Raw genomic sequence first — 54,261 nt, forward strand, 5'->3', positions numbered from 1 at the left:
CCGCACCGCCCTGGCGGATGCTGCCGAGGCCGCCCGCGTCGACTGCACGCCTGAGGAGGAGGTGATCGACGAGGTCTTCTCCTGCACGCCCCACGACATGCGACGGACCATCCTGTCCGACCTCGATCGCCTCAAGGTGAAGGGCACCCACACGCGGCGATTCGCCGGCCACCTCGCCGGCACCGCCGTCCTCCACCGCAGCTACCTCCTCGACGACCCGAAGCTCCGCCCCGCGCGGAAGATCGCCGTCCTCATCCAGAAGGAGCTCACCACCAACCTCCCGGTCGGACTCGTCATCCCCACCACCGTCCGCTGCACCACCGGCAACCAGAAGTTCCTCGCGTTGGACGGTCCGCGCATCGACGCCGAGCTCGCCGAGCGTGGCTCCCTCGTCCTCACGACGGACGAGGGCGGGGAGCCGCTCCTCGGGACCGTCGAGGCTGCCGATCTCTGGGACGTCACGCCCAAGACGGCGCGTCTCTGGATGGCCGAGGGTCGAGTGCCGTCAGTCCCGTGCGGCGGTCGTGGCAAGGGGCAGGAGCGGCGGGTGCGTCTCTGCGACGCCATGGCACTGCGCCAGCGGCTCAGCACCCAGATCACGCTCGTCCGGCTCGCCGATGAGGTCCAGACGACCTACCACACCGTGTACCAGTTCGTCCGCGCGAAGGGGCTCGAGCTCGAGGCCTGGGGCGAGCGCGACTTCATCGTCCCGCCCGCAACTGCCGCCCTCCTGCGCGAGCACTACGCACACCAGGCAGAACTGCACCGCCGTGCCGTGCCCTACTCCAAGGCAGCGAAGGAGCTCGGTACGACGGTGGCTGCGGTCGAGCACCTCGTGGAGGACGGGAGGTTGGACAAGGACGAGCGCGCCTACGACGGTCGTCGCATGGTCACCCGCGAGAGCCTCGCCGGGGCCACCCAGCAGCCGGTTCGCCGTCCCACTCCGACGGTCCGCGACGACCTCATGACGTGGGCCGAGGTGTCGGCCGCAACCGGACTGGCGAGCGCGGACATCGACGCACTCGTTGCTGACGGAATGCTGGTGCGCGTGCAGCACCAGCGGCGACGCCACGTGACTCGGGTCAGCGTGCTGAGGTATCTCGCCGAGCACGACCCGTCACGCCTCGCGCTGGCGGTCTGACGGGTCCAAGCTCGATACCCCTCCCTCCACGCGACCGATGAGGCGGTCCGGCTCGCGTGGAGGTCGTGGGTGCCGCCGTCAGCGTGACTCTTTGCTGCGCAGGGCGTGGCCAACGGCACCCGGAACAAGGTGCCTACGACCCTTGACCGCATACCCCCTAGGGGTATGGTGGAGACATGAACGCGCACATGCACGAGTCGGACACGGCCACGACGCACCAGGTCACGGACCCGGTGTGCGGAATGAGCGTCGACCCGACCGCGACCGAGCACACGCTCACCCACGAGGGGCAGGAGTTCTACTTCTGCTCGGCCAGCTGCAAGGACAAGTTCCAGGCCACGCCCGACCGGTACGCAAGCCACGACCAGCACGACCAGCACGACCAGCACGACCAGGCCGGGAACGCTCACGCGCACGCCGGACACGCTGCGACGGCCAGTGGCATTGCCCCGCCCACGCCCGGCGAGGGGGAGGCAATGGAGTACACGTGCCCGATGCACCCCGAGATCCGCCGACCCGGCCCCGGAGCGTGCCCGATCTGCGGCATGGCGCTGGAGCCGGTGATGGTCACGGTCGACTCGGGCCCGTCGCCGGAGCTGCGCGACATGACCCGCCGCTTCTGGTTCGGCGTGGCCCTGTCCATCCCCGTCGTCATCCTCGGCATGGGCCGCGACCTCATCGAACCGCTGCACGACGCCGTATCCGCCACCACGTCCGCGTGGATCCAACTCGCGTTGGCCACACCGGTGGTCCTATGGGCCGGATGGCCCTTCTTCACCCGCGGCTGGGCGTCGATACGCACCATGAAGCTGAACATGTTCACGCTCATCGCAATGGGCACCGGCGTCGCCTGGCTGTTCTCCGTCGTCGCAACGGTGGCCCCGGGCATCTTCCCCGCCGCGTTCCGCGAAGACGGCGCCGTCGACGTCTACTTCGAGGCCGCCGCCGTCATCACCACCCTCGTCCTGCTCGGCCAGGTCCTCGAGCTCCGCGCCCGCGAGGCCACCTCAGGCGCCATCAAGGCGCTTCTCGACCTGTCCCCGAAGACCGCCAGGCGGGTGCGTGACGACGGCACCGAGGAAGAGGTCACCCTCGACCAGGTCCAGCTCGGCGACCTGCTCCGCGTCCGCCCCGGCGAGAAGGTCCCCGTCGATGGTGTCGTCGAGGAGGGGAAGTCGGCCGTCGACGAGTCCCTGGTCACTGGCGAGTCCATGCCGGTGACGAAGGAACCGGGCGACAACGCCATCGGCGGCACCCTCAACTCCACCGGCGCGCTCCTCGTACGCGCCAGCGCGGTCGGTCGCGACACCATGCTCGCCCGCATCGTGCAGATGGTCGCCGAAGCCCAACGCTCCCGCGCGCCCATCCAGCGCACCGTCGACAAGGTGTCCGCGGTGTTCGTGCCCGCCGTCATCGGCATCGCCGTGCTCGCGTTCATCATCTGGGCCCTCGTGGGCCCCGACCCGAAGCTCGCCCACGCGCTGGTCGTCGCGGTCAGCGTCCTCATCATCGCCTGTCCGTGTGCGCTCGGCCTGGCCACGCCCATGTCCATCATGGTCGGCGTCGGCCGGGGCGCCCAGATGGGTGTCCTCATCAAGAACGCCGAAGCACTCGAACGGATGGAGAAGGTCGACACCGTTGTCGTCGACAAGACAGGCACGCTCACCGAGGGCAAGCCGGCCGTCGTCGCCGTCGAGCCGGCCACCGGTCACGACGCACGTGAGCTGCTTCGGCTCGCGGCTGCCGTGGAGAACGCCTCCGAGCACCCGCTCGCCCGCGCCATCGTCGACAAGGCCCAAGCCGACATGGTCAACCGGGGCGAGGACTCCACGCGGTTGCCCGAGGTGGCTGACTTCGACGCCCCGGCCGGCAAGGGCGTCCTCGGGACCGTCGACGGCCGCAAGGTGCTCGTCGGCACCGCAGGGTTCCTCACCAGCCAGAACATCGACCCGTCGGTCCTGGCCGAAACGGCTGACCGGCTGCGACGTACGGGCGCGACCGCCGTCCTCGTCGCCGTCGACGGCACCCCCGCGGGTGTGATCGGGATCGCCGACCAGGTCAAGACCACCACCCCCGCCGCGCTGGCCGCGCTGCGCACGGAGGGCATCAAGGTCATCATGCTCACCGGTGACAACGAGGTCACCGCTCAGGCTGTCGCCACCGAGCTCGGCATCGACCGGGTCGAGGCCGAGGTGCTGCCCGACCACAAGGCCGACGTCGTCAACCGGCTCCGTGCTGAGGGCTGCGTGGTCGCGTTCGCCGGCGATGGCGTGAACGACGCTCCGGCGCTGGCCGCGGCTGATGTGGGTCTGGCGATGGGCACCGGCACGGACGTCGCGATGGAGTCCGCCGGTGTGACGCTGCTGCGCGGCGACCTCAACGGCATCGCCCACGCGCGCCAGCTCTCCCACGCCGTGATGAGCAACGTACGCAGGGGTCTCGTCCTCGCGTTCGGTTACAACACCCTAGGCATCCCCATCGCCGCAGGTGTGCTCTACCCGGCCTTCGGGTGGCTCCTGTCGCCGGTCATCGCCGCGGCCGCGATGGCGTTGTCCTCGGTCAGCGTCATTCTCAACGCGCTGCGGTTGCGGACCCAGAAGCTGGGGTGAGACCAGCGACTCCGTACGATCGAGAACGATGAAGCTCGAGCCTTCCAACGCCGTCAGCGCCCGCAGGCGAGTCCTGCGGGCGCTGACGACGCCTGGGCGAGGCGCCGGCAACTCCTGGCTGGCCGCGCTCGTGGCGGCCTTGGTCGTCGGCATCCTCGGCATGCACGCGCTCGCGAGCCACGGCACTCCCGCTGCACCAGCGGCCGCGTCGAGCGCGATGAGCATGCCGGGCATGACGGTGGCCGACGACACGGCCATGACCTCGAGCAACCCGCACGCGTCGCAAGCCAACGAGGTGCCAGCCGCTCAGCTGACGGACGAAGCCGGCGTCGGCTCTGACTCTGGCTCGGGACACGTCATGGCCGGCATGGTCATGCTGTGCGTCGTCATGCTCGCCGCAGCCGGGCTCACGCTCCTGGCGGTGCTCGCCACGGGACTCTTCCGGCCGCTGATGCCGGCCGCATTCATGCCGGCCGCCGTACGCGCGCGGACGTTGCAGTGGGTGCGTGGCACCGGTCCTCCCCACGAATGGCAGTTCTCCGTCATCAGGTGCTGACAGGCCCTGCGACCACCCGCCACCGCTGATCTCGATCGTCGAGTTCGAGTTTCGACCGCAGCGTCCGGCCGGGTGTCGCCTCTGCCTGCCCGCACAACCCACCTGACTTCCGGAGAACCTCCATGCATGCCAAGAACAAGACCCGCACGCGCGCTCTCAGCGCGTTCGCGCTCACCCTCGCCCTCGGCGCCGGCCTCACCGCCTGCGGCGACGACACCTCCGACGCGGCCGGCACGGCCGAGGTCAGCACCACCGAGCACAACGACGCCGACGTCGCCTTCGCCAGCGACATGATCACCCACCACGCCCAGGCACTCTCGATGGTCGACCTGACCCTGAAGCGAGAGCTCGACCCCGAGGTCCAGGCGCTCGCCGAGGACATCCGCGACGCCCAGGGCCCCGAGATCGAGACCATGGCCGACTGGCTCACGAAGTGGGGTGAGGACGTCCCGGCGACCATGCGCGACCACGTCAACTCCGGTCATGACATGGGCGACATGTCCGACACCATGGACGACATGGGCCATGACGACATGCCCGGCATGATGACGGCCGAGGAGATGAACGAGCTCGAGGACGCTCCGGACTCCGACTTCCAGGACATGTGGCTCGAGATGATGGTCGAGCACCACGAAGGCGCCATCGAGATGGCCGAGACCGAGCAGGCCGACGGCCAGTTCAAGGACGCCGTCGACCTCGCCGGTCAGATCATCGACGCCCAGAAGCAAGAGATCGAGACCATGAAGGACCTGCTCGGCTCCTGAGTCGCGGCGCGCGCGGACGCGGACGCCACCCTCACTGGTGGCGTCCGCTCGTCGATTCCACCGCCGCTCCCCCCAATCCCGCGTCCCGGCCCTGGGCCGACCAGCCTCACGCCCGGACGCCTCGGACACCCACATGCAGAAAAAGGCCTCATGAAGACACCCCTCGCGGCCGTTGCCGTCACAGCAGCCCTCGCCCTCACCCTGACCGGCTGCAGCAAAGCCGCCGCCCCGACCAGCTCGTCCGGTTCGAGCTCCTCGGATGCGGCCGAGGTCACGCCTGACGCCACGTCCCTCCCGCCGTGGCCCGCACCCGGCGACGTTCCCGCCCGGGTCGCCGCCGCCGGCCTCGACCTCGGCCCGATGGGCACCGCCGAGCACTACCACCCCCACCTGGCCATCACCGTCGGCGGAGAACCGGTCCCCGTCGCGCTCAACATCGGCGTCGACCCCGCCACCGGCGCGATGTCCGCGGTCCACACCCACGAGGGCGACGGCACCATCCACATCGAAGCCGACACCGTCGGCGAGAAGTTCACCCTCGGCCAGCTGTTCACCCAGTGGGGCGTCGCGCTCACGCCCACCCAGATCGGTGGAGCCCAGGCGAAGCCCGGGGAGAAGATGACGGTGACCAGCAACGGCACACCCGTGAGCGGCGACCCCGCCGACCTGCGGCTCGAACCGGACCAGCAGATCGAGCTGACCCTGCCATGACCGACACGTCACACCCGCAGACCTCACCCCCGGGACGTCCCTCCCGGCCGGCCCGCATCGCCCTCGTCGCGGTGCTCGTCGTAGCCGTCGTGCTCCTTGGGCTGTGGTTGGTCCGCACGACACCCTGGACCGCCGACGCCTCCGGTCGTGGCAGCGACCGCGGTATCGCGGGGCCGGGCCTCACTGTCTACCCGGCCGGTGACCGCGCCGCCGCGCCCCCGCTCGAGGGGCGCACCCTCGACGACAGCGACTTCAACCTCGACGACCTCTCGGGCCAGATCGTCGTCATCAACGTGTGGGGCTCGTGGTGCGGGCCGTGCCGCGCCGAAACGCCCGGTCTCGTCCGCATCGCCAACGCGACCGCCAGCCAAGGCGTCCAGTTCGTCGGTATCGACACGCGCGACAGCCTCGCCTCCGCCAGGGCGTTCGTGAAGAACTACGACGTGCCCTACCCGAGCGTGTTCGACCCCGCCGGCAAGGCGCTGTTGCCGTTCGGGTCCGTCATCCCCAGCGCCGCCATCCCTAGCAGCCTTGTCGTCGACCGCGACGGCAACGTCGCAGCCCGCGTCATCGGCGCCGTCGACGAAAGCACCCTCCGGGGCGTCCTCGACGACCTCCTCGCCGAAGACGACGACTCGACTTCGACCGGCGCCGACGATCCGGAAGGAGACGCGTCGTGAGCCCGCTGGCCACCAACCCGGGCGACCTCGTCACCTACGGCCCCATGCTCGTCGCCATCCCCATCGCGATGGCCGCCGGACTCGTGTCCTTCCTCAGCCCCTGCTGCCTCCCACTCGTACCCGGCTACCTCGCGTACGTCACCGGAACCAGCGGCGCAGACGCCTCCGTCCAGGCGGCCTCTGGCGCCGCGACTCGGACGGCGGGCACGTCCGACACCTTGACGCTGACACGGCCACGGCCCCGCTTGCTGCCCAGCCGCACCGTCACCGGAACCCTGCTCTTCGTCCTCGGGTTCGCCGCCGTGTTCACCAGCTACGGCGCGCTCTTCGGCACCGCCGGCGCGTTCCTCATCACCTACCAAGAGCCCATCACCCAGGTCCTCGGCGTCCTCACCATCGTCCTCGGCGTCGTCTTCACCGGTGCCCTGACCCGCGTACCGTTCCTCAACCGCACCGTCCGCCTCGACGCCAACCCCCGCGTCGGAGTCGCCGGCGCCCCCCTGCTCGGCGTCATGTTCGGCATCGGCTGGACCCCCTGCATGGGGCCGACTCTGGCCGCCGTACTCACCCTGTCCGTCACCGCGGGAGGCGCCGGCCGCGGAGCTGTGCTGTCCTTCGCCTACAGCCTGGGTCTCGGCATCCCGTTTCTCCTCGCTGCCCTCGGCGTCCAACGCGCGTTCCGCGTGTTCGCCTACGCGCGTCGGCATGCCCGCGCCGTCACTCGCATCGGGGGAGTACTCCTCATCATCGTCGGCGTCCTCCAGGTCACCGGAGCCTGGACGCTGCTAATGGCCCAGTTGCAGGGCTGGGTTGCGAACTGGCAGGTCCCCCTGTGAACACCACGCCGAGCCGTGCGCGACCGAACCCCCGAACCCGTCGCCGTCGCCTGGCGCGGCTGGGACTGGCCGCGGCCCTCACCCTCACCGCCGCCACGGCCTGCAGTTCCCGAGAAGCCAACCCTGGGAGCGGCAACGCTGTCACCAGCCGCGACACTGACGACTTCCACGGCACCCTCGTCGACCCGCCCCTCGCCCCCGCGCCCATCACGCTCCGCGACACCGACGGCAGCCCCTACCGGATGGACGAGCCGACCCCGAACACGGCCACGGCGATCTTCTTCGGCTTCACCAACTGCCACGACATCTGCCCGACCACCATGGCCGACCTCGCCGCCGCACGCAGGTCCCTACCCACTTCCGCAGCGAGCAAGGTCAACCTGGTCTTCGTCACCGTCGACCCCAAACGCGACACCCCGCCCGTTCTCCGCAGGTGGCTCGACCAGTTCGACCCCGACATCGTCGGACTGCGCGGACCCGTCAGGCGCGTACACCGTGCAGAGGACTCCCTGTACGCCTCCAACAGCAGCAAGTCCTCGCCGACACCCGAGGGAACCGACGCCGGCGCACACGAGCATCAGTCGACGGAGGAAGGGCACACCCACCCCGACGGCGACCCCGATGGGTACGCCGTGGACCACTCCAGCGTCGTCTACCTGTTCGGCCCCGACGGCAGCACCGTCATCTACACCGGCGGCGCCACCCCACCCGACTACGCCGCAGACCTGACGCGCCTTCTCTACCCCTGACCTCAGCCCCTCACCTCCAGTCGGCGCGAGCAGGCCGCGTCCGCCGCGGCAAGGCAGCCTCACAGGGGCCGAAAGACCCTACCCCCCGGGGGTATGCCCGCGCACCATGGAACAAGAGCAGAACCCACGAGGAGCCCGCCATGGATGCCACCGAAAGCACCCCCGACACAACCCGCCAAGCTGCGGCCGGAGCGCACGAGTGCCACCGCCCCGCCACCGACAGCTCCCTCCCTGCCGCCCGCGGCTACACCGGTCGACAGCACAACTACCTGAACCGGTTGCGCCGCATCGAGGGCCAGGTCCGCGGCGTGCAGAAGATGGTCGCCGACGACCGCTGGTGCCCCGACGTGGTCAACCAGCTCGCCGCCGTGACCCGGGCAACCGAAGAGGTCGCCGCGGCGCTTCTCGAAGACCACGTGCGCCACTGCGTCCTCGAAGCCGCCCGCGACTCCAGCGGAGCCGGACAGGCCCTGATGGACGAAGTCGCCGCCACCATCCGGCAGGTCATCCGCCTCTGAACCCACGCGCTCACCCACGAACCACCCGTCCACCACCCACGACAAGGAGCAGAACGATGAACACCAACATGACCCGCGGCCCGAACCTTGGGCTGTTCGCGGTCGCAGCCGCCATCGCCATCGTCGGCGCACTCTGGGTCGGCGTCCCCGCCGGCACCCTCGCCTTCGTCGGCATCGCCCTCATCTGCCCGCTGATGATGATGGTGATGATGGGCGGAATGATGGGGATGCACGGCGGCGGCAGCAATGACAGCAGCACGACGTCGCACGACCGCTCCGACGACCAGCACCCTCAGGACCGCTGAGGTCGTCATGACCGCCCAGGCCACACCCCGCCCCGCCGGCCACGCCGCATCTACGGCGGCTGGTCGGCCGCTGATGACCGCGTCCGGTGTCGAGAAGTCGTACCGGCGCGGCATCTGGCCGGCCCGTCACGCTCAGGCGGTCCTCAAAGGCGCGAACCTCGAGCTGCTCCCGGGTGAGGTCGTCGGTCTGGTCGGGGAGAACGGGTCGGGGAAGTCAACGCTGATGAAGGTCCTCGTCGGCGAGCTCGCCCCGGACGCAGGCACCGTGGAGCACGTCGGACGGCTCGGCTACTGCCCGCAGGAGCCGGTCGTGTACGAGCGCCTGACGTGCGATGAGCACTTCGAGCTGTTCGGGCACGCCTACCGGATGAACCCGGCCGACGAGCACACGTCGCGTCGCCGGCTCTACGAGACCCTCGGGTTCACCCGGTACGCCCGCACGCGCGCCGACCAGCTCTCCGGCGGCACCCTGTCCAAGCTCAACCTCGGGCTGGCGCTGCTCGCCGACCCCGAAGTGCTGCTCCTCGACGAGCCGTACGCCGGGTTCGACTTCGACACCTACCTGAGGTTCTGGGACCTCGTCGCCGAACGCCGGGCCGCGGGTCGCAGCGTGCTCATCATCAGCCACTTCGTCGTCGATGAACACCGCTTCGACCGCATCGTCCAGCTGCGCGACGGCACCACCCACGGCCGACCACCGCACGACCGTCCGCCTGAGTGAGCACCCGATGAGCACCGTCGACACCTCCGTTCGCGTCCCCATCGGTGGCGGACTGCTGGTGCGTCGCTTCCTCGTCGAGGCAGCCCGCAACCGGGTCACCCTCGGCCTGCTCGTCGTCGTCCCGGTCGTGTTCGTCGCCATCGTGGGCGGTGTCATCACCGATGCCGGCGAGCTCCTGGGCGGCCAGGGTGGACCTCAGGCCGAGACGACCACGGCCGGCTGGACGGCCGGGTTCGTTGCCGCGGTCGCGATGTACTTCCAGGTCCGCGCCGCCCGCGCTGCCGACCAGCGCCTCGTCCTGGCGGGACTACCCGCAGCACGGCTGGTCTTGGCACGCATGACGACCGGAGCCGCGCTCGCGGTGGTGGCGGCCACCACGTCCTACCTGACTCTCGTGGTCCGCGTCGGTGGGCTCGACCACCCCGTCCGGGTCGCCGCGGCCACCGTGATGTTCGCGGTCATCTACCTGGCGCTCGGCGCCCTCATCGGCGCCCTGGTGGCCAACCCGGTCAACGGCACGGTGCTCGTCCTGTTCGTCTGGCTCGTCGACGTCGTCTTCGGGCCCGCGTTCCGGCCCGCCGACACCCTCGTGTCCAAGGTCTTCCCGACCCACTACCTGAGCCTGTGGATGATGGACGAGCCGTCCGGTCACGCCGGCCGGCCCGGCGACCTTGGTTGGGCGCTCATCTGGACCCTCGTCGCCGTCGCACTCAGCTGGCTGGTCGTCGCGACCACCAGCCGGACCGCGCGGACCCGCGCCCGCACCAGCTCGGGCTCGGCCCTCGGCCAGCTCGCGGTCGGCACCCGGATGGGCCTGCGGGAAGTCGGCAGAAACCGGGTGCTCTGGGCGCTCCTGGTCGCTGTCCCGGGCTTGTTCGTCGCCCTTTCTGCCTTCACCACGCCCGAGGGCTACGAGACGATGATGGTCCGCGAAGCCGGCCGGACCGTGGCCGCGACGTTCTGGTTCCCCGACACCCATCCAGGTCTGATGGCGCCGATCTCGGTCGGAGCGCTGGCCGCCGTCGTGGGGCTGTTCACCGCTCTCGGGGCGCGCGCCGCGGACCGACGGCTCGCCCTCGCGGGGTTCCGCCCGGTCAGCCTGCTCACGTCCCGGCTCCTCGTCGTGGCCGTGCTGGCCGTCGTCGTCACCGCCGCCTCGCTGACGGTCACCGCGCTGTTCTTCGAGCCCGGTCAGTGGGGCCCGTACGTGCTGGCCAACCTGCTCATCGCGTTCACGTACGCCCTCGTCGGCGTCCTGGTCGGCTGGCTTTTCGGCCGCGTCGGCGGCGTGCTCGTCGCGTTCCTTCTCCCGTTCCTCGACCTCGCCATCGAGCAGAGCCCGATGCTCAACCCCGACCTCTCCACCCTCGCGCACCTGCTACCGGGGTACGGAGCCAGCAGGGTCCTCTACGACGCAGCCCTGACCAGCAGCTTCGACGAGACCGCCTCTCTCCTCTTCGCGCTGGGCTGGCTCGCGGTGCTTGCCGGTCTCGTCGCCGGCCTGCTGCAGCGACTTGCCCGCACCTCGCGTCGGCCGCGCCGGTCTGGGGGCGGCCGCCCGCGCCTTCGCCGTCACCGCAGGCGTCAGAGTCGGCTGGAGCCGCCCCTTCCCCTGACCTAGAGCGTCACGGGAAGCGCGTACTTGTCTGCCCCACCGTCCTACGAGGCGGTGTGTTGGCACCGGGATGGGGAGACGCGAGGGCACCTTCTCGGGCGAGGCATGGGTTCGAGGCGTCGCGCACCCCGCTCACGGCGCCGCTGATCTGCGCGGCACCAGGCCGCTGCCCTGCGACCACGAATGTCCACGCCGAACACCAGCGCCGACCATCCTGGGCGGGCGCGGTGAGGCTGTTGGGCGTGTCGACCTCACAGACCGAAGGCGCCGCCCTCGACCAAGATGACGAGACCGAGCAGGATCAGGACGAGAGGGAACAAGATGTGCTCCCAGCGCTCGAGCGCCGCTGCCACCGGCTTGCGAGTGGCCACGAACCTGGCCGCCGCGACCAGAACGACAACCAACCCCAAGAACACGACGCAGAAGGCCGCCACGGCCCCGGTGCCGACGGCGAGGAACACCGGCACGTACACCCCGATGTTGTCCCCGCCGTTCGCAAACGTGACGGCCGCCACGAGGAGGACGCTCAACGGCTTGTCCGCCACCTCATCTTCGTCGTCGCCGCGACGCCACGTGCGCCAGGCCGCGTAGAGGCCCAGCAGCAGTGGGATGAGGCCGAAGTACGGGATGGCGGAGTCTGGAAGGAACAAACCCGCACCGAAGGTCACGACTACCGAGGCCAGCAGGATGCCACCGAACCCGAGGTACTGCCCGGCAAGGATGCGCGTCGTCGTACCTCGACGACCGGCGCCACGAGCAAAGAAGAGCGACAACACGATGATGTCGTCGACGTTGGTGGCGAAGAACAGGCCAGCCGCCTGCAGGATGGAGGTCACGTTCACGGCGTTCCTTCGGGTGCGACGTTCGTCGTCGCGGGTTCGATCGGGGTGGATGCCTGACTGGGCCGGAGTGCGGCCGAGCACGTGCTTGTCCCCACGCGGGGAGCTGGCGCAGTCACAGGCCGGCTGGTCAGGGCGGTCGGTGCCGGGGCGGCGAGCTCGCGGCGCGCCCTAGAGAGTCCTGGATGTGTCCGCGGTGCGGTCGGTGCGAGTGTGCGCCAGCGCAAGCACGAGGAAGCCGGTGACCAGGAAGGTGTCGGCGAGGTTGAATGTCGGCCACCAGCCGGTGTGGAGGTAGTCGGTGACCACGCCGTCGCGAGCCCGGTCGACCACGTTCGCGACAGCGCCACCAATGACCGCGCCGGCGGCGACACGTTCCACCCACCCCGCGCGCGGAGCCTGGTGCCACGCGTAAGCGGTGAGGATCAACGCGATGACCAAGGTGATGGTCACGATGACCCCGACCGGGAGCCGGTTGCCCAGGCTGAACGCCACACCCGAGTTGTACGCCAGCTGGAGCTGCAGCAGTCCCAAGTCCACAGACGTGCCGGGCAGGCGTGCTTCGGAGACGGCCTTGGCTGCCAGATCGGCCGCGGTGCCTACGACCGCCACGAGCAGGACCGCGAGACGCCCGGTACCCCTCACGGCGCCAACGGCGCCAAGAGCGCCGCTCGATCCGTTCGAGCCACCGGCGTCGCGGCTCACCGGGCCTCGACCCCCGCGCGCTCCGCCGCAAGCATGGCTGCCGACGCGGGTGCCGGAGGAAGGGGACGGACCCGCCCGGCGCGCACACCGTTGCCGATGACGAAGATCTCCGCCACCTCGTGGACCAGCACCACCGCAGCCAGCCCGAGCACCCCGAACGCGGCGAGCGGGATGAGGACTGCGATGAGGGCGATCGACAAGCCGACGTTCTGCAGCATGATGGACCGGGCCCTCCGTGCGTGCGACAACGTGTGCGGCAGATGGCGCAGGTCCTCACCCATGAGGGCCACGTCAGCAGTCTCGATGGCCACGTCGCTGCCCATCGCTCCCATCGCAATGCCGACATCAGCTGTGGCCAAGGCCGGTGCGTCGTTGACGCCGTCGCCGACCATTGCGGTCGGCCGGTCCTCACGGAGCCGGTGAACGATGGTCGACTTGTCCTCCGGCCGAAGGTCTGCGTACACCTCGGTGATACCGGCCCGGGCGGCCAGCGCGGCGGCAGTCCGCTCGTTGTCGCCGGTCAGCATCGCCACCTGGTAGCCGCCGGCCTGTAGCCGGGCGACCACCTCTGCCGCCTCGGCACGCAGGTCATCACGAACCGCCACTGCCCCGATGACGACCCCGTCATACTCGATCAGCACCGCGGTGGCGCCGGACTCCTGCATCTGGGCCACCGGTGCGGCTAGATCGCCAGCCGAAATCCATCCAGGTCGACCAAGCCGAGCCGGCCGCCCGTCAACGGTTCCGGTCAGCCCCGCACCCGTCACCGCCTCGACCCCGACGGCGTCGCGATGGTCCGCGACCGCGGCCAAGATGGCGCGAGCCAACGGGTGCTCGCTGCGCGCCTCCAAGGCGGCCGCGATGTCGAGGACGTGCTCACGCGTCTGCCCTGCCGCAGTGGCCACCTCGACCACCGCCGGTTCATTGCGAGTCAGGGTGCCCGTCTTGTCCAAAGCAACGGCCCGGATCCGCCCGAGCGCCTCCAACGCGGCGCCACCCTTGACCAGCGCGCCGATCCGGCTACTGGCACCGATGGCAGCGACCACCGTGACCGGGACGGAGATGGCGAGCGCACACGGGGAAGCGGCGACCAGGACGACCAGGGCTCGCTCGACCCACGTAGCCGGGTCGCCCAGCAGGCTGCCCGTGACCGCGATGACAGCGGCCAGGACCATGATGCCGGGCACCAGCGGCTTGGCGATGCGGTCGGCCAGCCGCTGCGCGTCGCCCTTGCGGGACTGCTCGGCCTCGACGATGTTCACGATGCGAGCCAGGGAGTTGTCCTCGGCGGTGGTGGTGACCTCGACCTCGAGGACACCGGTGCCGTTGATGGAACCGGCGTAGACAGTGTCGCCGGGCCCGGCCTCGACCGGGACGGATTCCCCGGTGAGAGCCGAGACGTCCAACGCCGTACGACCGGAACGGATGACGCCGTCGGTCGCGACGCGCTCGCCGGGGCGGACCAGGAGCACGTCCCTGACCGCCAGCTCTTCAGGCGCCACCGTGACCTGAGCTCCGTCACGCAGCACCGTTGCCTCGGCTGGAACCAGGGACAGCAGCGCGCGGAGACCACGCCGCGTGCGAGCCACGGCGTACTCCTCCAAGCCCTCACTGATGGAGTACAGGAACGCCAACGTCGCGGCCTCCGCGACCTCGCCCAAGACGACCGCACCGACGGCGGCAATCGTCATCAGCGTGCCGACGCCGATCTTGCCCTTGCCCAGCCGCCGCAGCGTGTTCGGCACGAACGTCCACGCACCCAACACCAGTGCGACCGCGTTCAAGCCGACGACGACGGACCCAGCAGCGTCGTTCAGCCCAGCGATGAACCCGGCGACCAGGAACACACCAGAGGCCGCGGCGAACCGCAGCTCGCTGACCTCCCAGAGCCGCTCAGGCTCATGCTCCTCGGACTCGCCGGACTCGGTTTCGGGCTCGTCGCGGCCGCAGCCGCACGCATCAGTCACGGTGCTTCTTCCTTCGTCGTGGTCGTCGAGGTCGTCGAGGTGGGCGTGACTTCGACGCCCTCGGAGGGTGGCGCGGCGCGCATGGAGCTCGTGATGCCGTAGTTCGGGCAGATCTCCACCGCCTCGCCGGTCAGGGCAAGGAGCTGCTCGGCCGCACTCAGCAACTCCATCAGCTCCGGATGGGCGATGGAGTAGAACATCTGCCTGCCCTCGGCGCGCCCGCGGACCAGGCCGCAATCACGCAGGCAGGCCAAGTGCCCCGACACGGTGCCCTGAGGCATCCCCAGCGCCACAGTCAGGTCGACCACGCGCCGTTCACCGTCAGCGAGCTCACGCACGATGGCGAGCCGATTTCGCTCCGCGAGGCCATGGAACAAGGACGCCCCACGCGTCAACGCCAGATCTGCGGTAACAGTTGTCAGCGGCATCCGCCGATGATAGCGCTCGTTGTGGACAGCCGTCACCTGCAGGCCGATCGATTCACACGGTCCACAGGAAGCACAGTCCTCGTGATCCGGCTGGGGTCGCTACGGGGTGCTTGCTTCCGAAGTGCGAAATGGGCAGCTAGGCGGGTTCGGACAACGCAGCCAGGCGGCGCCGGAACTCATCCTCGTCGATTTCTCCAGCTGCGAACCGTCGCCGCAGGATGAGGGCCGCCTCCGATGAACCGGCATGCGCGGTGGGGGACAGGTCAGGACCACCGCGGCCAAGAACGCGTCCGGGACTGCGCAGCATCACCACGAGCAGCGTGACTGCAAGGCCGACGAGCACCACGAGCAACACGATCAGCGCAAACCACCCGACGCCGTACCCGTCGTGCATCCTGTCGTAGTCGTCCCACATCGCACTCACCTCACTCATGGCCTTTTCGCCTCACCGCTACTTCATCAGGCGTAGGGCCTCTTGCGCCTGTGCCGGATGGGTCCCGCTCGTGGGGTCGAAAGGCCCCACTTCGGCAGCGAACCGGCACACGCTGGACGACCCTCAACCAAGGCCTTGCATCTTGTACCCGGGTACAGGCTTACCGTGGGCTCATGGACCAAGACACCAGCGGCGACGCCCCCGGCACCCGGTTGGCATGGGCCGACGTCGAGGCATGCACCCTCCCGACCGCCGATCGGCCCCTACGCGTCGCTGAGTTCGACGACCTGTTCACCACGTCGCTGCGCTCGATCGACCAGTCCAGCGACACTCACGCGCACCTGGTGTTGACCGGCGACCATGAGCTCGCGCACCGCGCCCGTCGGCTCTCCGAAGCCGAGACCGCCTGCTGCTCGTTCTTCACCTTCACCATCAGCGAGCCCCAACCGGGCCACGTGAGCCTCGACATCGACGTCCCGCCCGCACACGCAGACGTACTCACCGCGCTTCTCGACCGCGCCCGCGCCGCCTTGGCCGCAGCATCATGAGCGGCCTCATCGCCGCCCAGGAAGCCGGGGGAGCGGTCGCCGACGCGGCAGGGATGCGCCGCGGCCAGGTCGCAGCCGCCGCCGGCCTCAACATCGAGACGCTGCGCTACTACGAGCGCCGCGGTCTCCTCGCCGCCCCCGACCGCAGCCCGGGAGGACACCGGCTCTACCCACCCGAGACCGTCACCGTCCTCAGGGTCATCAAGGCCGCCCAACGCCTCGGATTCACCCTCGACGAGATCTCCGACCTGCTCGAGCTCGGCCGCCACCGCCACGGACGGCGTATCGACGCCGGACTCCAGCAACGCGCGAACGTCAAGCTCGTCGAGGTCGAGGAACGCATCGCCGACCTCACCGCCATCCGCGAAAACCTCACCGCCGCACTCGACGCCGGCTGCGACGACCTCCTGGCGTGCGCGTCATCGCAGTGCTGCCCCATCCCGTTCGAGGCCATCACCCTCCACCCCGACAGCCAGCACGCACCCGCGACGAACACCCCGACGAGCTCGAGGATGCCGCGATGACCGAGACGCCCGAGGCCGACACCACAGGCGACCGGCCCGGCAACCGTCACCTCATCGGCGGCGCAGCAGCCGCATGTGCCGTGTGCTGCGCAGCCCCCATCGTCGGATTTCTTGGCGTGGCCGGCTTCGCCGCGACAGCGGTCACCCTCGCGTTCGCTGGCGTCGTGTTCGCCCTCGTCGTTGGCCTCCTCGCCGTCGCCGCCGTGCTCACCCGCCGTGCACGCGCGCGCCGCATGTCCTGCGCGCCAGCCGACCCAACCGCCAGCGGCCCTGAGCTCGTCGAGCTCGGACCGACGCGCGCCGCTGACGGCACCTGACCTCTAGCTCGAAGAGCTCCAGGCTCGGCCACAGCGCGGCCGTCGCCACGAGGCCGCAGCCTGGTTGGGAGACTGCACGCATGACCGTCGCCAAGTCTCTGCTCCTGTTCGCCCTCGCAGCCGTCGCCGAAATCGGCGGCGCCTGGCTCGTGTGGCAGGGCGTCCGCGAACACCGCGGCTGGGTGTGGGTCGGCGCGGGCGTCATCGCACTCGGCCTGTACGGCTTCGTCGCCACGCTCCAGCCCGACGCGAACTTCGGTCGCATCCTCGCCGCCTACGGCGGCGTGTTCGTCGCCGGTTCCCTCGCGTGGGGGATGGTAGTGGACGGCTTCCGACCCGACCGCTACGACGTCGTCGGAGCGCTCGTGTGCTTGGTTGGCGTCGCGGTCATCATGTACGCGCCCCGACCCGCCTGACCGGTTCGCAGGACCCAAGGCAGCGCCGGATCTACCGGCGGCTGCCAGCGGCGCCGTACTCGACCTCACCTCGGGTTTCGGGCTCTGCGAGCTTGTGACGCCACGGGAACACCCAACGGAACAGGCTCAAGCCCGGACGACGACACCAGCAGCCCCTTGGGCATCCGCAGCACCGCGCACCCAGCGCCTCGGCAACGCGCGAACCTGCGGCCACCGCGACGTACGCCCCGAGCACGGCCAGCAGACCCTTCTTCACGACAACGCCTCGACGAGCTGCTCGACCTCTGGTGAGCCCCTCAGGCCAGCTGCCGTGGGGTACATCCGGCACGACAGTCCCACCTGTTCGCCACCCACGGCGAACGGGTCCCGTCCGTCGACGCGGATGCTCGGTGAGCCGATGAACCCCAGCTCGTCAGCCTCCTCGGGCGTCTCAACGCGCCGTCGGTGCACGGGGACCTCACCTCGGCCCGCGAGAGCGAGCGCCTCGAGGAGGCGCTGGTCGGCGACCTGCCAGCTCGGGCATCCGTCGAAGTACAACAGCTCGACCTGCACGTGGTCCTCCTCGGGCGACTCGTCGAGACGACCCGCGGTGTGTCTCGCAGTTCTACTGTGCCACCTCGTGTTCATGTCGACACCCCACGCCGACGAGAGCGCGTGGCTCCCGCTCTCGACGCGCCCTCACGCGAGAGACTGCCTCATGGGCACGCAGGAGCCGCAGGACCGGGCGAGCATCCATGCCGAGCTGGAGCGGGTGCGCACCGACCTGCACCAGCTCGTCTCTCGCGCCACCGTGGACGACCTGCGCCGACGCACGAACGGAACTCGGTGGACGAACGGTCAGATGCTGTGGCACATGGCGTTCGGGTACCTGCTCGTCCGTCGGCTGCTTCCGCTGGTGCGACTTCTCGGGCGGTTGCCGGAACCGCTCAGCCGCACGTTCGCCGCCGTCTTGAACGCGGGCACGCGGCCCTTCCATCACGTCAACTACGCGGGTGCTGTCGGCGGCGCCCTGGTGTTCCACGGTCCCCGGCTGACCCGGCAGCTCGACCGCACCATCGACCGGCTTCATCAACGCCTGGATGCCGAGTCCGACGCGGCGCTGGCCCGTGGGATGCACTTCCCTGTCGACTGGGACCCGTTCTTCCAGGAGACGATGAAGCTCGAGCAGGTCTACCGCTACGCGACTCTGCACTACGACTTCCACCGCGCGCAGCTCACGATCGAGTAGAGCTTGCCTCTCCTCACTGGCAGGGGAAGGACCTGGACAGGTGGAGCGGGTGCGTCAGGCGTGACGCCAGACCTTCACGGCCGAGAACAGCAGAAGGGCCGCGAGCATCGGGACCAGCACCGCCTCGGGCACGACGCCCAGCAGAAGGCCGCCCAGGACGGACCCCGTCACCGACCCGGCAGCCATGACGACGACGAAGCGCTGGTTCTCCCCGAGCACGCTGAACGCCTGGTGGCGGCTGTAGCGCAGGAAGGCCACCAGCATCGTCGGGAGCGAGACGAGCAGCGACAACGACCCGGCGAGCTTGGTGTCGGTGGCGTACAGCAGGACGAACGTCGGGATGAGGAGCTCGCCGCCGGCGACGCCCATCAACGCCGCCACCAGCCCGATGCCGAACCCGAGGACGACGCCACCCACCAGTTGCACGCCGATCGGGAGGTTGGCGGTCGGCAGGGTCCCGACCCGCTCGGCGGTGAAGACGAGGGCGATGAGGACCAGCAGCACGGCCAGCACGCGGTAGAGGGTCGCCGTGGCCATCCGGGTCGCCCAGGACGCGCCAACCCACGCGCCCACCAGGCTGCCAGCGAGCAGGTTCACGACCGCGGGCCACTCGGCCGCTACCTCGGCGAGGGGGACGGCGGTGAGCCGCGACGGGATGGCGGCCACGACCACGACCAGGCTCATCGCCTTGTTGACGATGACCGCGGACAGCGCGGCGAACCCGAACACGCCGAGCAGGAGTGGCAGCCGGAACTCCGCTCCGCCCAGGCCGACCAGGCCGCCGAGCAGCCCGACCAGGGCACCGCCGGCGAAGGCCACCGGGGTCGACCTCGACCATGACCGCGATGCCGGACCGGGAGCGTGGACGTCGGTCACGACCGGCACTCTAGGCCGGGCGAGACCCCAGCGTGCCTCAGGCGAGGACCGAGGGCGGCAGCTCGATGTCCGGGACGAGCTCGACGAGGAGCGTCCGGACGCGGCTGTCGACGTCGGCGATGATGCCGCGCACCGTCTCCTGGTCCTGGCCGCCCGGGTCGGCGACGGGCCAGTCGACGTACTTCACGCCGGGCACGTAGGGGCACTCCTCGCCGCAGCCGAGGGTGATGGCCATGACGGACGCCTCGATGGTCTCGCGGGTGAGCTTGGTCGGCACCTCGGCCGACGTGTCCAGGCCGAGCTTCTGCAGCGCGTCCGCGACCTCAGGGTGGATGTGCTCGCCGGGTTGGGTGCCGGCCGACAGCGCGACGACGCGTCCGCCGGCGTAGTGCTCGGTCAGCACGCGGGAGATGACCGAGCGGCCACCGTTGCGGATGCAAGCGAACACGACCTGAGGCACGTCGGTGGTGGTCTCTGGGGTCGTGGGGGTGGCGGTGCTCATCGGGTGCTCCTGGTGTCGGCTGTTTCGGGAGGGGACGGGTGGGTGGTGGCGTGGGGGACGACGACGTCGTCGGCGACCGAGGCGATGTCGGGGAACAGGTAGCGGACCAGCGCGAGGCCGAGGAGGCCGCCGACGACCTGGGCGGCGATGAACCCGGGTACGGAGGAGGGGTCGATGCCGGCGAACGTGTCGGAGAACATTCGGCCGACCGTGACGGCCGGGTTCGCGAAGGAGGTGGACGAGGTGAACCAGTAGGCCGCGCCGATGTAGGCGCCGACCGCCGGTGCTGCCAGGGCGCCGCGGCCGGTGCGGGCGAGCGCGAAGATGAGCGCGACCAAGCCCGCGGTGGCGACGACCTCGGCGACGAGCAGGTTCGAGCCGGTGCGGTCCTTGCCGGACAGCTCGGCGATGTCGATGTCGAACATGACGTTCGCCAGCACCGCGCCGACGATGGCGCCCAGGGTCTGCGCGATCGCGTAGGCACCGACGTCCCCGCCGGTGAGGCCGGTGCCGGCCTTGCGGCCGAGGAGCCAGTCGGCGGCAGACACGACGGGGTTGAAGTGGGCCCCGGAGACGGGGCCGAACAGCAGGATCAGGATGGTGAGCCCGAAGACGGTCGCGGTCGAGTTCTCCAGCAGCTGGAGGCCGACGTCGTTCGGGGAGAGCTGCTCGGCGGCGATGCCGGATCCGACGACGACCGCGACCAGCACGGCGGTGCCGAGGAACTCGGCGACCAGCCGGCGGTGCATGGGAACGGGCAGGGGCGCACTACTCACGCGCGGTCTCCGGTCTGTACGGGGGTGAGGCCGAGCTCGGACATCAGGGTCAGGACCCGGCGTTCGACCTCGTCGCGGATGGGCCGGACATCGACGAGCGTCTCGCCGGCCGGGTCGGCGATGTCCCAGTCCTCGTAACGCTTGCCGGGAAACACCGGGCAGGCGTCGCCGCAGCCCATCGAAATCACGACGTCGGCGGCGCGGACGACCTCGTCGGTCCACGGCTTGGGGAACTCGGAGGTGATGTCGATGCCGCGCTCGGCCATCGCCTCGACGGCGGCGGGGTTCACCTCGATGCCCGGCTCGGAGCCGCCGGACCAAGCGATGGCGTTCTCGCCGGCGTGGTGGTTGAAGAACCCGAGCGCCATCTGCGAGCGTCCGGCGTTGTGCGTGCAGAGGAACAGCACGGTCGGGGCGCCCGTGTGTGCCAGCCCCTCAACCTTCGCCAGCGCGTGGAGGCGCTGGCGGGCCCACCGCTCGGCGAGCAGCGGCAAGAACCGGGTCACCGACGCCCGGTCCGCGAACTGGTCGAACGACGACTCGATGAACCGGCCGATGGTCTCGGGACCGTAGATGCCCTTGAACTCCTCGCCCAGGCGGTTCGCGGCCGTCCTCACGGCGAGCTGCTGGTCGAGCGTGAGCCAGTCCGGCTTCTCCATCCGGTTGGAGCCCGGTGCGGGGTGCTGTTCCGTGGTCATGGGGTCTCCTACGAGGCGGTGGCGCTGGTCTGAGGGGCGAGGCGGGGGGCAAGGTCGGCGACGCGACCGGCGATGTCTTCGTAGGCGGCATCGAACGCCGTGCCGGTCCCGGCCGCGACCGGGTCAGGCACCGACCAGTGACTGATCCCCGCGAGGCGAGGCCCAGTGCTCTCATCTGGGTCGGTCGGGCCGAGCTCCTCGTGCGCCGCGTCGCACACGGTGACGACGTAGTCGCCATCACGCAGCAGGCCCTCCAAGGACTGGGGTCGTTCCTGGACGAGCTTCAGTCCGTGCCGCCGAGCCGCCGCGATGGCGCCGGGCGCGATGGCGGTGCCGGGGTGGGTTCCGCCCGAAGCGACCGGGATGGCGCTGGACTGCTGCCACAGCGCTGCGGCGAGCTGGGAGCGTGCCGAGTTCGCCGTGCACACGAACACCACCCGCTGTGCCGTTCCGCCCTGAGCTGGGACCGCCGCGGGCAGCAAACCGTCGAGACCGTCTCGGTGCAGCCGAAGGTACGTGCGCCGCTTGTCCGCATGCGACCGGTGGCGAGACACGATGCCAGCCTCCTCCAGGACCTTGAGGTGGTGGGCCAGGAGGTTCGATGGCAGGTGGAGCTGAGCGCGCAGCTCGCCGGGGGAAGCGTCACCCTCGCCGAGAAGGTCGACGATGCGCAGACGAGCCGGATCGGCCAGGGCGGACAAGCCCGCCAGACGTAGGTCGAAGTCCATCACCCGTCCTGTCGCTCAACTGTTGTTGAGTCAATCTTGGCTGACCGAATCTGCGCGCGCAAGTCCAAGTCCGAAACTGGAGGACTACCGGCCGGTGAGCTCGCGTGCGACGGCCCGGGCAGAAGGTCCGACCCCCGCCAGCGTCGCCGACGCCGGACCGGTCCAATCCCCGTAACCGACCAGGTGCAGCCGCGGCTCCTCGAGCGACTGTGTACTGGAAGCGCCTCCCACGGGGATGTGACCGCCACGGGTGCGAAGTCCCAGCGGGCGCAGGTGACGCAGCGCGGGCCGGAAACCGGTGCACCAGATGACGGCATCGCACGCCAGCGTTGTGCCGTCGGCCCAAGCGACTCCGTCGGCGGTGAGCCGGGTGAACTTCGGCTGCGCGTGCAGGACACCGCGCTCCCGGGCGTCCTTCACGCTGGCGACCATCACGATGTCACCCAGCCCGGCCACGCCAGCGTGTTCGCGGCCCTGCTCGAGCGCCTCGATGCGAGCCCGTGCGGTAGCAAACAGGACCCGACCATCGACGTCATCGGGCAGGAAGCGGGGCGGCCGGGTCGTGACCCACGTCGTCTCAGCAACCGTTGAGACCTCCGCGAGGATCTGCGCCGCGGAGTTCCCGCCGCCCACGACGACGACTCGCTGCCCGGCGAACTCCCCAGGGGCCCGATAGCCGCTCGCATGCAGCTGCCGTCCCCTGAAAGCGCGCATCCCGGGGTACGTCGGCCAGAACGGCCTGTCCCACGTTCCCGTCGCCGAAACGACCGCACGAGCCGATAGGGCGAGCCCGTCAGCTTCAACGAGAAGTGGACCGCCTGGGTCGTCGTCGACCCGACACACCGACTCGACCCGATACGGCCGCGACACCTTCAGGTCGTACCGCTCCTCGTAGCGCGTCAGGTACTCCACCACGTGGTCGCGCGGCGGGAATCCTCGGGTCGCGTCGTCCCAGGGCGGCATCATCCAGCCCGGCAACGACGAGTACCCGGCCGGTGAGAACAGCCGCAACCCGTCCCACATGCGTCGCCACGCCCCGCCCGGTCGGTCTGCCGCGTCCAGGACGACGAGCTCGCTGCCGGGAACGAGCCCGGCACGCCTCAGGTAGAACGCGGTAGCCAGACCAGCCTGGCCTCCGCCGATGACCACGACGTCGACGTCGAGCTCCTGCCTTGCTTCGGAGTACCTAGAGGGGACTGGGGCCGCTTGCTCGTCGCTCACCGGCTACTCCTTCCTGGTTTACGGCTACGACATCACACTGCTGAGATGCAGTTGGCTGCGCCCAGTCAGGCGGGTCTCAGCGAAACGCGCAACCTGCGTCGACCCCGATGCGGCGGAACACCGCGGCGGCAGGACAGATGCCGGTGACGGAGGACTGGAGGAGGTTGGCGCCGACGAAGCCGGTGAGGAGGAGCCACCACGGCGACACGACGGCCGCGAGAAGGGCGCTGATGAGGGTCATGGTGCCAGCGAGGGCGAGCACGGCGCGGTCGAGGTTCATGGGTGCGCTTGTCCGTTCGGGGTGAGGGGTGGGTGGGGAAACGCAACGCCGGGGGTGTGCGTTCCCCACCCGGTCAGGGGTCAGCGGCCGAAGAGCCGCGAGAGGAAGCCACTACTGCTTCCGGCTTTGTCAGCGTTGGCCGCAGCCTTCTCGGCGGCGGTGTGCTGCCCGTTGCACCACTGGTTGCTGGGGACCGTCGCCTTCACGTCGGCGATGTGTTGGCCGCATCCGGCCCAAGTGGTCTTGCGGCAGGTCTTGCAGGTGGTCGGTCGGCACATGGTGTGACTCCGTTCTGGTCGAGCAGTTGGTGGGTGGTGGGCGGGGTGGGTCAGCCGTGGGAGAAGGTGATGTTGGGCAGGACTCGGGTGAGCCAGCGGGGGGCCCACCAGGCTGCGTTGCCGGTGAGGCGGAGCATCACGGGAAGCAGGACGAGGCGGACGAGGAACGCGTCGAGGAGAACAGCGACGCCGAGGACGATGCCCATTTCCTTCGGGGGCAGCGGTCCGGAGAGCGCGAAGGTGAAGAACACCGCGACCATGACGGCGCCGGCGGCGAAGATGACGCGCCCGGAGTGGGCCAGCGAGCCGACCATGGCCTCCCTGGGGTCCCCGGACTTCTCGTAGTGCTCCTTGGCGGACGCGAGGAGGAAGACGGTGTAGTCCATGGCGATGGCGAAGATCATCGCGAAGAAGAACACCGGCGCCCAGGCGTCGAGGAAGCCTTGATGCTCGAAGCCCATGAGGTCGGCGCCGACGCCTTCCTGGAAGACGAGGCGCGCGACGCCGAACGCGGCGGCGGTCGAGAGCAGGCTGGCGAGCGTGCCGAGCAGGGAGATGAGGGGGGCCTGCAACGCGATGAGGAGGAGCAGGAACCCGAGGGCGAGGACGACGCCGATGACGAGCGGGGTGGAGTCGTCGAGCTGGGTCTTGAGGTCGAGGTTCTCGACCGCGGCCCCGCCGACGAGGGCGGAGTCGGGCAGGTCGGCGCGGAGCCGGTCGACGGTGTTGGCGAGCTCGGGGTAGGACGGGTCGACGGTGGGGACGGCCTGGATGAGCACTCGGTCGCTGGCGTCGGCGGCCGGCTGGGCGGGCATGGCGCCGGCGATGCCGGGGTCGCTGGCGAGGGCCTTGGCGGTGGCGTCGGCGTCGGCGGCGTCGGTGATGACCTGGAGGGTGCCGGGGGCTCCGTCGCCGAAGGCGTCCTTGACTTGGTTGTAGCCGATGCGGGCGCTGGCGTCGTCGGGGAGGACCTGGATGGACGGCATGGCGGTCTTCAGGCCCAGGACGGGTGCGGCGAGCGCGAGGAGCACGACGAGGGACGCGAGGCCGAACACGATGGGGCGCTTCCAGAGGCGCTCACCCCAGGCGGCGAACTTCGCGGAGCGGTGCTCACCGGTGTGGACCCACTTCAGTGCGCCCTTGTTGATGCGGCCGTCGAGCTTGAACAGCACGGGCGGCAGCAGCGTGAGGGTGGCCAGGAGGACGAAGACGACGGCGAGCATGATGCCGCCGGCCATGGACCGGAATGCGGGTGAGGGCACGAGCATGACGGCGGTCAGGGAGACGAGGACGGTGGCGCCGGAGAGGAGGACGGCCTTGCCGGCGGTGTCCATGGTCTCCGCGATGGCCTGGCGTGGGGTTTCGTGGTGGCCCATGCGGGCGGCCCGGAACCGGACGACGAGGAACAGCGCGTAGTCGATGCCGAGCGCGAGGGCGAACATCATGGCGAAGTTCATCGCCCAGATGGACACCGGGATGAGCTCGTTGATCAGCACCAGCGAACCGGCAGAAGCAACCAGGCCGGCCAGGGTCAGGATGAGCGGCAGCCCGGCGGCGACGAGGGCACCGAACGCGAGCACAAGGATGGCCAGCGTGACCGGCCACGAGAACATCTCGGACTTCAGCATGGCGTCGAGGTTGGCTTCGTTGAAGTCCGACCACAGCAGCGAGGCACCGGTCGGGTTGACCTCGACACCGTCACCGGCGAGGGCCTTGAGCTCGCCCTTGAGGTCGTCGGCGACGCGGACCATCTCGTTCGGGTCCGCACCGGCTCCGGCAAGGAGCACGGCTGTCTGATCGTCCTGGCTCAGCGTGGCGCCGGGCTGGGGGGCGATGACGTCGGCGATGCGGGGTTCGGCCTCGAGGATGCGGGTGGCTTCGTCGATGACGTCAGCGCCGGTGCCCTTGGTGACGGGCCCGTCGGTTGAGTGGATGACGACCTGGATGGCGGAGCTGGCGTTGCCGCCGAAGGACTTGGTGGCGAGCTCGCGTACGGCGACGGACTCGGAGCCGTCGGCCTGCCACCCGGCGCCGGAGAGGTTGGCTTCGACCTTGGGGGCGAAGGCGCCGAGGCCGATGACGAGGAGCAGCCACACGAGGGCGGTGGCCTTGCGGTGGTGGGTGACCCACAGGCCGAGACGGCCGAGCGGGCCGGGGCGGTAGCCGATGCCGTACGGGTCCGCATGGGAGGGGCCGTGGGGCGGGGTGTGGGCGTGGCGGCGGGTGGCCGTCGACGTCATGAGCGGAACTCGTTTCTGTGTCGGGGGTGCGAGGTCGGACGGGGGTCAGGTGAGGGCTGGGACGGCCGTCGCGGCGGTGTACGCAGCGACGAGGAGGACCAGGCCGGTGAAGGCGGTCGAGATCCGGGCGGTGTCGGTGCGCGCGGCGACGCGCGCGCCTGCGATGGAGCCGGCGACGGCAGTGACGGTGAGGGCGGCGACTAGCCACCAGTCGGGTGCGATGCCAGTGCCGGCACGGGTGGCGAGGGCCGCGGTGCTGGTGATGGTGATGACTACCAGCGAGGTCCCCGCGGCGTAGCCCATCGGCAGCGCGAGGGCGAGGACGAGGGCGGGGACGACGAGGAACCCACCGCCGACGCCGAGGAACCCGGTGAGCAGCCCGACGGTGGTGGCGGTGACGAGCACCTTGAGGGCTCGCGGGCACTGGCACATGAAGGTGGGGCTGAACGTGATGATGGGCTCGTCGAGCCGCGGCCGGTCAGCGTGCGCTCCGGCGGACCTACCGCGGCGGCTGCGCAGCTGCCGGGCGGTCATCAGGCCGGCCACGACCAGCATCAGGGCGGAGAACGCAGCCAGCAGCACCGGCTCGGGCACGGCCGCGGACGCATGCGCCCCGAGGACCGCGCCGCCGATGGCGACCGCGCCGAACGTGACACCGCGCGCGAGGAGGACGTTCCCTGCTCGGTGGGCGGTCACAGCGCCCGCCAGAGAGGTGACGCCCACGACGACCAGGGACCCGGTGGTGGCCTGCGTCGCGGACTGCCCGAGCGCGAGGAGCACGGGGACCGCGAGGATGGACCCGCCGCCGCCGAGCGCTCCCAGGCTGAGCCCGATGAACGCGCCGGCGACGACGGCGGCCAGGAGTGCGAAGATCACGTCGGTGACCCTGCGTCGGACCCTGCGTCGGGTCCCACCAGGTGGAGTCCGGCCTGCTCTGCGTTGTCGAAGCTGTCGTCCACCGCGACGAGGTTCCGCCCAGCGGCCGAGAGAAACGACGCCGCGACCGAGGCTCGGTAGCCGCCTGCGCAGTGGACCCACACCTCTCCGGCCGGAACGTCGGCCAGACGCTGGGGGAGCTCGTGGATAGGCACGTTGACGGCGCCGGCGATCCGCGCGCCCTCGTACTCATCCGCGCGGCGGACGTCGAGGATGACGACCTCGCGGTGGTGGCGCACCTGTGCCAGGTCGGCGAACGTGGCAGTCGGGAACGAACTCAGCTCACGGTCGGACCAGTTCTCGGGCTTCCCGGTGGCGTGCGCGGCGGGGCGGTCGATGCCGATGCGGACCAGTTCACGCTGTGCCTCGGCGACGTCGTCGGGTGTCTCGCCGAGGAGGGTGACGGGGGTGCCCCACGGGATGAGCCAGCCGAGGTAGGTGACGAACCCGCCGTCGAGGCCGAAGTTCAGCGACCCGGGCGCGTGACCGGCAGCGAACGCGGTGCGGTTGCGGAGGTCCACGACCCACTCGCCGGCCTCGATGCGGCGACGCAGCTCGTCTGCGTCGGCCTTCGCGGGCGGGGACAGATCGGGCGCGGACGGGCCGGCAGCGTTGGCTGGCGCCATGTGGGCGTAGTACGCCGGGTACGGGCCGAGGCCGGCCAGCAGCTCGTCGACGTACGTCTGCTCATCCTGCGTCAGGACGGGATTGGCGGTCTTCTCCCGGCCGATGGTCGAGGAGGTGGCATCCGACTGGGTGGCGGAGCAGAACGACCCGAACCCGTGGGTCGGGAGCACCTCGGCGTCGTCGGGGAGGAGGTCTGCGAGCTTGTGCGCTGAGGCGTGTTGGTGGTGGACCAGGTCCTGGGTGTGCTCGGCGCCGAGGAGGTCCGGTCGGCCGGTGGCTCCGAAGAGCAGGGACCCGCCGGTGAACACGGCCAGCTGCTTGCCGGTGGGTTCATCGTGGGCGAGGTCGGTCAACGCGTAGGAGAGGTGGGTGAACGTGTGGCCGGGGGTTGCCAGCGCCGTGAGGCGCATACGTCCACCCACCTCGATGACGTCTCCGTCCGCTACGGGGGTACGGGAGAAGGAGACGTCGTCCTCGCCGTTGACGAGGTACTGGGCACCGGTGGCCTGCGCGAGCGCGTAGCCGCCGGTGAGGAAATCGTTGTGCAGGTGGCTTTCCGCGACGTGGGTGAGCCGCACGTTGTGCTCGTCGAGAAGCGCCGTGACGCGGTCGAAGTCACGGGGCGCATCCACTACGAACGCGACCTCGCCGTCGTGGACCAGGTAGCCGCGGTTGCCGAGGGTGGGGGTCTCGATGGTGAGGATGGTCAGGTCCGAGGCCGGGTCCGAGGTGATGTCAGTAGTCACGGGTTCTCCTTCGACGAGCGGTGCGGTTGCCTGTGCGGGCGGCGGGTTCGCGGTGGGGGTGTGGGTCGGGGCGGGGCGGGCCCTACAGGCCGACGCCGACGGCTCGGCCGGACGCGACCCAGGCCTGGGTGCCTCCGGTGACGGAGTAGGCGTCGAGTCCGTTGGCGCGCAGCAGGTCCGTCATGGCGCTCGAGCGGTTCCCGCTGGCGCAGATGACGTAGACGGGTGCGGTCTTGTCGAGCTCGGTCATGCGGGCCGTGAGGTGTCCCATCGGGATGAGCACGGCGCCGGGCACGTGCACCTGGGCGTACTCGCCGCGTTCGCGAACGTCCACGAGGGCGGCGCCGCTGTCGAGGGCTGCGGCGAGCTGGTCGACGTCGACCTCAGGTGTCTGGTTGGTCATGGCGGTCGTCCTTCCGTGGTGCTCTCGGGTGATACCCGGTGGGGTATCGACACGAGGAACATACACACACCCCCGGGGGTATCCAAAACCACGGTCGCACAGCACCATCGAGGCTCGCCGGCGGCCCGCCCATGGCCTGCTGCATGGGCCGGCCTGACGCTCGGGAAGTGGGGGCGACGCCGCGCGTGATGGCGTTCACGGCTGCTGCGGGCATACGGAGGGGGGTATCGTGGTTGCACTGGTTGCCAGCAACCGCCGCGACGACAAGGAGAGGTTCCTTGACCACGCAGGACCTGACCGCCAGGACCTTCGAGGCGACCGTGACCGAGCACGACATCGTGCTCGTCGACTTCTGGGCCGCCTGGTGCGGCCCGTGCCGCCAGTTCGCGCCCGTCTACGACGCCGCAGCCGCCGCCAACCCCGACATCGTGTTCGGCAAGGTCGACACCGAGGCCGAGCAGCAGCTCGCCGCGGCCGCTCACATCACCTCCATCCCGACGCTCATGGCGTTCAAGGACGGCGTGCTCGTGTTCTCCCAGCCCGGCGCACTCCCGGCCGCGGCGCTGAACGAGCTCACCGCGTCCGTGCGCGACCTCGACGTACAGGCCGCCATGCGCGACGCCCAGGCCAGGGAGAACCAACAGTCGCACGGCCACGGCGACGACCACGCTCACACCGGGGCCGAGAGGATGGGCGCATGACCTTCACGATGAGCACGACCGTCGACCTGCCCTACGACGAAGCCGTCAACCTCACCCGCCATGCTCTTGCCGAGCAGGGGTTCGGCGTTCTCACCGAGATCGACCTCGCGGCCACCATGAAGGCGAAGCTCGACGTCGACCTGCCCCCGCAGATCATCCTCGGCGCCTGCCGACCGCAGCTCGCCCACGAGGCCATCAGCGTCGACCCGTCGATCGCGGCCGTCCTGCCGTGCAACGTCGTCGTCCGGTCCACCGGCGAGAGCACCACCGTCGTGGAGGCGTTCGACCCCGACGCAATGATGGGCCTCGCGGGCTCCCCTTCGGGCGACGGCGCCCTCGCCTCCGTGGCCGCCGACGCCAAGCAGCGCCTCACCGCAGCCCTCGCCGTCATTGCCGCGCAGACCCCCGAAAGCCAGGAGAAGTGATGGAGCTCGACCCCACCTCGATGAAGCCGGTCATCAACCGCATCAAGCGCGCTCAGGGCCAGCTCGCCGGCGTCCTGCGGCTCCTCGAGGAAGGCCGCGACTGCGAAGACGTCGTCACCCAGCTCGCCGCCGTCTCCAAGGCCCTCGACCGGGCCGGGTTCGCCATCGTCGCGTCCGGTCTCCAGCAGTGCCTCACCGAAGGCGACGGCGATGTGGACAGCCTCGACGTGAAGAAGATGGAGAAGCTCTTCCTGTCGCTGGCGTGAGCCGCTGGGAGGACTCCCTACGGACGCGGGACTTCACGGCGGCATGCGGGCGTCGTGCCGAGGCTTCAGGCAATCGTCCGCGTCACGGTGGAGAGTCCTGATGGAGCTGATTGCGCATCCCCTGAGGAACGCAACGGTGAGCGTCATGACCGAGAACAAGACCCTCACCCTGACCCTGTCCATTCCTGCTTCTCTAGCGGTCCACCTGTGCAACAGCGCCGCTCCCAGCTTCGTCTCCGAACAGCCCGACCGCTTCTGGACGTACGACGCCCCGGGCCTGCCCGATCCGCACTTGCCGGTCTTCCGGTACGGGACGCTGATGTGGACGCCGACCATGTCGGACGCGCTGATCCTTCGTGCGTGTGAAGAGCAGTCGGGCCACATCGCGACCGTGCTCTTCGACGAAGAGGACTTGCCGGGCGGCGCGGTCATCCTCAGCAGCCGCCCCTACAGCTCCCTTGCGATGGGTACGGGGCGCTGAAGTCCCGGGACGATCGCTGCTCGCACCGACGTCATCGGGGGCTCCGGATTGTGCGAGGAGCCTCGCGGAGGCTCCCGCTGACGCCGGCGCTAGTCCACCCGCCGAGGTAGGCGGTGGGGTACTGAGTCAACGGCCAGGCACCATACTCGGCCGGGGTGCGACGGCAGTGCGCGCAGATGACGCCGTAGCCGCTGGCAGCTACCTCGGGGAGCAGGACGACGTGGTCCGCATGCCGACGGCGGCGGCACTTGCCGTGCGGGCAAGGGATCGCCTTGACGTGCGTCTTGTCCTGGTTGGCGTACATCAGGTAGACGGGCCGCGTGAAGCCGCCGGATCGTCGCTGCGGCTTCACCAGCTCCCGGATCTCGTCCTCGGTCCTGCCCAGGGCCAGTGCGACGTCGAGGATCGGAAGGCCGTTCCGTCGCGTGGCTGTGTCCACCGTGAGAAGCGCGATGGCGCCGGCGATCCAGACGGTTTCATCCGGAACCGCAGCGTCGCCCCACGCGAGGCCTGGATCCGTGTAGGTCGAACGAAGCCGTTCCGTGTAGGCGCTGGTGGGCGACTTGGTGCCGTCGCCTGCCGCCCCCGTCACCCACCGGTGGAGCTCCTGACGGACCTCGGAGATCGGGTGGTCAACGAGGGCGCACTTGGCACCCCGGGAGGTGACGCCGTTGACTACCAGCCAAGGCATGACTCGCTTCTTCAGCAGCGTCGCGCGGGTCACCTGCAGCAGGTCTGCCGTTGCGGTCAGCTCGCGGCCCTCCTCGAAGAGGTAGCGCACGACGGTCTCGGTGTTCGCGAGGTTGCGTCCGGTGCGGGTGCGGACGTTGCGGATACGGCCCGTGAGGGGGAGCTGAGCCTGTCCGCCGGACGCGAGTGGGAGCAGCGCGGTGCAGGACCACAGGACGTCGTCACCGTCGACGTGGAAGCGCCATTCGATGAAGGTCTCGTCGCACAGGGTGCCGAACCTGGAGGGGCTTTCTCCGTTGTTTCGTGCGGCCGACTCGAGTCCGGCGACGAGGTGGGCAGCGACCGAGACGTCGGTGTGGTCGTGTCGCACGTTGGCGGATCCGGACTCGTGCTTGCGGATCTTCTCCTGAAGCCGTTCGATCTCAGCGTCGTACGCGGCGACCTTCGTCTTCACCTCGGTGACCTGGGCTGCGTAGGCCTTGGCCTCGTCCTCGTCGCCTGCTGCTGCGCTGATGGCTGCCATCGTGCGGTGCCCCTTGATCTCGTCCTCCAGCGGCGTCCTGGCCGCTGTCTTCAGTGCGATCTGGTGGCGCCAGGTCGTGGTGGGGTCGGCGTCGTCGCTGCGTCGCTGCGCCTCTGTGAGCTGGGCGATCGTCGTGGGGTCCAGCAGGCTCCTCACGCCGTGGTCGAGGCGGGAGGCGACGGAGGCCTCGAGCTCGAGCAGGGAGAACGTGGCGGCGGTGTGGTCGGGGCGGCTCTCACCCACGCCGAAGTAGGACCAACCGCGGCCGGTACGGCTGCCCGCAGCGGCCGACTCACGCCGGAACAGCAGGATGGCGTTGGCCCGCCCACTGTTGTTCACGCGGGCCTGCACGCCCCACTGCGTGGGCTCGTCGTCGTACTTCGACCCGAGGTGGCCCGGCGGGACGACCCAGTTCGGGAAGCACTGAAGAGCGCGGCGAGTCGGCGTGTGGTGGGCCTGTCCACCGGTGGGCGCCTTGGGAGCTCGGAGCTCGCGCAGGAGTCGCGCGGCCACCTGGCGGCAGACGCGGTCAGGGACGCCGAAGCGGGGGATCTCGTTGCCCTGCTCATCCGTGGGCCACCCCCAGGACGCGGAGAGGACGTCGAAGTACCCGTACTCGTCGAGGTCGTCGCGGTAGGTGGCCGGGATCCCGTCGAGGACGATGTTGCGGCCCCGGATGTCGTTGTTGAGGCGCCGGAAGTACCGGCCCGTCCTGATGAGCTCGACCTTCGCGATGAAGAAGCGGACGTCGGCATCGAAGACGTCGGCCGGGTCCTCGCCCTCCAGGTAGCGGGCAATGTCGAGGTCGCTGGGGATCGCGGGAGGGTTCGAGTCACTCCGCGTGAAGAAGCTCTTCGCGGCGCCGTAGGACGCGTTGTCGTCACCGAGTGCTCGGGCGAAGGTGTTGTCGAGGTCGGTGTGGTCGCGGCGGACGATCAGGCGCTCTGCCTCGTACGCCGCGAGGCGCGCGGTGATGTCCTGGTAGGTCTCGCCGTCGGCGTGGGCCTGGTAGAGGCTCGCGATGACCGGTGCCATCTCAGGCTGGGCCTCCGGGACGAGCCCGCGGTTGCCCTCTTCGACGGAGCGGCCGTGCTTGTCCTTCTTGTGGCACCAGCCGTACGGCATCTGAAGTTCGGCAAGGGCCGCACCACCGGCCTTGTACTTCATGAGCCGCTTGCCCGTCATGCGCCGGCGACGGTTGGGGTCGTCGCTTCCGCCGACGAGGCCGAGGGCGCCGAGGGCTAGCTCATCGCCGGGGATGGATTGGTCGTAGCGCTGTCCGCCGAAGACCATCGAGACGTCACGAATCTTGCACTTGTTGGTGATGGTGGACCAGTCGGCGCGATCGCGACCGGCCCGGGTGACGTCGTCGGCCCAGCAGACCTCCCGGAGGGTGGGGAAGTGGTTGAGCAGCGACATGACCAGCACGGTGACGCCGTTCAGGTCCTCGCCGTCGAGGCGGACGATGTGCTTGATCGTCGAGGACAGCGTGATGTTGAGGAACACCACGTCGCCCACGCAGACGACCGCGGCGATCGGCTCATGACCGGTCGCGTCGTGATGGAGGTCGGCCATGGTGATCCACGTGATGCCGTGCGTCGCTCCGACGTCGGGCTGGGCAGGGTCCCAAGCAGCGTCGGGGAACTGGCTGATCGCAGCGATGTCCGGGTCGCCGCCGTAGATGCTGAAGTGGGAGTCGCGCTGACCGGCGCTGCCGCCGGCGTCGCCGACGAGGGAGTAGCGGATCAGGTGACCGCTGGTCGGCCGGCCGGCGCCGAGCTTGGTGGCGAGCGGGTTGTAGACCTTACGGGCGGTGTACAGAGTCAAGGGGTCCTCCTCGGGTAGGTGCGGTGCACCGTGCCTGCGAGGTCTCCTGACGCAATGGGATCGATGGAGGAGTTCTGGCTCACCGAGATGGGTAGGGACTCCTCCACCCCGGGCAAGACCTTCAAGGTAGAGGGTCAGAAGCTCAGCTTCCGTTTCCTGCCAGCCTCGTCGCCGCGTCGTCTGGGTCGACTGCGATGGTGAGGCCCCGGGCCCGCAGCCGCTCGCTGATGTCAGGGACGAGGTGCACGGCCCCGTACGCGAGTTGAACGAGGAGCGCGGCGTAGGTGCCGGGGGTCTTGCCGCTCATCGCGGAGACCAACGCGGACCGAACGGCCCGGGCGTCGCTGGCTCGTAGTGAGAGGAGCGCCGGGCCGAGGACGGGGTGGTCACTCAAGGCGGTTGGCGGCGCCCACGACCAGCAGGCCTCGACCAGGCAGAACGCGACGAGCACACGGTCGTCCACGTGCGCGAAGGCCATTCGGGTGGCCAGGACGGCGCAGGTGTCGTCATGCACGCTGGCAGCGGTCATCAGGGCGACGGCGACCGTATCGGCCTGCTGGATCTCCACGCCTACTCCTGTTCTGTGCCGGGAGGTGCACGCTCACCGTCACGGTGCGCGCGCGGCACCGCGCTGCAGCGCCCGTGGTCGACCGACCTAGTCCTGATGCTCGGGCCCGGGGGACTTGGCAGTCAGGTCAGGTCGCGGACGAGCAGACGGTCACAGCTGCCCACATCGCGGTCGTGGCCCCGAGCTCATCGACGAGCTGGTCCGGGGTGAGGGTGCGCGCTCGGGTCAGCTCGTCGAGGTACGACTGCAGGGCGAGGGCATAGGTGGGGGCGGCCATGTCCGCTACCTGTGAGCGCTCCTTCCGGGAGGACAACTTGCCGGCCGCTTCATGGTCAGTACGCGACGCCGGCCACCAAGGAAACGAAAGAACGAAGAAGCCCGCCGGCTCCTTCGTTCCTTCGTTTCCTTCGTCAGCGCACGGCCGTCAGGATGGAGCTGGGCCTCCCTCCGGACGCTCGGGACGACACCGTCGCCATGCCCAGGTCGACGAGCTTCAGGACGAGCGCGTCCAGTTCGTACCTGGCCTTGTTCTTGGAGAAGACCTCGCTGACCTGGGTTCGGTTGAGGCCCGCGGCGCCGGCTGCGGACACTGCGGAGTAGAGGCGATCCAGGTCGGGGTTGCCGAGGGTGGCTCCCCAGATGTGGGCGACGGACGCCTCGGAGTACTCCCAGAGCGCCGCCGCAGCGCTGAGGTGGACCGGCTCCATCGTCGTCGACTGGTCGAGCAGCGCGTAGATCGTGGCGAGGCGCAGCATCTGGGGGCTCGCCCGGACGGTGAGCGAGTCGTAGACGTCGCCGCCGGACGGCTGTGACTCGACGATGTTGTACAGCGAGTCCCACCGCTGGCTGAACGCCTTGCTGCGGGCGACCTCGCCGGCACTGCGAGCGAAGGTGACCGCAGCGCGCAGTTCCGTCCCGAACGCATCGACCTCGGCCGGGGCCAGACGCCCGGGCTCAGGAAGGAGCGCGCCACGGTGGCTCAGGACGTGGATGAATCGGTTCGCGTACCCGTTCGCGATGTCTACCGGCTTCAGGACCGCCTTGAGCTCGTTGATCGTCACGTGGCCAAGCACGGACAGGTGGGGGTGCTCGGCCACGAGCGTTGCCGCCCTCGTCCGAGCGCTGAGCGCGTCGCCGTCCCATGCCGACCGCAGGATGGGGGAGATGATCGAGCCTTGCCGTCCTGCGACGGTGAGCAGACGCCCGTACTCCTCCTCGGTCAGAAGGAGGCGCTGATCCCCGTCGTTTTCTGGACCCTCGGCCAGTGACGCGAGTGCCTGGATGAGGGCTTCACCGGACTGGATGCCACCTCGCATGTGTCGCGTGGCCATGAAGTCCCCGTCGGCGGCGTCCAGGACAGGCCGGACCGCGGCGGCTGACGTGCCCTTCCGCGCCCGGGCTGATGATCCGACCACCACGCCGAAGAGGATCGGGTAGTGCTTCTGGTGCCCGACGCTCACGTAGGCGCTGCGCCCCACCATGGCGGCGAAGGAGACGAGCAGGGTCAGGAGCATCGCCGGGGGCGACGCCTCGGTGAGGGGGGCGAGGGCTTGGACGATCCGTCCGGAGATCCCGTGCAGTGCGTCCGGGCCGAGCTCAGGGGGCGTGCTTCGGCTGTCGAGTCGGCTCGCCAGGCGCAGGCGGCCCAAGAGCTCGTACGACGCGTCGGAGGCCGCAGCGCCGTCGGTGACCGCCGGCTGCAGCGTCTGGGCGGTCACAGGGTCACCTCGCTCTCGACGTACTGCCGTGCCGCCAGGCGCATGACCGAGGCCACGGACCTGTCCTCGGCTGCGGCGCGTGCCTTGAGGGCCTCACGGAGGTCCTGAGGGAGGCGGACGACGATCGCGACGTCGTTGGCGGGCGCGGGGGAGACGGTGATGGGGGACTGCGTGGAGGTGGGCATGTGGATCCTCGGTGTGATCGGGCAGATGGGTTGCCGCTGTCGCGACGACTACTGAAAGTCGCCGTCGTCGATCACTCCGCAATCAGGCTCACCCCCCTTCTTGTGTGATCTGGACCACTTTCTTGTGTCGGGCGCCTCCGCGCAGACCTGTGGCAGTGGGCCACACAACAGAGCCCCCGCAGACGGCGGGGGCATCCGGCCCCTTCTGCTGCGGTCGACACCCGCTGGAGGGTCCACGTGACACCAACGAACCAGCCGCAGCCCGCGCTCGCGCTGGCCGCCACCCCGGCTCCACCCCGTGACCGGGAGACCCAGCGTCTCCTCGACCTCTGGGTGCAGCTCGCCTACCGCACCGCCTCCGCGGCGGCGCACCACAGCCCCGACGAGGCGTCCTTGCGTGACCTGCAACTGCAGGTCGAGGACGTCCTCAGCGACCGGCTGGACGACGCGTACCTGGTGCTTGACGAGCTCTGGTGCTGGGAAGCCGCCCTGATGCACACGGCGGAGACCCCGCCCGAGGACTGCCTGATCTGCCGCAAGGCACGGCTCGGCCTCCCGGCTGACCTGCCGTTGCCGGCTGGTCTGGGAGGTGCCCGATGACCGTCGCCCACATCCCGCAGGGAGCAGCTCCGGTCGCAGTGAACACCGACACGGTCGTCATCCACGACCTCTCGGTCACCCACGGTGAGGCGGCGGCGCTCGTCCGGTCCCACATGTCCGAGCACGGTCCCGAAGCGGCCGCGGACCTTGTCCGGCGGGCAATCCCCGTCGGTCTGGTCGCGCTCTCGCTCGGCACAGCCGGCATCGACACCGGCAGCCTCACCCGCACCCTCGACGCGTTCGCCGATCGGGTGGACGAGAAGTCCGGAGCGGCGCTGGCCAGCCTCGACCAGACGCTGACCCGGCTCCGCGGGGGCGAGGAGGCTGTGGCCCGAGCGGCAGGTGCCGTCCTCGACAAGCTGCCAGCCCAGGTTGAGGCCGCTCTGGCCGGCCAGGCCGGAAACGTCCGGGCCAGCGTCATGGAGGCAGCTCGAGCCGTCCAGGATGCCGGAGTCCAGGAGATCACCACGGCGCTCGCGCGCCACTCCGAGTCGGTGCGTGACGCACTCAGCCTCGATCGGGAGGGACCCGTCCGCATGCTGCGGCAGGACCTCCTCGAGGAGCTGGGCGGCACGCGACGTGAGCTCGGCGAGCAGCTGGCTCTCGTGAAGGGCCTGGTCGAGGCCGCACAGGTGGCCAAGACCGCTGGCGCCAAGAGCAGCCGCGCGATCGGAGCCGCCAACGAGGACGACGCCATGGCGCTCTGCCACGACGTCGTCACCGCCGCCGGTGACCTCTTCGAGCGCACCGGCAGCCAGCCGGGCGCAGGGGGCACGCGTCGCTCGGGCGATGGTGTGGTGACGCTGTCCCAGGCCATCACCGGCCACGGCCGGCAGGTCCGGCTCGTCGTGGAGGCGAAGTCGAGAACCAGGCCCTTGTCGGCCAAGCAACACCGCGACGAGGTCGCCAACGCGTGTCGCGTCCGAGACGCGGCCGGAGGTCTCGTGCTCGTCCCGACCGATGCTGAGGTGCCTGGTGGCGGATCGTTCGCCCGTGTCGACACCTGTGCGTACGTCGTCAGCTGCTCGCAGCCGGCGAGCGTGGAACTCATCTACCTTCTTCTTCGCGAGCACGTGGCGATGTTGAAGGTCAGACACGACGACGGGTCCGAGATCGACCTCGACCAGGTCGAGGCGCGTCTCAACGTCGCCCTCGCCGGCATCAGCCAGCTCGACGAGGTCGGCCGCCTGGCCAACCAGGCCAAGAACTCGCTCGAGAAGCTCATCGTCCTCGGACGAGACACCCAGCAGAAGGTCAGGGAGACCCTGACCGAGGGCATTGCCCTCATGCACCCGTAGAACCAGTGAGGAGGAGCGCATCCATGCGCTCCTCCTCACTCTGCGTTGTCGTGCCCCTGCGGGGCGGGGTCACCGTCAGGTCCGGGGCCATCGGTGTCGGAGACGAGCCACGGCCACTCGGACACGTCGCCGAGGAGGATGCGGGCTCCGGGGGAGAGGTGGTCGTAGAGCCAGACGCCGATGCTGCGCGACTCCCGGAGCTCGTCCTCGAGGCGCTCGATCTCGTTCAGGAGCTGGAGCGCAGCATGGGTGACGTCCTCGACGATCTCCGCTGGCGCGGGGTCGTCGGGGGCGAGGCCCAGCTGCGTCAACCAGGTCGCACGTCGGCGCCACTGGGCGCGCTGGTCAGGGGTGCTCATGCTGTCAGGGTCGCGGGTGGTCACGACATCCGTGCGCAGCCGGCCGCCGGCTGTGGACTCGGTCGCGCCGCTGCTACCCGGAGCGCGGGCTGATGTGGAGTCGGTACTTGTGTCCCAACCGGACCTCTTCGAGCGCGACGACCTCGGCATCCCAGAGAGCGAGACCCTCGTCGCGAAGGACGAGCCGGTCGCCTACTGCGGGTTCCTGGTCGGCGATGAGGTCGACGTCGTGCAGGTACGTCACCCCGAGCTGACGCGCGACAGGGGAGAGCTCGATGTCGTAGGTCGTCGCACGCCCGCTCATGCGGTGAATCTAGCCCGGCGCCTGAGCGTCGGCGAGCCCTCCTGTCGATCCGGCGGAGTGCCCCATCGCCGGCTTCGGCCGCGAGGCCGTCCGGCGTGAGGCACAATCACGCGCATGTCGGTGACGATCCACGAAGTCCTGGGGGAGCTTCGGGCCTCGGCCCTCGATGAGCGCGACAAGGGGGACAAGTTCGAGCGACTGGTGCAGTCGTTCCTGCGCACGGACCCGGAGTGGACGGCGAAGTTCGACGACGTCTGGACCTGGACCGAGTGGCCCGAGCGTGGGACGCGCGCCGACACCGGCATCGACCTTGTCGCCAGGGTCCGTGAGACCGACACCTTCGCCGCCATCCAGTGCAAGTTCTACGACGAGAACAGCACCGTGTCGAAGGGCGACATCGACTCCTTCCTCTCCGCCTCGTCCAAGGCGGAGTTCAGCGCGAGGTACATCTTCGACACTGCCAAGGGCTGGTCGAGAAACGCCGACGAGACGCTGGAGGGCCAGATGGTCCCCGTCCAGCGGGTCGACATCGGCTACATGGAGGACGCGGGGATCGACTGGTCCGGCTACTCCTGGTCGACCCCTGAGGTGCTCCCCACCACCGGCCCCAAGACGTTGAGGCCGCACCAGTCGCGCGCACTGGACGACGTACGCCGCGGCCTGTCAACGGCAGACCGCGGCCGGATGATCATGGCCTGCGGCACGGGCAAGACCTTCACCTCCCTGCGCATCGCCGAGGACCTCGTGGGTGTCGGGGGGTCGGTGCTGTTCCTTGTGCCGAGCATCCAGTTGATGAGCCAGAGCCTGCGGGAGTGGATGGTCAACCGGGAGGTCGACATCCGCCCGTTCGCCGTCTGCTCCGACGTCCGGGTCGGCCGCAAGACCTCCGACGACGCCGACCTCTCGACGGTCGACCTCACCGAGCCGGCCACCACCGACGCCGCGACCCTCGCCGCACGCATGGGCGTCGGACGCCACTCCAGCCCACGGATGACCGTCGTCTTCGCGACCTACCAGTCCATCGACGTCGTTGCCGAGGCCCAGCGGTTGGGAGTGCCCGGCTTCGACCTTGTCGTCTGTGACGAGGCACACCGCACGACCGGGGTGACGCTTGCCGGTCAGGACGAGTCCCACTTCGTGAAGGTCCACGACGGCGACTACCTCAAGGCCGACCGCCGGCTTTACATGACCGCGACGCCGCGGGTGTTCGGCGACGCGGTCCGCAAGAAGGCCACCGACGCCGAGGCCCTCCTCGCCGACATGAGCGATGAGACGATCTTCGGTCCGGAGCTGCACCGCCTCGGCTTCGGCGATGCCGTCGAGGCTGACCTCCTCACCGACTACAAGGTGCTCGTCCTCTCCGTCGACGAGTCCTACGTCGCGGAGCACTTCCAGTCCGCCATGGCCCAGTCCGGCGAGATCGCGCTCGGCGACGCAGCCAAGCTCATCGGCTGCTGGAACGGGCTGCGCAAGCACTTCGGCAAGGACGACCTCGGCGGCGACGACGCGCCGATGCGTCGCGCGGTCGCCTTCGCGAAGGACATCAAGGCCTCCAAGCTCGCGGCCGGCTCCTTCCCCGTCATGGTGGACCGCGCCCGGCAGGACGAGACGGACGACCGCGCGGACCTGCGCGTGGAGGCCCGCCACGTCGACGGCACCATGGGCATCCACGAGCGCAACACCCACCTCGCGTGGTTGAAGGAGGAGCCCCCGGTCGATGCGTGTCGAGTCCTCACCAACGCCCGTTGCCTCTCCGAGGGCGTCGACGTCCCCGCCCTCGACGCGGTGCTGTTCCTGACGCCGCGCGGCTCGCAGGTCGACGTCGTCCAGTCCGTTGGCCGAGTCATGCGCAAGGCCCCCGGCAAGCAGCTCGGCTACATCGTCCTGCCCATCGTCGTGCCCTCCGGCGTCTCGCCGGAGGAGGCGCTGCGGGACAACGAGCGCTACAAGGTCGTGTGGCAGGTCCTCCAGGCTCTTCGCTCACACGACGAGCGCTTCCACGCCATGATCAACCAGATCGAGCTCAACAAGCGCAAGCCCGACCGGCTCCGCATCATCGACGTCACCCCGCGTCCCGATCGGGCCGCGCGGCCAGCCGAGCCCGAGAGCGAACAGCTCGCCCTCGACTACGGCTTCGACGGCTTCCGCGACGCCATGTACGCCCGCATCGTCCAGAAGGTCGGCGAGCGGAAGTACTGGGAGACCTGGGCCAAGGACGTCGCCGACATCGCCCAGGCCCACATCACCCGCATCAACGGCCTCCTCAAGGACCCCGAGTCCAACCCCGCCCAAGAGTTCGCGGAGTTCCTCGCCGGCCTGCGTGGCAACCTCAACGAGGGGATCACCCGCGACGAGGCCATCGAGATGCTCGCCCAGCACCTCATCACGCGACCCATCTTCGAGGTCCTCTTCGACGACTTCGACTTCACCGCGCACAACCCGGTCGCCCGCACCATGGAGCTCATGCTCGCCTCCCTCGACGAGCACAACCTCGCCGCCGAGCAGTCCAAGCTCGACCGCTTCTACGAGTCCGTCCGCCGACGTGCGGATGGCCTCGACAACGCGCACGCCAAGCAGCGCGTCATCATCGAGCTCTACGACCGGTTCTTCTCCGCCGCCTTCTCGCGGACGGTCGACCGGCTCGGCATCGTCTACACGCCCGTCGAGATCGTCGACTTCATCCTCCACTCTGCTGACCAGGTCCTCCGCGCGGAGTTCGGGCAGGGCCTCACCGACCGCGGCGTCCACGTCCTCGACGGCTTCGCCGGCACCGGTACGTTCCTCACCCGGCTGCTGATGTCCGACCTCATCGAGCCCCACGACCTTGCCCGCAAGTACGCCTACGAGCTCCACGCCAACGAGATGGTGCTGCTGGCGTACTACATCGCCGCCGTGAACATCGAGACCATCTACGCCGACGTGCGCCGGGAGCTTGCCCCAGTGCTGGGGGAGGAGCGCGACGACTTCGGCGACGCCGTCCCGACCTACGAGCCGTTCCCGGGCCTGGTCCTCACCGACACGTTCCAGTCCTACGAGGACGGTGACCGCGACGACCTCGACATCTTCCCGGAGAACAACGAGCGCATCGCCCGGCAGCGCGCCCTGCCCATCACGGTGATCGTCGGCAACCCGCCCTACTCGGTCGGGCAGGACTCCGCGAACGACGACAACGCCAACCAGTCCTACCCGACCATCGACGCCGCGATCCGGGACACGTACGCCGCCCGGTCGACCGCCACGAACAAGAACTCGCTCTACGACTCCTACATCCGCGCCATCAAGTGGGCCTCGCTACGCATCCAGGATCGTGGCGTAATCGCCTTCGTGACCAACGGCGGATGGCTCGACGCCAACACCACCGACGGCATGAGGCTCAGCCTCGCTGAGGATTTCTCCGCCATCCACGTCCTCAACCTGAGAGGCAACCAACGCACCGCCGGCGAACAGGCCAGGAGAGAAGGCGGCAAGGTGTTCGGCGGAGGCTCACGAGCAACGGTCGCCGTCACCGTGTTGGTCAAGAACCCGGCGGCCTCCGGGCCGGCCGCGATTCACTACACCGACATCGGGGACTACCTCACGCGGGAGGAGAAGCTCGACAAGGTGGCGGACGCTGCGACCCTGAGTGGCCTCGAGGCTGTGGTTCTGACTCCGAACGCACACGGTGACTGGGCCCGTCAGCGGGCCGAGGACTTCGACACGTTCATGCCGGTGGGAGACAAGCGCGCGCCAAGTGTCTTCGCGCTCTACTCTGGCGGGCTGAAGACGAACCGCGACGCTTGGTGCTACAACGCCAGCAAGAAGGCCTTGGCGACCAACATGCAGCGGCTGGTCGACGCGTACAACGAGGGCGTGGCCGCAGGACATCGCATTGCCGACGAGACTCGCATCAGTTGGAACCGAAGCCTGATCGCAGATCACGAGCGCAGCCGCGCCCACTACCTTCGCCATGACGCAGAGCAGGTCGCTTTGTACCGGCCCTTCACCAAGCAGGTCGCCTACTTCGACCGCGCGCTCAACGACATGGTCTACCGATTGCCTGCCTTCTTCCCGACGCCGCTGCACCCGAACGTCGGCTTCTACAACGTCGGCGCTGGTTCGGCGAACCCCTTCGGAGTGCTCACGAGCGATGCACTCCCGGACCTGCACGTCACAGGTGCGGGGTCGGGGGGTCAGTACTTCGCCCGCTGGTCATGGCAGCGACTGAGCGAGGACACTCTCGACCTCGGCGACGGCGGGCCCATGGCCGACATCGTCGAGGGCCACCGCCGCGTCGACAACGTCACCGACGAGGCCCTGCAGCGTTGGCAGACTGCCTACGGCCCGGAGTGGACCAAGGACGACGTGTTCTTCTACGTCTACGGCCTGCTGCACTCGTCGGACTACCGCGAGCGGTACGCCGCCGACCTGAAGAAGATGCTGCCTCGGATACCGCTGGTGGCCACACCTGAGGCCGCGCGGGCGTTCGCTGACGCCGGGCGCGCCCTGAGCGCCTTGCACATCGGCTACGAGACGGTGGAGCCCTACCCGCTCGCTGGCCTGGAGGTAGGGGCCTCCGGTGACCCCTACGACTTCTACGCCGTGGGCGCCAAGAAGATGACGTTCGGCAAGGCCTCGGCAGAGCAGAAGGCTGCGGGGGAGAGGTACGACCGTACGGTCATCCACTTCAACGATCGGATCACCTTGTCGGGCATCCCGGAGGAGGCGTACCGCTACCAGCTCGGCGCGCGGTCGGCCATCGAGTGGATCATCGACCGCTACTGGGTCAAGACCGACAAGCCGTCCGGCATCGTCAACGACCCCAACCACTGGTCGAGGGAGGTCGGCGACCCGCGCTACATCCTGGATCTACTTGCCCGGGTGGTGACGGTCAGCGTCGAGACGATGAAGATCGTCGACGCCCTGCCGGCACTCGTGGTCGCCGAGGACCAGCGCGCGTCCAACTGACGGCGCAGCCGGTGTCGGTGGGTGTGGCTAGGTTCGCCGCACGGTCGAGACAGCAGGTGTCGGCCACGACGGAGGGGAAGATCGCCATGTCCGTGAGGACCTGTTCGGGATGTGCAGCTCAGGTGGACGACAGCGACGCGGGACGTCACCAGCAGTGGCACGACCAGATGGCGAAGGCGTTCCAGGCGCTCGCCTCGCGGGTGTCGTCGGTGGAGGGCCTCGCGGCCGCGGCGATGGAAGAGGCCGAGGACGCCCATCAGGAGGCGCAGCAGGCCGCGAACGTGCTCTACCAGAACAACATCACGGTCTGACGTGGCACGCATGGCGAGGCAGGGTTGGAACGAGATCGGCCGGCTGTTCGTGCAGGAGCTGCTCGCGCAGACGAGCACGGGCGAGGCGACGGCGCTGACGGTGGCCGACTCGATCGACATGGACGAGGCTGAGTCGGCGAACCTGATGGCCTGGTTGGCAGGGGAGCGCCTGGTCTGCGAGGTCGAGAACCCGGACGCGTCCTACTGCGACCCCTACACCACCGGCCCGATCGTCGCGACGGCTCGTGGCCGCGCGTTCGCGGAGTCCGGGATGGTGCCGGACGGTCCCGCGATGGGGTGGCCAAACGCATGGGATCAGCTCAGCAAGTCGTGGTAGCACCGCCGTTGCCTGGCGACGTCCACGGCTCTTGGCCACTGCGAGGGCGCATGTGTGAGGCACCCTAATTGTCAGATCGATTGTGTGACACCGGCCTGGCGTGAGCCTCGCATGTGGGGTTCAACCAGGTGCACGACCAGGGAAGTGAGCGTGGATGACCAGACCGAACAAGCCAAGGTGCGCGGGACCAAACCATGCCCCCGCTACAAATCCGAAAGGCCCTCACGGTTCGACCGTGAGGGCCTTTCGCATGCCGTGGCGTTGGTGCGGCAGGGGACCTCGCCCACCCCTTCGGGGGGCAAATGGCGCGAGCAGCGGTTGAGCCGTCTACCATCCGAGGACGCGCCTGCGTCACCGCATGCGCACCAATGCTCGAGAGGGATCCCCTGCGCGTGGAACGACTGCTCCGAGGTTTCAGGCTGGGGGATCGCTACGTCCTCGAGGAGCGCATCGCGTCCGGCGGGATGGCCGATGTCTGGCGTGCGACGGACGACGTGCTGCAACGCGCCGTCGCCGTCAAGATCATGCGCGCCGACCCGGACAACGAGGAGATCTTCGCCAAGCGGTTCCGTGACGAGGCCAGGCACTCCGCGGCCCTGATGCACACCAACATCACGACCGTCTTCGACTACGGCGAGGACGACCACCTCACCTACCTCGTCATGGAGCTGGTGCCCGGTGCTCCGCTCTCCATGGTCATCCGCGAGGCGGGCACGCTCTCGCCCGACGTCGTGCGTTCGATCGTCGGCCAGGCTGCGCTGGCCCTCGGTGTCGCCCACGAGGCCCGGGTCGTGCACCGCGACGTCAAGCCGGCCAACATCCTGGTCCGCGACGACGGCGTCGTGATGCTCACCGACTTCGGCATCGCACGAGCGCTCGACGCCCGCGGGCACACGCGGATCGGCGAGATGCTCGGCACGCCCAACTACATCAGTCCCGAGCAGGCGCTGGGACGTCCCGCCACGGGGGCCAGCGACCTCTACGCACTGGGCGTGGTCGCCCACGAGATGCTCACGGGCATCCGACCGTTCGATCGCGGCACCCCCATCGCCACTGCGATGTCGCACGTCAACGAGCCGCCGCCCCCGCTGGCGGACGAGGTCCCCTCCGAGATCCGTGCGGTCGTGGCGGCGCTGCTGGAGAAGGACCCAGAGGCGCGACCCGCCAACGCACGGGCCGTCGCCGAGATGATGGGCATCGCGACGACCGAGCTCGCCGGCCTCGCCGAGGGACTCGCTTCCCTCGTCAACGGCAACCATGACGACACGCCCACTCCGGCGCACGACGTGAGCACGGTCGCGACGCCTGCCCCCGACCTGCTGGCCTGAGCTCACGCGGGGCCCCGCACGCTGCGTGAGGGCGGGGCCCCGCGCCCGGGGCACGTGGTCCGATCAGCTGACGAGCTCGCCCGCGCTGCGCTGGTCCTGGGTGATCTCGATCTTGCGCGGCTTGGCGCGCTCGGCGACCGGCACGACCAGGCGCAGCACGCCATCGGCGTACGACGCCTGGATCTGCTCGAGGTCGAGGTTGTCGCCGAGGACGAGCTGCCGGCTGAAGACGCCCTTGGGACGCTCGGAGGCCATCGCCTCCCAGTCGCCGTTGCGGGCCACTCGCTCGGCGCGGACCGTCAGCACGTTGCGCTCGACGTCGAGGTCGATGCTGTCCTGGGCGACGCCGGGGAGGTCGAACTCGATCACGAACCGGTCGCCCTCTCGCCAGGCGTCCATCGGCATCACGGCCGGTCGGTTGGTCGTGCCGAGGAGCTGGGTCAGTCGGTCCAGGTCACGGAACGGGTCGGTGGTGCGAAGCAACATGGTGTCCTCCTGATTCGTGCTGGTGGACCTGGTCCAGGTCCACGACCTGTATTGTTCGTTGCAGGTTTTTTATAGCCACTCGAACATGAGAGATCAAGCCCTGATGCGGACTTTTTCTCCAGACCGGGAGGAGCACGATGACGGCGAGCGATCGAGGCGTGTTCGCCATCTCCGTGGCCGCCGAGATGGTGGACATGGAGATCCAGAACCTCCGCGTCTACGAGCGTCGGGGACTCCTCGAGCCCGACCGCACTCCCGGCGGCTCGCGGCTCTACAGCCAGGACGACGTCGACCGGCTGCACCGGATCCGCGCGCTCCTCGCGGAGGGGGTCAACATCGCCGGCATCGGTCGCGTGCTCGCGCTGGAGGACGAGGTCGCCCAGCTGCGCCAGCGCCTGGGGGAATAGGTCCACGCGCTCGACGCGCGGAGCTGCCGTGCCGACTCAGTCCGAGAAGCCCGTCAGGAACGAACCGTCGGGATCGCGCATCCACGCGACCTGCAGCCCCTCCTGCGAGACAGACACGCCGTCGGCGTCGAGCTCGAACGGCAGGTCGTCAGGGCCCAGGAACGGGACGCCACGGTCGCGGAGATCGCGCACCACGGCGTGCACGTCGTCGACCCGGATCGTCGCCACCGGCCAGCTCGCCGAGCCGGCGTCCGACACGTCGGGCAGGAGGGTCAGCGTCGTGCCGTGGTCGCCGGTGGGGATCCAGCCACCGCCGGGGGCGGGGCTGCCGTCCAGCCCGAGGCCGTCCTCGTAGAACGCCCTGGCCCGCTCGAGGTCGGTGACGGCGATGACGGGGGACAGGTGGAACTACGCGGGACGGCGGGTCATGTCGCCGACGTTACGCCCGGACGGGCGGGTCGGCGTGCCACCATGAGCCATGGCACGAGACGTGGACGCGTCCATGCGCGACCGGGTGGACCGCCACTACCGGCGGTGCGAGGAGGTCCTTCGCGCGCGCGACCTCGACGGGTTCATGGACTGGCTGGGAGCGGACGGCACCTTCCCCGCAGCTGACGGCACCGTGGTCAGGATCGCCGGCACCAGGCCGTTCTGGGCGTGGCGGTTCGCCAACGTCCTCCGCGTCACCTCGGTCGAGCTGCGGATCGAGGACATTTCCTACGACGACGACGGACTGCTGGTCGTGGACTTCCACGAGCGCGGCTCCATGACCGTGGGCGGCTTCGACGGTCTCCCGGTCGAACGCGCGGTGGACCTGCACAACCGCAACCTGTGGGAGGTGTCCGAGGATCGCTTCACCGCACGCGGCGGCGCCGAGCTCGCCGCACACCGCACGATCGGCGGCGAGCGGCTCACCGACGAGACCGATCCTTGGGGCTTCGGTGCCTGGGAGCGTTTCAAGGCGAGCGGCTGATCGTGTGCGGGATGCCAGCCTTGCGAGCCGTCAGCGACTGAACGTCACGTGGATCGTCCCGCTGTCGGCGACCTCGCTGTGCACGGTGTGGGTCAGCTCGAGCCCGCGCAGGTCGTCCCAGAGGCGGGTGCCGCGACCGAGCACGATCGGGGCCGTCATCACGTGCAGCTCGTCGACCAGACCGGCGCGCAGGAAGTCGCGGACGGTGCTGACGCCGCCGCCGACCCGCACGTCGAGTCCGCCGGCGGCCCCGGTCGCCTCGGCGAGCACGTCGGCGGGGGTCGTGCTGCGGAAGTGGAAGGTCGTGCCGCCCTGCATCGGGATCGGGTCGCGCGGCGCGGTGTGGGTGAGGACGTAGACCGGCGTGCCGAACGGCGGCTCGTCGCCCCACCAGCCCTTCCAGTCGGGGTCGTCGGGGAACGAGTGCAGCCCGAACATCGCCGCGCCCATGATCTCGGCGCCGATGCCCTCGAAGTGCGCGGCGGCGTGCTGGTCGTCCAGCCCGGTCGTCCCCGCGCCGCTCGTGTCGCCGAGCACGCGCTGTCGGAACGTGCGCGTCGCGGCGTACGCCGAGGTGAGTCGTCCCCAGTCCTCGCCCATCGGGTTCTCGTCGGTGGCGTCGGTGGTCGAGGCGTAGCCGTCGAGCGAGGCGAACAGGTCGATGCGAACGCGAGTCATGGCGAGAACCTACGCCCGGGCGGGGACAGTCAGTCGCGTCGCCGGGCTCGGACGACCACGTCGTGGATCGATCGGCCGTGCCCGTCCGCGACGGTCCGGGACGTCTCCTGCGAGGTGACGACCTCCCAGAGCGCGGGGTCGAGCTGTGCGGTCACCGCGTCGGCGGTCACGGACGCCTCGGCGGGAGTGTCGCCGTGCCCGTGTCCGTACCCGAGGTGACCGACGACGAACAGCGTCCCGCCCGGCGCGACCCACGAGGCGAGACGGTCGTAGAACTCCAGCTGCGGCATCGCCGGGTGCGCGTAGTGCGTCGTCACCAGGTCGTACGCCGCTGGCGGCTCCCAGGTCGACAGGTCGGCCTCGATCCACTCGACCCGGTCGTCCACCCCCGCCGAGGAGGCGCGCGCGGCGGCGATCGACAGGGCGGACGACGCGACGTCGGCCCCGGTGACCCGCCACCCCTGCTCGGCGAGCCAGATCGCCTCGGCCCCGCCCCCGCAACCCGCCTCGAGGGCGGTCCCGGCGGGCAGGTCGGCCACCTCCGAGACGAGGTGCGGGTTGGGCGGGCTGCTGCCCATGGCGCCGGCCCGGTCGCCGTGCCAGATCTGGTCCCAGTAGTCCTGGTCGAAGGAGTGCGTCATGCCCTTGACCATCACCGGCCGGTGACGGATGGGCAAACATTGTTGCCGAATGGCAAACTGGAACGATGAGCGACCACACTCTCGACGCCGTCGGCCCGCGCCTCAAGGCGCTGCGGCAGGGCCGGGGCATCACCCTCAGCGACCTCGCCGACCAAACCGGCATCTCGACCAGCACCCTGTCCCGGCTGGAGGCAGGGCTGCGGCGGCCCACGCTCGAGCAGCTGCTGCCGCTGGCGAGGGTCCACGGCGTCACGCTGGACGAGCTCGTCGACGCCCCCGAGACGGGCGACCCGCGGATCAACCTGCGGCCGATCGCCACCGGCGACGGGCGCACGATCCTGCCGCTGAGCCGTCGCGCGGGCGGCATCCAGGCCTACAAGTTCGTCCTCCCGGCCGGCCGCGACGACGCCGAGCCCGAGCTGCGCACGCACGAGGGACACGACTGGGCGTTCGTCCTCAGCGGCCGCCTCCGCCTGGTCCTCGGCGAGCACGACCTGGTCCTCGCGCCGGGTGAGGCCGCGGAGTTCGACACCCGCACTCCGCACTGGTTCGGGGCCACGAGCGCGGGGCCGGTGGAGTTCCTCAGCCTCGTCGGCAAGCAGGGCGAGCGCGCGCACGTGCGGGCCGCGCCGGCCCAGCGCCGTACGACTGGCAGAATTGCCCGCGATGTCTGACTTCGATCCGCGCCACGGCGGCGCCGCCCAACCCATCACGACCTACGGTGCCGACGTCCTCGCGCGACCCTGCCGCGAGGTCACCTCGTTCACCAAGCAGCTGCAGGCGCTCGTGACCAACATGTTCGCGACGATGTACGCCAGCCAAGGCGTCGGCGTCGCCGCCAACCAGGTCGGGGTCGGACGGCGGATCTTCGTCATCGACTGCCCCGACTCCGAGGGCGAGCGGGTCATCGGGCACGTCGTCAACCCGGTCTACCGCGCGCTCGACGAGACGCTGGTCGAGGGCAGCGAGGGCTGCCTCTCGGTGCCCGGCCCGCGCGCCACCTTCAGCCGTCCCGCGGTCGCGGAGGTCACCGGCTTCGACGTGTACGGCGATCCGGTCAGGTTCGAGGCCACGGGCTATGCCGCACGCTGCCTCCAGCACGAGACCGACCACCTCGACGGCACGCTCTACATCGACCGGATCAGCGAGGTGGAGCGAGCGCGGGTGCTGGCCGAGCTCGAGGGCATGCGCGTCGAGGCCCCGGCCTCGCCCTTCGGCGGCGCCCGATGACGGTCGTCATGGGGATCGAGACCTCCTGCGACGAGACCGGCGTCGGGCTGGTCCGCGACGGCGTGCTGCTCGGCCAGGCGCTGGCCTCGAGCATGGAGGAGCACGTGCGGTTCGGGGGAGTGGTCCCCGAGATCGCCGCCCGCGCTCACGTCCATGCGATCGTCCCGACGATCCGGGCCGCGCTCGACGACGCGCACCTCGAGCTCAGCGACGTCGGCGCCATTGCCGTCACCACCGGCCCCGGCCTCGCGACCGCCCTGCACGTCGGGGTCGCCGCTGCGAAGGCGCTGGCGATCGCGGCCGGCATCCCGCTCTACGGCGTCCACCACCTCGCGGGCCACGCCGCCGCCGACACCCTCGACCACGGCCCGCTCCCCGAGCGCAGCATCGGGCTGATCGTCTCCGGCGGCCACACCTCGCTGCTGCACGTGCGCGACCTGACCCGCACCCCGATCGAGCACCTCTCCGACACCCTCGACGACGCCGCCGGCGAGGCCTTCGACAAGGTCGCCCGCATCCTCGGACTGCCCTATCCCGGTGGGCCGGCGATCGACCGGATCGCCAAGGAGGGCGACCGGACGGCGATCCGCTTCCCGCGGCCGCTGTCGGGCTCGGGCGACCCCGCGCTCGGCTTCTCCTTCTCCGGGCTCAAGACGGCGGTCGCCCGCTACGTCGAGAAGACGCCCGACCTCGACGTGGCCGACACCGCGGCCAGCTTCCAGGAGGCGGTCGCCGACGTCCTCACCAGCAAGGCGCTGCGCGCCTGCCGCGACCAGCGCGTCGAGACGCTGGTCGTCGTCGGTGGGGTCGCCGCCAACAGCCGCGTCCGCGGGCTCGCCCAGGAGCGGTGCGACGCCGCCGGGATCGAGCTGCGGGTGCCACGGATGAGCCTGTGCACCGACAACGGCGCGATGATCGCGGCCATCGGCGACCTGCTCGTCCGCGACGGAGCGAAGGCCTCGAGCCTCGACGTCACCATCCACCCGACGATCGAGCTCCAGACCGCCCAGCTGTTCTGAGGCCTACTCCGCCATCACGTCGCGGTGCAACGTCAGCCGGGTGATCCGGTTGCCGACGACCTCGCTGACCTCGAGCCGCCCGCCCTCGACGCCGACCTGCTCGCCGACCTCCGGGATGTGGCCGAGCAGCGCGATGGCGTAGCCGGCCACCGTCTCGTAGGAGCCGTCGCGCAGGGCGATCCCGGTGGCCTCCTCGAAGTCCTCGATGCTGTCGCCGCCGTCCACGTCGGACACGTCGCTGGTCGAGGGGCGGTCGTCGACGTCGTACTCGTCGCGGATCTCGCCCACGAGCTCCTCGACGAGGTCCTCGAGCGTGACGATGCCGTCGGTGCCGCCGTACTCGTCGACGACGACGGCGAGGTGCACGCCCTCCGAGCGCATCATCGCGACCGTCGGCAGCACGAGCTTGCTGCCCGGCAGCGCGAGGATCGGGCGCGCCAGGTCGGAGACGATGCGCCGGTCGTCGGCCTCGATGCCGAGCAGGTCGCGCACGTGCAGGAAGCCGATGATGTCGTCGAAGTCCTCCCCGGTGACGGGATAGCGCGAGTAGGGGAGCTCGCGGACCTCGCGCGCCGCCTCCGGCAAGGACTGGCGACCGGCGACGAACGAGACGTCACCGCGCGGCTGCATGACCTCCTTGAGGCTGGTCTCGGTCGCCGCGAAGACGTCGGTCAGGATCCGGCGCTCCTGCTCGTCGAGGTCCTCGTGGGTCGAGACGAGGTCGCGGAGCTCCTCCTCCGACAGCTGCTCGCTGGTGGCGTCGGGGTCACCGCCGAGCAGGCGCACGAGCGCGTTGGTCGACAGCGACAGCAGCCAGATCACCGGCCGCATCAGCGTCGCGAACTTGTCGAGCACCGGCGCGACGGCGAGCGAGACGCCGGCCGCCTTCTGCAGGGCCAGGCGCTTCGGCACGAGCTCGCCGAGGACCAGCGAGAGGTAGGCGATGAAGAGGGTGAGCACCACCAGCGCGGTCGTCTGGGCCGCGTCCTCACCGAGCCCGAGGTCCTCGAGGTACGGCGCCAGGTCGGGCGCGAGGGTCGATCCGCCGTACGCCGCGGAGAAGAAGCCGGCGACCGTGACGCCGATCTGCACGGCCGCGAGGAACCGGTTGGGGTCGCGGGCCACCTCGGCGACCCGGACGCCGCGGGCGCCCTTGCGCTCCATCGCGCTGAGCTGGCTCTCGCGCAGCGAGACCAGGGCGATCTCGGTGGCCGCGAACACGCCACCGAAGAGGACGAAGAGCACCACCAGGCCGAAGTTGACGAGGGTCTGGGTGTCCATCAGGACCGTTCACCCCCGCGCGATCGATGGGGTGAACGGTTCGTACTTCGGGGGTCATCCATGCGCGACATCGTATTAGGCGGGGTGTAGGGGCGGACAGAACAGTTGACCGAGCAATAGCGTTTTAGTCTATGGTCTTGATTGACAAGTCGAGACCGACCTCGCGGAGGAACGATGAATCGCTTGATCAAGGGCGTCGACCCCGTCGTCTTCTGGGGGTCCGCCGTTCTCATCGGCACCTTCGTCGGGTGGGGCCTCTTCGCCCCCGACAGCCTGGGCAGCGTGATGAAGACCGCCCTGGACTGGGTGATCGGCAACTTCGGCTGGGCCTTCGTGCTGCTGGCCTTCGGGTCGCTGGCGATCTGCATCTTCCTGGTGGTCCACCCGTGGGGTCGGACCCGGCTCGGGCCCGACGACTCCCGGCCGACCTTCGGCACGTTCTCGTGGGTCTCGATGATGTTCGCGGCCGGCCTGGGCGCCGGGCTGCTCTTCTACGGCATCGCCGAGCCCGTCTCCCACTGGAGCGCGCCGCCCCACGGCCTCGCGGAGCCGCAGAGCGAGGAGGCCGCGCTCGTCGCCCTGCGCTACACCTACTTCCACTGGGGCTTCAACGGCTGGGCCATGTACGCCCTGATGGGTGGCGCGATGGCCTACTTCAGCTATCGCAAGGGCCTCCCGACGCTCGTCAGCGCGACCCTGAGCCCGCTGCTCGGCCCGAAGGCCTCGGAGCGACCGATCGGCCGGCTGGTCGACGGCCTCGCGATCGTGGCCACGCTCTTCGGCACGGCCACCGCGCTCGGGCTCAACGGACTCCAGCTCAACAGCGGGCTGGACTACCTCTTCGACGTACCCAAGAGCAACGTCGTCGCCGTCATCATCATCGTCGTCGTCACCGCGCTCTTCCTCGTCTCGGCGACCTCGGGCGTCGAGAAGGGCATCAACTTCCTGGCCAACCTCGGCTCCTTCGCGACCATCGGGCTGTTCCTGTTCTTCCTGGTGGTCGGCGGCTCGACGGTCCTGGTGATCTCCAACGGCATCGAGTCGATCGGCAACTACATCCTCCAGGTGCTCCCGATGTCGCTGCAGACGGGCGTGGGCGACGAGCAGTGGATGGCCGGGTGGACGATCTTCTACTGGGCCTGGTGGGCCTCGTGGGCGCCGTTCGTCGGCATGTTCGTCGCCCGCATCTCGCGCGGGCGCACGATCCGCGAGTTCGTCATCGGCGTGGTCGCCGCGCCCACCGGCTTCGGCTTCTTGTGGTTCGCCGTCGTCGGCGGCACCGGCATCGAGCTCCAGCGCACCGGCCAGGCCGACGTCCTCGGCTCGATCGCCACCCCTGAGCTCTCGCTCTTCACCGCCCTCGACGCGCTGCCGCTGCCCGTCATCAGCTCGGCCCTCTGCGTCGTGCTGATCGCGCTGTTCTTCATCAGCGGCGCCGACGCCGCGAGCATCGTGATGGCGACCATGGCCTCGCGCGGTGCGCTGGAACCGTCGAAGCTCGTCGTGGTCGTCCTCGGCGTCCTGATGGGCGGGATCGCCTGCGCGATGCTGCTGGTCGGCGGGCTGGTCGCGCTGCAACAGGCGGCGGTCCTGGGGTCCGTGCCGTTCGCGCTCGTGCTCGTCGCCGTGGCCTACAGCTGGCTCAAGGCGCTGCGCGAGGAACATCGGCAGACCGCCGAGGAGGAGGAACCGCCACCCCGCTCCGAGACCATGTCGATCGGGCCCGTCGGTCCGGCGGAGCGACGATGAGGTCCCTACGC

At 69.8% G+C, this 54,261-nt stretch carries 64 protein-coding genes (2 of these 64 only partly in view); 34 read left to right on the forward strand and 30 right to left on the reverse strand.

What is annotated here, in order from left to right; all coding sequences use genetic code 11:
* From C7S10_RS08350 to C7S10_RS08405, 12 genes are all read left to right on the forward strand, one after another.
* Positions 1-1,141 carry the end of a hypothetical protein gene (locus tag C7S10_RS08350; RefSeq protein WP_108343917.1) on the forward strand. 1,220 nt of this gene lie to the left of the window's left edge, so only the last 1,141 of its 2,361 coding nucleotides appear in the window; its start codon lies beyond the left edge, outside the window; the stop codon is at positions 1,139-1,141.
* Between the two features lie 176 nt (positions 1,142-1,317).
* Entirely contained in the window at positions 1,318-3,750 is a 2,433-nt protein-coding gene (locus C7S10_RS08355; RefSeq protein WP_108343918.1) for a heavy metal translocating P-type ATPase, read from the forward strand.
* A 28-nt stretch (positions 3,751-3,778) separates the two neighbouring features.
* On the forward strand, positions 3,779-4,306 hold the full coding sequence (locus C7S10_RS08360) for a hypothetical protein (protein ID WP_108343919.1): 528 nt from the start codon (positions 3,779-3,781) through the stop codon (positions 4,304-4,306).
* Positions 4,307-4,428: 122 nt separating this feature from the next.
* A complete protein-coding gene (locus C7S10_RS08365) occupies positions 4,429-5,070 on the forward strand; it encodes a DUF305 domain-containing protein (RefSeq protein WP_108343920.1) in 642 nt (213 codons plus the stop codon).
* Positions 5,071-5,220: 150 nt separating this feature from the next.
* Entirely contained in the window at positions 5,221-5,781 is a 561-nt protein-coding gene (locus C7S10_RS08370; protein WP_108343921.1) for a hypothetical protein, read from the forward strand.
* Positions 5,778-6,461 (forward strand): TlpA family protein disulfide reductase, encoded by a 684-nt coding sequence (locus C7S10_RS08375; protein ID WP_108343922.1) that lies wholly within the window; start codon positions 5,778-5,780, stop codon positions 6,459-6,461. The genes C7S10_RS08370 and C7S10_RS08375 overlap by 4 nt, the downstream gene beginning before the upstream one ends.
* 44 nt (positions 6,462-6,505) lie before the next feature.
* Complete coding sequence (locus tag C7S10_RS08380; protein WP_108344057.1) at positions 6,506-7,297, forward strand: cytochrome c biogenesis CcdA family protein; 792 nt, start codon at positions 6,506-6,508, stop codon at positions 7,295-7,297.
* A complete protein-coding gene (locus tag C7S10_RS08385; RefSeq protein WP_279303161.1) occupies positions 7,294-8,046 on the forward strand; it encodes an SCO family protein in 753 nt (250 codons plus the stop codon). Before C7S10_RS08380 ends, C7S10_RS08385 begins: the two co-directional genes overlap by 4 nt.
* A gap of 140 nt (positions 8,047-8,186) precedes the next feature.
* Complete coding sequence (locus tag C7S10_RS08390) at positions 8,187-8,564, forward strand: metal-sensitive transcriptional regulator (RefSeq protein WP_108343923.1); 378 nt, start codon at positions 8,187-8,189, stop codon at positions 8,562-8,564.
* Positions 8,565-8,620: 56 nt separating this feature from the next.
* Entirely contained in the window at positions 8,621-8,869 is a 249-nt protein-coding gene (locus C7S10_RS08395) for a DUF2933 domain-containing protein (protein WP_207769284.1), read from the forward strand.
* A gap of 73 nt (positions 8,870-8,942) precedes the next feature.
* Positions 8,943-9,590 carry an ATP-binding cassette domain-containing protein gene (locus tag C7S10_RS08400; RefSeq protein WP_243395267.1) on the forward strand — a complete coding sequence of 216 codons (648 nt, stop codon included), beginning with the start codon at positions 8,943-8,945 and terminating at the stop codon, positions 9,588-9,590.
* A gap of 7 nt (positions 9,591-9,597) precedes the next feature.
* Positions 9,598-11,211: an ABC transporter permease gene (locus C7S10_RS08405; RefSeq protein WP_207769285.1), complete on the forward strand. Its 1,614-nt coding sequence runs from the start codon at positions 9,598-9,600 to the stop codon at positions 11,209-11,211.
* A gap of 245 nt (positions 11,212-11,456) precedes the next feature.
* Here the strand turns inward: C7S10_RS08405 and C7S10_RS08410 are convergent, their stop codons facing one another.
* From C7S10_RS08410 to C7S10_RS08430, 5 genes are all read right to left on the reverse strand, one after another.
* Positions 11,457-12,047, reverse strand: a complete 591-nt coding sequence (locus C7S10_RS08410; protein WP_108343925.1) for a cadmium resistance transporter — start codon at positions 12,045-12,047, stop codon at positions 11,457-11,459.
* Between the two features lie 168 nt (positions 12,048-12,215).
* A complete protein-coding gene (gene lspA / locus C7S10_RS08415; protein ID WP_243395268.1) occupies positions 12,216-12,749 on the reverse strand; it encodes a signal peptidase II in 534 nt (177 codons plus the stop codon).
* A complete protein-coding gene (locus C7S10_RS08420; RefSeq protein ID WP_108343927.1) occupies positions 12,746-14,716 on the reverse strand; it encodes a heavy metal translocating P-type ATPase in 1,971 nt (656 codons plus the stop codon). Before C7S10_RS08420 ends, lspA begins: the two co-directional genes overlap by 4 nt.
* Entirely contained in the window at positions 14,713-15,144 is a 432-nt protein-coding gene (locus tag C7S10_RS08425; RefSeq protein WP_207769286.1) for an ArsR/SmtB family transcription factor, read from the reverse strand. Before C7S10_RS08425 ends, C7S10_RS08420 begins: the two co-directional genes overlap by 4 nt.
* Before the next feature lie 136 nt (positions 15,145-15,280).
* Complete coding sequence (locus C7S10_RS08430) at positions 15,281-15,559, reverse strand: SHOCT domain-containing protein (protein ID WP_108344061.1); 279 nt, start codon at positions 15,557-15,559, stop codon at positions 15,281-15,283.
* 191 nt (positions 15,560-15,750) lie between these two features.
* Between C7S10_RS08430 and C7S10_RS08435 the strand changes: the two genes are divergently transcribed.
* The 4 genes from C7S10_RS08435 (at position 15,751) to C7S10_RS08450 (ending at position 17,382) form a co-directional block, all read left to right on the forward strand.
* Entirely contained in the window at positions 15,751-16,125 is a 375-nt protein-coding gene (locus tag C7S10_RS08435) for a hypothetical protein (protein ID WP_108343928.1), read from the forward strand.
* Positions 16,122-16,649 (forward strand): MerR family transcriptional regulator, encoded by a 528-nt coding sequence (locus tag C7S10_RS08440; RefSeq protein WP_243395269.1) that lies wholly within the window; start codon positions 16,122-16,124, stop codon positions 16,647-16,649. Before C7S10_RS08435 ends, C7S10_RS08440 begins: the two co-directional genes overlap by 4 nt.
* A complete protein-coding gene (locus C7S10_RS08445; RefSeq protein WP_207769287.1) occupies positions 16,646-16,966 on the forward strand; it encodes a hypothetical protein in 321 nt (106 codons plus the stop codon). Before C7S10_RS08440 ends, C7S10_RS08445 begins: the two co-directional genes overlap by 4 nt.
* 80 nt (positions 16,967-17,046) lie before the next feature.
* The gene (locus tag C7S10_RS08450; protein ID WP_108343929.1) at positions 17,047-17,382 is read left to right on the forward strand and encodes a YnfA family protein; all 336 of its coding nucleotides are present in this window, start codon (positions 17,047-17,049) and stop codon (positions 17,380-17,382) included.
* Positions 17,383-17,634: 252 nt separating this feature from the next.
* On the opposite strand, the gene C7S10_RS08455 is transcribed toward C7S10_RS08450, so the two are convergent.
* Positions 17,635-17,934, reverse strand: coding sequence for a DF family (seleno)protein (locus tag C7S10_RS08455; RefSeq protein WP_108343930.1), 300 nt, complete (start codon positions 17,932-17,934; stop codon positions 17,635-17,637).
* 145 nt (positions 17,935-18,079) lie between these two features.
* Between C7S10_RS08455 and C7S10_RS08460 the strand changes: the two genes are divergently transcribed.
* Positions 18,080-18,610: a DinB family protein gene (locus tag C7S10_RS08460; protein ID WP_108344063.1), complete on the forward strand. Its 531-nt coding sequence runs from the start codon at positions 18,080-18,082 to the stop codon at positions 18,608-18,610.
* 54 nt (positions 18,611-18,664) lie between these two features.
* On the opposite strand, the gene C7S10_RS08465 is transcribed toward C7S10_RS08460, so the two are convergent.
* From C7S10_RS08465 to C7S10_RS08520, 12 genes are all read right to left on the reverse strand, one after another.
* Positions 18,665-19,486 (reverse strand): sulfite exporter TauE/SafE family protein, encoded by an 822-nt coding sequence (locus C7S10_RS08465; protein ID WP_108344064.1) that lies wholly within the window; start codon positions 19,484-19,486, stop codon positions 18,665-18,667.
* A 37-nt stretch (positions 19,487-19,523) separates the two neighbouring features.
* Positions 19,524-19,988: an arsenate-mycothiol transferase ArsC gene (locus tag C7S10_RS08470; protein WP_108343931.1), complete on the reverse strand. Its 465-nt coding sequence runs from the start codon at positions 19,986-19,988 to the stop codon at positions 19,524-19,526.
* The gene (locus C7S10_RS08475) at positions 19,985-20,764 is read right to left on the reverse strand and encodes an MIP/aquaporin family protein (RefSeq protein WP_243395270.1); all 780 of its coding nucleotides are present in this window, start codon (positions 20,762-20,764) and stop codon (positions 19,985-19,987) included. Before C7S10_RS08475 ends, C7S10_RS08470 begins: the two co-directional genes overlap by 4 nt.
* Positions 20,761-21,462, reverse strand: coding sequence for an arsenate reductase ArsC (locus C7S10_RS08480; protein ID WP_243395271.1), 702 nt, complete (start codon positions 21,460-21,462; stop codon positions 20,761-20,763). Before C7S10_RS08480 ends, C7S10_RS08475 begins: the two co-directional genes overlap by 4 nt.
* 8 nt (positions 21,463-21,470) lie before the next feature.
* Complete coding sequence (locus tag C7S10_RS08485; protein WP_108343934.1) at positions 21,471-22,190, reverse strand: arsenate reductase/protein-tyrosine-phosphatase family protein; 720 nt, start codon at positions 22,188-22,190, stop codon at positions 21,471-21,473.
* Between the two features lie 84 nt (positions 22,191-22,274).
* Positions 22,275-23,411 (reverse strand): ArsO family NAD(P)H-dependent flavin-containing monooxygenase, encoded by a 1,137-nt coding sequence (locus tag C7S10_RS08490; protein ID WP_243395272.1) that lies wholly within the window; start codon positions 23,409-23,411, stop codon positions 22,275-22,277.
* A 76-nt stretch (positions 23,412-23,487) separates the two neighbouring features.
* Positions 23,488-23,691, reverse strand: coding sequence for a YgaP family membrane protein (locus tag C7S10_RS08495; RefSeq protein ID WP_108343935.1), 204 nt, complete (start codon positions 23,689-23,691; stop codon positions 23,488-23,490).
* 80 nt (positions 23,692-23,771) lie between these two features.
* Positions 23,772-23,969: a hypothetical protein gene (locus C7S10_RS22745; protein WP_108343936.1), complete on the reverse strand. Its 198-nt coding sequence runs from the start codon at positions 23,967-23,969 to the stop codon at positions 23,772-23,774.
* A gap of 50 nt (positions 23,970-24,019) precedes the next feature.
* Positions 24,020-26,209 (reverse strand): MMPL family transporter, encoded by a 2,190-nt coding sequence (locus tag C7S10_RS08505; RefSeq protein ID WP_108343937.1) that lies wholly within the window; start codon positions 26,207-26,209, stop codon positions 24,020-24,022.
* Positions 26,210-26,254: 45 nt separating this feature from the next.
* On the reverse strand, positions 26,255-27,085 hold the full coding sequence (locus C7S10_RS08510) for a sulfite exporter TauE/SafE family protein (protein WP_243395273.1): 831 nt from the start codon (positions 27,083-27,085) through the stop codon (positions 26,255-26,257).
* Complete coding sequence (locus C7S10_RS08515) at positions 27,082-28,518, reverse strand: MBL fold metallo-hydrolase (protein WP_207769288.1); 1,437 nt, start codon at positions 28,516-28,518, stop codon at positions 27,082-27,084. Before C7S10_RS08515 ends, C7S10_RS08510 begins: the two co-directional genes overlap by 4 nt.
* 82 nt (positions 28,519-28,600) lie before the next feature.
* The gene (locus tag C7S10_RS08520; protein WP_108343938.1) at positions 28,601-28,921 is read right to left on the reverse strand and encodes a rhodanese-like domain-containing protein; all 321 of its coding nucleotides are present in this window, start codon (positions 28,919-28,921) and stop codon (positions 28,601-28,603) included.
* Between the two features lie 278 nt (positions 28,922-29,199).
* Here C7S10_RS08520 and trxA point away from each other — a divergent pair, with 278 nt between their 5' ends.
* The 4 genes from trxA to C7S10_RS08540 all read left to right on the forward strand — a co-directional run bounded on the left by trxA (position 29,200) and on the right by C7S10_RS08540 (position 30,794).
* Positions 29,200-29,622 (forward strand): thioredoxin, encoded by a 423-nt coding sequence (trxA, locus tag C7S10_RS08525; protein WP_108343939.1) that lies wholly within the window; start codon positions 29,200-29,202, stop codon positions 29,620-29,622.
* On the forward strand, positions 29,619-30,047 hold the full coding sequence (locus tag C7S10_RS08530; protein ID WP_108343940.1) for a DUF302 domain-containing protein: 429 nt from the start codon (positions 29,619-29,621) through the stop codon (positions 30,045-30,047). The genes trxA and C7S10_RS08530 overlap by 4 nt, the downstream gene beginning before the upstream one ends.
* Positions 30,047-30,313, forward strand: coding sequence for a metal-sensitive transcriptional regulator (locus C7S10_RS08535; protein WP_108343941.1), 267 nt, complete (start codon positions 30,047-30,049; stop codon positions 30,311-30,313). The genes C7S10_RS08530 and C7S10_RS08535 overlap by 1 nt, the downstream gene beginning before the upstream one ends.
* 145 nt (positions 30,314-30,458) lie before the next feature.
* Positions 30,459-30,794: a hypothetical protein gene (locus C7S10_RS08540; RefSeq protein WP_133176465.1), complete on the forward strand. Its 336-nt coding sequence runs from the start codon at positions 30,459-30,461 to the stop codon at positions 30,792-30,794.
* 31 nt (positions 30,795-30,825) lie between these two features.
* Here the strand turns inward: C7S10_RS08540 and C7S10_RS08545 are convergent, their stop codons facing one another.
* From C7S10_RS08545 to C7S10_RS08560, 5 genes are all read right to left on the reverse strand, one after another.
* Positions 30,826-33,834, reverse strand: a complete 3,009-nt coding sequence (locus C7S10_RS08545; protein WP_108343943.1) for a hypothetical protein — start codon at positions 33,832-33,834, stop codon at positions 30,826-30,828.
* A 142-nt stretch (positions 33,835-33,976) separates the two neighbouring features.
* Positions 33,977-34,402: a hypothetical protein gene (locus C7S10_RS08550; protein WP_108343944.1), complete on the reverse strand. Its 426-nt coding sequence runs from the start codon at positions 34,400-34,402 to the stop codon at positions 33,977-33,979.
* 127 nt (positions 34,403-34,529) lie between these two features.
* Positions 34,530-34,679: a hypothetical protein gene (locus tag C7S10_RS22165; RefSeq protein WP_165807085.1), complete on the reverse strand. Its 150-nt coding sequence runs from the start codon at positions 34,677-34,679 to the stop codon at positions 34,530-34,532.
* A 133-nt stretch (positions 34,680-34,812) separates the two neighbouring features.
* On the reverse strand, positions 34,813-36,120 hold the full coding sequence (locus tag C7S10_RS08555) for a YfjI family protein (protein WP_108343945.1): 1,308 nt from the start codon (positions 36,118-36,120) through the stop codon (positions 34,813-34,815).
* Positions 36,117-36,305: a ribbon-helix-helix domain-containing protein gene (locus C7S10_RS08560; protein ID WP_108343946.1), complete on the reverse strand. Its 189-nt coding sequence runs from the start codon at positions 36,303-36,305 to the stop codon at positions 36,117-36,119. Before C7S10_RS08560 ends, C7S10_RS08555 begins: the two co-directional genes overlap by 4 nt.
* Positions 36,306-36,542: 237 nt before the next feature.
* Between C7S10_RS08560 and C7S10_RS08565 the strand changes: the two genes are divergently transcribed.
* Both C7S10_RS08565 and C7S10_RS08570 read left to right on the forward strand, forming a co-directional pair.
* The gene (locus C7S10_RS08565) at positions 36,543-36,905 is read left to right on the forward strand and encodes a hypothetical protein (protein WP_108343947.1); all 363 of its coding nucleotides are present in this window, start codon (positions 36,543-36,545) and stop codon (positions 36,903-36,905) included.
* The gene (locus tag C7S10_RS08570) at positions 36,902-38,203 is read left to right on the forward strand and encodes a hypothetical protein (protein WP_133176466.1); all 1,302 of its coding nucleotides are present in this window, start codon (positions 36,902-36,904) and stop codon (positions 38,201-38,203) included. Before C7S10_RS08565 ends, C7S10_RS08570 begins: the two co-directional genes overlap by 4 nt.
* A 35-nt stretch (positions 38,204-38,238) precedes the next feature.
* Here C7S10_RS08570 and C7S10_RS08575 read toward each other — a convergent pair whose 3' ends face one another.
* Complete coding sequence (locus C7S10_RS08575) at positions 38,239-38,562, reverse strand: hypothetical protein (RefSeq protein ID WP_133176467.1); 324 nt, start codon at positions 38,560-38,562, stop codon at positions 38,239-38,241.
* 73 nt (positions 38,563-38,635) lie between these two features.
* A complete protein-coding gene (locus C7S10_RS08580) occupies positions 38,636-38,866 on the reverse strand; it encodes a hypothetical protein (protein ID WP_108343950.1) in 231 nt (76 codons plus the stop codon).
* Between the two features lie 114 nt (positions 38,867-38,980).
* Between C7S10_RS08580 and C7S10_RS08585 the strand changes: the two genes are divergently transcribed.
* From C7S10_RS08585 to C7S10_RS08600, 4 genes are all read left to right on the forward strand, one after another.
* The gene (locus C7S10_RS08585; protein ID WP_108343951.1) at positions 38,981-43,810 is read left to right on the forward strand and encodes a DEAD/DEAH box helicase; all 4,830 of its coding nucleotides are present in this window, start codon (positions 38,981-38,983) and stop codon (positions 43,808-43,810) included.
* A gap of 122 nt (positions 43,811-43,932) precedes the next feature.
* The gene (locus C7S10_RS08590; protein ID WP_108343952.1) at positions 43,933-44,121 is read left to right on the forward strand and encodes a hypothetical protein; all 189 of its coding nucleotides are present in this window, start codon (positions 43,933-43,935) and stop codon (positions 44,119-44,121) included.
* Between the two features lie 10 nt (positions 44,122-44,131).
* Positions 44,132-44,458: a hypothetical protein gene (locus tag C7S10_RS08595; protein ID WP_108343953.1), complete on the forward strand. Its 327-nt coding sequence runs from the start codon at positions 44,132-44,134 to the stop codon at positions 44,456-44,458.
* A 392-nt stretch (positions 44,459-44,850) separates the two neighbouring features.
* Positions 44,851-45,786: a serine/threonine-protein kinase gene (locus tag C7S10_RS08600; protein ID WP_207769289.1), complete on the forward strand. Its 936-nt coding sequence runs from the start codon at positions 44,851-44,853 to the stop codon at positions 45,784-45,786.
* Between the two features lie 63 nt (positions 45,787-45,849).
* On the opposite strand, the gene C7S10_RS08605 is transcribed toward C7S10_RS08600, so the two are convergent.
* Positions 45,850-46,272 (reverse strand): Hsp20/alpha crystallin family protein, encoded by a 423-nt coding sequence (locus tag C7S10_RS08605; protein ID WP_108343955.1) that lies wholly within the window; start codon positions 46,270-46,272, stop codon positions 45,850-45,852.
* Between the two features lie 158 nt (positions 46,273-46,430).
* Between C7S10_RS08605 and C7S10_RS08610 the strand changes: the two genes are divergently transcribed.
* Positions 46,431-46,679 carry a MerR family transcriptional regulator gene (locus tag C7S10_RS08610; protein WP_243395274.1) on the forward strand — a complete coding sequence of 83 codons (249 nt, stop codon included), beginning with the start codon at positions 46,431-46,433 and terminating at the stop codon, positions 46,677-46,679.
* 36 nt (positions 46,680-46,715) lie between these two features.
* On the opposite strand, the gene C7S10_RS08615 is transcribed toward C7S10_RS08610, so the two are convergent.
* On the reverse strand, positions 46,716-47,081 hold the full coding sequence (locus C7S10_RS08615) for a VOC family protein (protein WP_108343957.1): 366 nt from the start codon (positions 47,079-47,081) through the stop codon (positions 46,716-46,718).
* 76 nt (positions 47,082-47,157) lie between these two features.
* On the opposite strand from C7S10_RS08615, the gene C7S10_RS08620 reads away from it, so the two are divergent.
* Positions 47,158-47,652 carry a hypothetical protein gene (locus C7S10_RS08620; RefSeq protein ID WP_133176468.1) on the forward strand — a complete coding sequence of 165 codons (495 nt, stop codon included), beginning with the start codon at positions 47,158-47,160 and terminating at the stop codon, positions 47,650-47,652.
* A 30-nt stretch (positions 47,653-47,682) separates the two neighbouring features.
* On the opposite strand, the gene C7S10_RS08625 is transcribed toward C7S10_RS08620, so the two are convergent.
* Both C7S10_RS08625 and C7S10_RS08630 read right to left on the reverse strand, forming a co-directional pair.
* Positions 47,683-48,330, reverse strand: coding sequence for a dihydrofolate reductase family protein (locus C7S10_RS08625; protein ID WP_108343959.1), 648 nt, complete (start codon positions 48,328-48,330; stop codon positions 47,683-47,685).
* Between the two features lie 29 nt (positions 48,331-48,359).
* A complete protein-coding gene (locus C7S10_RS08630) occupies positions 48,360-48,971 on the reverse strand; it encodes a class I SAM-dependent methyltransferase (protein WP_108344068.1) in 612 nt (203 codons plus the stop codon).
* A gap of 65 nt (positions 48,972-49,036) precedes the next feature.
* Between C7S10_RS08630 and C7S10_RS08635 the strand changes: the two genes are divergently transcribed.
* Genes C7S10_RS08635 through tsaD form a run of 3 tightly spaced genes read left to right on the forward strand, consistent with a single transcriptional unit; the run spans position 49,037 to position 51,220 of the window.
* Positions 49,037-49,645 (forward strand): helix-turn-helix domain-containing protein, encoded by a 609-nt coding sequence (locus tag C7S10_RS08635; protein WP_108343960.1) that lies wholly within the window; start codon positions 49,037-49,039, stop codon positions 49,643-49,645.
* Complete coding sequence (gene def / locus C7S10_RS08640; protein ID WP_108343961.1) at positions 49,638-50,201, forward strand: peptide deformylase; 564 nt, start codon at positions 49,638-49,640, stop codon at positions 50,199-50,201. Before C7S10_RS08635 ends, def begins: the two co-directional genes overlap by 8 nt.
* Positions 50,198-51,220, forward strand: a complete 1,023-nt coding sequence (gene tsaD, locus C7S10_RS08645; RefSeq protein WP_108343962.1) for a tRNA (adenosine(37)-N6)-threonylcarbamoyltransferase complex transferase subunit TsaD — start codon at positions 50,198-50,200, stop codon at positions 51,218-51,220. The genes def and tsaD overlap by 4 nt, the downstream gene beginning before the upstream one ends.
* 3 nt (positions 51,221-51,223) lie before the next feature.
* Here tsaD and C7S10_RS08650 read toward each other — a convergent pair whose 3' ends face one another.
* Positions 51,224-52,501 carry a hemolysin family protein gene (locus C7S10_RS08650; RefSeq protein ID WP_108343963.1) on the reverse strand — a complete coding sequence of 426 codons (1,278 nt, stop codon included), beginning with the start codon at positions 52,499-52,501 and terminating at the stop codon, positions 51,224-51,226.
* 174 nt (positions 52,502-52,675) lie between these two features.
* Here C7S10_RS08650 and C7S10_RS08655 point away from each other — a divergent pair, with 174 nt between their 5' ends.
* Both C7S10_RS08655 and C7S10_RS08660 read left to right on the forward strand, forming a co-directional pair.
* Positions 52,676-54,250 (forward strand): BCCT family transporter, encoded by a 1,575-nt coding sequence (locus C7S10_RS08655; RefSeq protein ID WP_108343964.1) that lies wholly within the window; start codon positions 52,676-52,678, stop codon positions 54,248-54,250.
* On the forward strand, positions 54,247-54,261 hold the beginning of the coding sequence (locus C7S10_RS08660; protein ID WP_108343965.1) for an ABC transporter substrate-binding protein. The gene runs 930 nt beyond the window's last position; the window shows 15 of its 945 coding nt (coding positions 1-15); the start codon lies at positions 54,247-54,249; its stop codon lies off the right edge, out of view. Before C7S10_RS08655 ends, C7S10_RS08660 begins: the two co-directional genes overlap by 4 nt.

The sequence above is a fragment of the Nocardioides currus genome (assembly GCF_003057875.1).
In the GTDB taxonomy this organism is placed as follows: Bacteria; Actinomycetota; Actinomycetes; order Propionibacteriales; family Nocardioidaceae; genus Nocardioides; species Nocardioides currus.

Excerpts from the sequence above, each read along its gene's own strand:
- C7S10_RS08355 (WP_108343918.1), top strand. The coding sequence starts at position 1,318 with ATGAACGCGCACATGCACGAGTCGGACACGGCCACGACGCACCAGGTC.
- C7S10_RS08360 (WP_108343919.1), top strand. The coding sequence starts at position 3,779 with ATGAAGCTCGAGCCTTCCAACGCCGTCAGCGCCCGCAGGCGAGTCCTG.
- C7S10_RS08365 (WP_108343920.1), top strand. The coding sequence starts at position 4,429 with ATGCATGCCAAGAACAAGACCCGCACGCGCGCTCTCAGCGCGTTCGCG.
- C7S10_RS08370 (WP_108343921.1), top strand. The coding sequence starts at position 5,221 with ATGAAGACACCCCTCGCGGCCGTTGCCGTCACAGCAGCCCTCGCCCTC.
- C7S10_RS08375 (WP_108343922.1), top strand. The coding sequence starts at position 5,778 with ATGACCGACACGTCACACCCGCAGACCTCACCCCCGGGACGTCCCTCC.
- C7S10_RS08380 (WP_108344057.1), top strand. The coding sequence starts at position 6,506 with ATGCTCGTCGCCATCCCCATCGCGATGGCCGCCGGACTCGTGTCCTTC.
- C7S10_RS08390 (WP_108343923.1), top strand. The coding sequence starts at position 8,187 with ATGGATGCCACCGAAAGCACCCCCGACACAACCCGCCAAGCTGCGGCC.
- C7S10_RS08395 (WP_207769284.1), top strand. The coding sequence starts at position 8,621 with ATGAACACCAACATGACCCGCGGCCCGAACCTTGGGCTGTTCGCGGTC.
- C7S10_RS08400 (WP_243395267.1), top strand. The coding sequence starts at position 8,943 with ATGACCGCGTCCGGTGTCGAGAAGTCGTACCGGCGCGGCATCTGGCCG.
- C7S10_RS08405 (WP_207769285.1), top strand. The coding sequence starts at position 9,598 with ATGAGCACCGTCGACACCTCCGTTCGCGTCCCCATCGGTGGCGGACTG.
- C7S10_RS08425 (WP_207769286.1), bottom strand. The coding sequence starts at position 15,144 with ATGCCGCTGACAACTGTTACCGCAGATCTGGCGTTGACGCGTGGGGCG.
- C7S10_RS08430 (WP_108344061.1), bottom strand. The coding sequence starts at position 15,559 with ATGTGGGACGACTACGACAGGATGCACGACGGGTACGGCGTCGGGTGG.
- C7S10_RS08435 (WP_108343928.1), top strand. The coding sequence starts at position 15,751 with ATGGACCAAGACACCAGCGGCGACGCCCCCGGCACCCGGTTGGCATGG.
- C7S10_RS08440 (WP_243395269.1), top strand. The coding sequence starts at position 16,122 with ATGAGCGGCCTCATCGCCGCCCAGGAAGCCGGGGGAGCGGTCGCCGAC.
- C7S10_RS08445 (WP_207769287.1), top strand. The coding sequence starts at position 16,646 with ATGACCGAGACGCCCGAGGCCGACACCACAGGCGACCGGCCCGGCAAC.
- C7S10_RS08450 (WP_108343929.1), top strand. The coding sequence starts at position 17,047 with ATGACCGTCGCCAAGTCTCTGCTCCTGTTCGCCCTCGCAGCCGTCGCC.
- C7S10_RS08460 (WP_108344063.1), top strand. The coding sequence starts at position 18,080 with ATGGGCACGCAGGAGCCGCAGGACCGGGCGAGCATCCATGCCGAGCTG.
- C7S10_RS08470 (WP_108343931.1), bottom strand. The coding sequence starts at position 19,988 with ATGAGCACCGCCACCCCCACGACCCCAGAGACCACCACCGACGTGCCT.
- C7S10_RS08480 (WP_243395271.1), bottom strand. The coding sequence starts at position 21,462 with ATGACCACGGAACAGCACCCCGCACCGGGCTCCAACCGGATGGAGAAG.
- C7S10_RS08485 (WP_108343934.1), bottom strand. The coding sequence starts at position 22,190 with ATGGACTTCGACCTACGTCTGGCGGGCTTGTCCGCCCTGGCCGATCCG.
- C7S10_RS08495 (WP_108343935.1), bottom strand. The coding sequence starts at position 23,691 with ATGAACCTCGACCGCGCCGTGCTCGCCCTCGCTGGCACCATGACCCTC.
- C7S10_RS22745 (WP_108343936.1), bottom strand. The coding sequence starts at position 23,969 with ATGTGCCGACCGACCACCTGCAAGACCTGCCGCAAGACCACTTGGGCC.
- C7S10_RS08505 (WP_108343937.1), bottom strand. The coding sequence starts at position 26,209 with ATGACGTCGACGGCCACCCGCCGCCACGCCCACACCCCGCCCCACGGC.
- C7S10_RS08520 (WP_108343938.1), bottom strand. The coding sequence starts at position 28,921 with ATGACCAACCAGACACCTGAGGTCGACGTCGACCAGCTCGCCGCAGCC.
- C7S10_RS08530 (WP_108343940.1), top strand. The coding sequence starts at position 29,619 with ATGACCTTCACGATGAGCACGACCGTCGACCTGCCCTACGACGAAGCC.
- C7S10_RS08535 (WP_108343941.1), top strand. The coding sequence starts at position 30,047 with ATGGAGCTCGACCCCACCTCGATGAAGCCGGTCATCAACCGCATCAAG.
- C7S10_RS08540 (WP_133176465.1), top strand. The coding sequence starts at position 30,459 with ATGACCGAGAACAAGACCCTCACCCTGACCCTGTCCATTCCTGCTTCT.
- C7S10_RS22165 (WP_165807085.1), bottom strand. The coding sequence starts at position 34,679 with ATGGCCGCCCCCACCTATGCCCTCGCCCTGCAGTCGTACCTCGACGAG.
- C7S10_RS08560 (WP_108343946.1), bottom strand. The coding sequence starts at position 36,305 with ATGCCCACCTCCACGCAGTCCCCCATCACCGTCTCCCCCGCGCCCGCC.
- C7S10_RS08570 (WP_133176466.1), top strand. The coding sequence starts at position 36,902 with ATGACCGTCGCCCACATCCCGCAGGGAGCAGCTCCGGTCGCAGTGAAC.
- C7S10_RS08575 (WP_133176467.1), bottom strand. The coding sequence starts at position 38,562 with ATGAGCACCCCTGACCAGCGCGCCCAGTGGCGCCGACGTGCGACCTGG.
- C7S10_RS08580 (WP_108343950.1), bottom strand. The coding sequence starts at position 38,866 with ATGAGCGGGCGTGCGACGACCTACGACATCGAGCTCTCCCCTGTCGCG.
- C7S10_RS08585 (WP_108343951.1), top strand. The coding sequence starts at position 38,981 with ATGTCGGTGACGATCCACGAAGTCCTGGGGGAGCTTCGGGCCTCGGCC.
- C7S10_RS08595 (WP_108343953.1), top strand. The coding sequence starts at position 44,132 with ATGGCGAGGCAGGGTTGGAACGAGATCGGCCGGCTGTTCGTGCAGGAG.
- C7S10_RS08605 (WP_108343955.1), bottom strand. The coding sequence starts at position 46,272 with ATGTTGCTTCGCACCACCGACCCGTTCCGTGACCTGGACCGACTGACC.
- C7S10_RS08620 (WP_133176468.1), top strand. The coding sequence starts at position 47,158 with ATGGCACGAGACGTGGACGCGTCCATGCGCGACCGGGTGGACCGCCAC.
- C7S10_RS08625 (WP_108343959.1), bottom strand. The coding sequence starts at position 48,330 with ATGACTCGCGTTCGCATCGACCTGTTCGCCTCGCTCGACGGCTACGCC.
- C7S10_RS08630 (WP_108344068.1), bottom strand. The coding sequence starts at position 48,971 with ATGACGCACTCCTTCGACCAGGACTACTGGGACCAGATCTGGCACGGC.
- C7S10_RS08635 (WP_108343960.1), top strand. The coding sequence starts at position 49,037 with ATGAGCGACCACACTCTCGACGCCGTCGGCCCGCGCCTCAAGGCGCTG.
- def (WP_108343961.1), top strand. The coding sequence starts at position 49,638 with ATGTCTGACTTCGATCCGCGCCACGGCGGCGCCGCCCAACCCATCACG.
- tsaD (WP_108343962.1), top strand. The coding sequence starts at position 50,198 with ATGACGGTCGTCATGGGGATCGAGACCTCCTGCGACGAGACCGGCGTC.
- C7S10_RS08650 (WP_108343963.1), bottom strand. The coding sequence starts at position 52,501 with ATGGACACCCAGACCCTCGTCAACTTCGGCCTGGTGGTGCTCTTCGTC.
- C7S10_RS08655 (WP_108343964.1), top strand. The coding sequence starts at position 52,676 with ATGAATCGCTTGATCAAGGGCGTCGACCCCGTCGTCTTCTGGGGGTCC.